Genomic DNA, 50,514 nt, shown 5'->3' on the forward strand with positions numbered 1-50,514 from the left:
CCCGCCGCTCTGCTCTGCGCGGCCTGTGGTGAGGCTTGCAAGCCCGCCCATGAGCCGCTCGATCTCCCCGGCTATGAAGCGGGCCTCGGCCCTCTCGTCGGCGCACTCGACCGCGCGCACCGGCTCGCCGGGCTCCCGGACAGCCCGGAGCTCACGCTCAAGCCTAACCCTGTTGTGCCGGATGAGCGAGGCCGAGGCGCCCACGATGGACGCCGAGGAGCGGTAGTTGGCGTCGAGCGTCAGCACACGGGCGCCGTCGTGGCGGTTCTCGAAGTCGAGGAACCCTTCGAGATTGGCGCCCCTGAAGCCGTAGATCGCCTGGTCCGGGTCCCCGATGGCAAAAAGCGTGTTCTCCGGGCCTGCGAGGAGCTCGAGCAGCGCCGCCTGCAATGGGTCTATGTCCTGGAACTCGTCGACCATGACGTGCCTGAAACGGGCGCGGTAGGCCGCGAGCACTTCGGGGCGCGAGGCGAAGAGATCCACCGCCGCCGGCACGAGGTCGTCGAGGTCCACGGCGTCGAGAGCTCTGCGGGCCTTCTCGTAGGCGCGGAGCAGGGGGTCGTCGTCTCCGCCGGAGAGGGGGGGCAGGGGGGGCGCGCTCCTTCCCCTTCGCCCCTTTGCGGCCGAGATGCGTTCGAGGGCCGCGGCCGGGGTTTCTGCGCCGAGCTCCGAGAGGAGGGCGAGCTGGGCCTGCCTGCCGAGAAGTCTCGAGGCGAGCCCCTCGGCCTTTACCACCTCCAGCGCAAAGGCGTGGAAGGTCGTGACCCGGCACTGCCCGGCCGGCCGTCGCTCTTTGCCGAGTTCATCGAGAACGGCGCCCACGCGCCGTCGCATCTCGAGGGCCGCCCTGTTCGTGAAGGTGAGGGCCAGTATGCCCCCGCCGTCCCCCCGGGCCGCCAGGCGGGCGCAGCGGGCCGCAAGCACGGCCGTCTTTCCGCTCCCCGGTCCGGCGGCGACGAGAAGCCTCGCCGCAGGGCACTCCACGGCCTCGCGCTGTGCCCCGTCAAGCCTCACCGCCGTCGCACCGCCTGCCGCCTTCTTCTCCATTTCTCCATGGAAACCCGATTTAACTATCCTGGGGGAAACTTTCTGTAGAAGGGCCACAGGCCCACGTTTCCCCCAGACCCCCTTCCAAGACTTTCAATACGAGTTGGTTTCCCCCTGTTTTGCTTGGCAAAACAGGGGGAAACCAACTCGCGTTAATTTGCTCTTCGAGCCGCGTTGGCTCTCATGATCGCTGATGAAACGAGGTTCTTCAGCCCAAGTCAAAAGTCTTTGGAGGGGGTATATTACCTGCTGCAGCCGCATTTGGGGGCGGTCCCCGGGAGGTTCGACCCGCAAGGGCGTAAATATCCCGCCCGGCGCGTGTCGAACCTCCCGGGGACCGCCGGACATACGAAGACCATATATTATATGGAGCCCCCGCCAGGGCCGAGGCGCTCCTGTGGCGCGGTCCGCAAAGGCGTAACAACCCCCGCCTTGCGCGGACCGCGCCACAGGAGCGCCGTGAAGGGGATACAGGTGGGGAACCGTGGGCCTGCGGCCCTTCTCCAGAAAGCTTCCCCCAGGGTAAGGAAAGGGGCGGAGACCCGCGTCCCCCGCGACCTCAGACCGGATCGATGTGGATGAAGGCCTTTTCTATGGCCTCTATGCGGTCTACGGCCTCTTCCACCCTCTTGCCTATCTCGTGGGAATCGAGGGTGGAGAGGTCCTTGTCGACCTTGACCGGTATCTCCACGTGGATGAAGTTGCCCACGTAATGGGCCTTCACGTCTCCCACGTCGCGCACGCCGTCGACTGAGCGGGCCTCGTGCTCTATGGCCTCGAGCATCCCCCTGGGCGGGGACTTGCCCATGAGGTAGTCGATGTTCTCCATCCCAATGCTGTAGCCCGTATAGATTATCCAGCCGCTTATGACGAGCCCCGCCAGCGGATCGAGCAGCGGGTACCCGGCCCGCACCCCGATTATGCCCGTGAGCGCGGCGGCCGAGACCCATACGTCGCAGAGCGAGTCGGCGGCGCTGGCCGTTATGGCCGGGCTGCCCGTGCGCCTGCCCACGCTGCGGAAGTACCAGGCCATGGCCCCCTTCACGGCCATGGTGACGGCAAGGGCGGCGAAGGCGAAGGGCCCGGCCCTCACCTCCCCGTCGGAGACGAGTCTCTGGACCGACGCCTTTATGACCTCGAAGCCCAGGATGCCGGCAAGCACGGCTACGACTATGCCCGCTATGGGCTCGGCCCGCGAGTGGCCGAAGGGATGGCCCTCGTCGGCCTCCTTCTCCGATATCCTCACGCATATGAAGACCGCCGCCGACGAAACCATGTCGGTCAGGGAGTTGAAGGCGTCGGAGAGCAGCGCTATGCTGCCCGATAGGAGGCCTGCCGCGAGCTTGAGGGCGAAGAGAAGGGTGTTGCCCGCCATATTGACGACGGTGGCCCTGAAGGCGGAAGGTCTCATCGCAGGGGAAACGTATTGCGGGGGAACCCTCTTTAGCGGCTGCCGACGGTTTCGTATACGCGGTTGAGCGTCTGGCGCGCCACGACGTAGAAGCTCTGGGCCCAGGCCAGCGGCACGTTCCAGTTGGGCTTGCCGTCGGTATAGAGCTCGGGCACCATGCCGTCCTCGGTCATGACCGACTCGAGCTTCTCCATGTAGTGTTCGGCCCTTTCGATGTGCTCGACTATCACGGGGGTCTTGACGCCGGACCAGAGACCTCTCTGGGCGATCTTGGCGTGGACGATGCACAGCCAGGCGAACCCCAGCGGCCACTGGGCCTCGTTGCCCACGGGGTTTTCGCTGTCGGCGCTGTAGTACTTGTCGCCGGGATAGCGGATGACGCCGTTGTGCCGTACGAGGTTCTCCTCCACGTTGCCGACGATGACGACCGCCTGTTCGTCGTCGACGATATTGTAGGGCCATATGAGGCTCAACTGGATGAAGTCGTAGGGCCGTGAGTCCGACTCGCGGGGCAGCAGTTCGTCGAGACTCCTGCGGCCCGTCTCGATGAACTCCTGCGGCACGGGCAGGAGCCTGTGGATGTCGACCTGGGTCTTGTACTTGTAATGGTAGTGGCCGTCGTCGTGCCACATGGTCAGCCCGGCGAGCACGGAGCCGATGCTCGAGGAGTGGACCTCCGGCCCCTCCTCCCAGACGCCGAAGTCGGGGTCCGAGTGCCAGCGCACGGTGGTGAGGTAGAGCACGATGTCGCGCAGGAGCAGCAAGGTGGTGGCCTGGTCCTCGCTTATGACGTTGAAGCCCTTTTTCATGAGGTCGCCGGTCTTGTAGAGGAAGAGGCCGAATATGTCGAGCTGGTGGTGGCCCCATTCGCAGGTTATCTCCTCGAGGGTCTGGGGATGGACGCGGGCGTGTATGACCTCGTCGGCGCAGCTTCCCGTGTAGTGGCGCTTGCGCGCCCCGCTCGTTATCTTGTGGCGGTACTTCTTGAAGATGTTGAGGATGAGCCTGTAGCTCTCTATCATCCTGTCGAAGGCGCCGACGTACTCGTTGGCGTATGTGGCGTACATGATGTCTCGCAGCCAGAAGACGTTGTACTTGTCGCCGCCCTTCTCGCCCGTGTAGGGCGAGGCTATGTAGCCGCCGTTGAGTTCTCTGAGCCTTTCAAGGTGCATGTAGGCGACGTTGAGTTTCTCGCGGGGCGAGAGTTCGAGAAAGGGCCTGCGGCTCCGTCCCTCGATCGTCGCGTCGGGATAGGTCAGGGTGTACGGATCCATGGTGTTTGTCGTCATCTTTCGTCTGCTCTCCAGGAACTCCGCGATCTTGAGTCTTTCTTCAACGGGATTCATTGTGTCCACCGTCGGGCGCCGCGCACGGGGCGCCCGGTTCAGCCGCCAGGACATTGAGCGCTCGCGGTGCCGTCTCTATCCTCACCCTGTCGGCGCAGTCGACGGGTTCGCCGTCGATGTGTATCGGACCGGGCCTGTCTCTCTCTATCTCGAGGCTCGCCGCCCGGATGCGCCGGAAGCCCCTGGCCTCTTCGATGCTCCCGCCGTACAGGAGCGCTATGGAGCGGGCCGTCTCCCTGAGGCCGGCCTGGGGGAGGAGGCAGAGGTCGAGCAGCCCGTCGTCGGGCCTTGCGCCGGGCGCCGCCCTTGTGCCGCCGCCCAGGCGCTCGGTGTTGGCCACGGTGAGGACGAAGGGTGTGGCGCGCAGCCTGTTCTCCTTCCACCTGATCGCCACGCGGGCGGGCCTGTAGGCGAGGAACCACCAGAGCGCAAGCGGCATGCACGAGGCGGCGCCGCGCCGGCCTTCCGCGCCGGCGCGGCGGTCCAGGAATGCCTCGAAGGCGAAGGATACCGACGAGAAGAAGTAGCGGCCCTCTATCGTGCCGGCGTCCACCTTCCGTGTCGCCCCCTTCAGGGCCAGACGCATGGCCGCCGCCGGGTCCCGGGGCAGTCCGAGGGCGTCGGCGAGGCCGTTGCCCCTGCCGGTGGCGACGATGCCGAGCGCGGCTGCCGATCCCGTCAGCGCGGAAGCGACCTCGTTGACCGTTCCGTCGCCGCCGCAGGCGTAGACCGTCCCGAACCCCCTCTCGACCGCGTCCTTTGCGTACCGGTAGGCGTCGCCGGGCTTCTTCGTGGCCTTTATGTCGAAGAGGCCGTGCTCGTCGGCGAAGACCTCCCTTACTACTTCGGTTATCTCGGCGGTTTTATTTCCCCCTCCCGCCATGGGGTTGACGATAAAGCGTATCTTCAAGCGGTGAACCCCTCCAGGATACACAAGTATATGCCAAAGAGCCGGTTTTTACAAGGGCGGCGATATCCGGAGGGCCGCCGGGGAGGCAACTTCCCTCCGCCGCTTGCCTTTCCGCCGCCGCCCCGTACCCTCCGGCCGGCGCGGGGCTCTTTCGGCCCGATGGTTGCAAAAATCTCAGGAAGGGCTAAACTAAGGATAGCTCCCGGTTATTCCACCGAGGGAACCTTTTTGAAAGGGTCCCCCGGCGTAATCAGCCGGCATTTTCTCGGGATGTGAGGTGCCGGATCGTCATCTGGCAGGGAGGGAAGCGGTGAAGACGAGAGCGAAGGCCCTTGCGGCGGCGCTGGCGGCCTGGGCCGCAACCTTTTTGTCGGCCGGAGAGGCCATGGCCTTCAGTATAGAAAGCAGCGCCTTCGACGACGGCGGCCAGATACCGGCGGTCCATACGTGCGAAGGCGCCGACAGGTCGCCTGAACTGGGCTGGGAGGACGCGCCCGCCGGGACCCGGAGTTTCGCACTCATCGTCGAGGACCCGGACGCTCCGGGCGGCACCTTCATCCACTGGGTTCTCTACGACCTGCCGGCTGCGAGCAAGGGGCTGGCTGCGGGGCTTGCAAAGGAGCCGACACTTCCTGGCGGTGCCCGCCAGGGTATGACCGGTTTCGGTCGTATCGGCTACCGGGGGCCCTGTCCCCCGCCGGGCGACGGCTACCACCGGTACTTCTTCAGGCTCATGGCCCTCGACGTGGAGAGCCTGGGGCTTGCCCCCGGGGCGTCGGCTAAAGCGGTGGAAGAGGCCGCAAGGGGTCACGTCATCGGCGAGGCTACGCTCGTGGGCAGGTACAGGCGTTTTTAGGGAAGCTCTGATTAATGACCCTGGGGGAAACGGGGGTTGTGACCCTTTTACAAAAAGGTTCCCTCAGTGCAATAAATCAGAGTTTCCTTAGGGTGTGGAGCCTTTAAGGGACCGGGACCCGCGTACCACCCCTGGTGATCGGAGCTTTCTCAATCGGGCCGGCCGCGTCCCTGAGCTCCTCCACTATCTCCACGCCCCGGCTCGTGCCGATCCTCGTCGCTCCGGCGCGAAGCATGGCGAGGGCCTTTTCGGCGGTGTCTATGCCGGCCGACGCCTTTACGCCGATCCGTCCCGCCGCCCTGTAGCTGAGCAGCCTAACGTCCCGCTCGGTGGCCCCGCCGCCGGCAAAGCCCGTCGAGGTCTTGACGAAATCGGCGCCGCCGTAGATGACGAGGTCGGCGGCCTCCTCCTTCTCGGCGTCGTCGAGGTATGAGGTCTCGATTATGACCTTGAGCACCGCCCCGGCCGTGACCCTTCGCAACGCCTTTATCTCGGCCTCCACGAGGTCCCTGCGGCCCGACTTGAAGAGCGCGAGGTTCATGACGGCGTCGATCTCGGCCGCCCCGGCTGTGAGGGCCTCGCCCGCCTCCGCCACCTTGGCCGCCGTCGTCGTGTAGCCGAGGGGGAAGCCCGCGACCGTGGCCGCCGCCGTGGAGCGGCCCCTGAGCATGTGGGCAAGGAGCCTCACGTGGCAGGGCGCTACGCATATGGAGGCGAAGGGGTGGTTGACGGCAAGCTCCACCCGCCGCACGAGCTCCCGGCCGGTGAGCAGCGGGCTCAGAAGCGCAAGGTCCGTCTTTCTCGCCAGTTCGTCGGCTCTCATAGATCGCTCCCGTCCGATTCAGTGGTGGGTCTTCCGCGATTATACTGCAGAGCGCCGCCCTTGGATAGTGAATTTCTCTTCAGATGGGCGGGCGGTGAAGCCGCCGCCCGGGAGGGAGCGGACGGTCAGAAGAAGCAATCGAGCGTTACCTCGACGACGTCGTCTCTGCCGATGGCGTAGAGGCGGTCGTGGGAGGGGATGCCGGCGGTGGCGTAGACGTTGACGGTGAGCCTTGTGGCCTCGCCGAAGCGGCGGCTCGCCTCGACGAGGTAGAAGCGGGCCGGGCTCGACGCATCCTGGATCACGCCGAAGAGGGCCTCGGTGCCGCCCAGGTCGTTTACGACGAGCCGCGCCCCGGCCATTACGTCGTCGTCGAAGAGCATGGCGAGCGCCGGGTCCCGCTCGTCGTGGATCCATTCGGCGAGCACGCCCAGGTCCATCCTCGTGCCCAGTATGCCGTAAAAGGTGTACTCGAACCCCGAGACCCACGAGACGAAGGGGTCGCCCTGGCCGCGGCGGTATATGGACTCCGCCTTCCAGAGCCACTGGCCCGTTATGAGCTGGAGTTCGAGGCCCGTCTGGTTGACTATCTCGTAATAAGGGACGAGGACCGGCCGCCCCATGGCGTCGCTTCCCCTGAGCAGCGTCGGCTCGCGGCCCGTGCCCCGGAAGTGGGAGAGCGCCACCTCCCATGCCCCGATGCTCGCGGCGTAGCGAAGGGCCACGTCGGGATGGGACCTGCCCTTGCCGCTTTCGAAGCGGGCCCGGCTGGTGTCAACGACAAGCGGTCCCCTGAACCTGCCGCCCCTGCCGGGAAAGGTGCGGTCCCTGAACCAGGGCATGAAGTAGAGGTCCGCCGTGCCGGGGCCGAGCTGCGCCGAGAGGCTCACCATCGGCTGGCCGAGCTTCTCCTCCTCGTCTATCCTCTCCACCAGGTCCGTCTGGTTGACCACGTCGACGAGGTGGTAGCTCTCGACGACCCCCCAGAAGACCTTCCTCGCCCCCAGGCCGAGCTCGAAGCGGTCGAAGACGAAGAGGGCGTAGAGCTCCCTCACGTCCATGTGCGTGCGCGAGGAGTCGGCGGTGTCGACGCGCAGGAAGGGGGTGAAGGCGAATATGCCGCGGCCGCCGTTCCACTCGTGGTAGAACTCGGGCTGGAGGGCCATGGAGGCGCTGTTGGGCTCCTGGCCCGGCTGGCCGGGGCTGCGGGGAAAGAGCCTCGCCTCCTGGGACATGAAGCCCGTGAGCTCGAAGGCCGTCGCCTCGGCGACTAAGACGAACGACGCCGCGGCGAGAAGCGCAACGGGCAGCGCGGCCGCTCTCCGAGAGGTCCCGCGGCCCACGGCCTCAGCGCGCCCTCCTGAGGCTGTTCCTGGTGAAGTCCCCTGGACCCAGTCCCGTGCGGAAGCGGTACCCGCTCCAGAGAAGCCTCGTGCTCTTGCCGGTCTGGTGGTTGACCATGTACATCTCGTCGGCCCGCCAGTACCTGTCGATGTAGAGTCTGTAGCCCTTGAAGGTGAGGGTCTTGAGCAGCGCCTTCTTCCTGTCGTAGTAGTCGATCTTCCTCACCCTGTACTCGTCCTTGTCGAGCCATACGACCTGGCGGGTGTAGCCCGAGTCGGGGTCCACCGGATAGCGCTCTATGACGAAGCAGTCGACCCCTTCGTACGAGTCGTCGCCCACGTAGCGGTAGGTATACTTCTCGACCTCCTGGCTTGCGATGTCCTCGTAGGCGAACTCGCTCCCCATGAAGGAGCCGGACTTGTTGGCCGAGCTTATGCGTTTTACACGCTTCAGGGCCGGCAGGTAGAGCCACTGGTCGTCGGGGCCGCTCTTGTGGCTGAAGGAGAGAAGGGCCGTGCCCTTCACGTCCCGGGGGCTCTGGAAGACTATGAGGCTCTTGTCGCCGTCGCCCTCGACCTCGAGGGTCCGCACCGAGAGTAGCCGGACGCTCTCCTGGCCGTGGCGGTTGCGCAGTATCATGCGCATCTCGGCCGTGAAGTCTCCGAAGCCGCTGTCGCGGCGGTCGGCCTCGACGGCTATGGCGAGGCCCTTCTCCTGCGGCGTCTCGGCCCAAGAGGGGAGGGGGCCGAGAGAGCACAGGGAGACAAGGACGGCTGCAATCGTCATCGACTGGCGTATCATCATTATCTTCCCTCCTCTATTTTCATGAGAAGCGGCGGCAGGAATAGGAAGTCGGCCGCCAGGGCGAGCACCAGGGCCACGGCCGAGAGAAGGCCCATGTCGGCGTTGATCGTAAAGCCCGACCTGGTGAGAACGAGGAATCCCGCCACCAGTATCGCCGAGGTGACCCAGAGGGCCGTGCCCACGGTCCTGAACGAGTACCTCACAGCCTCGGCTGCGTCGAGCCCGAGCTCCCTTCTCGCCCTCAGGTACTTTGAGAGGAAGTGGACCGTGTCGTCGACGACTATGCCGAGACACATGGCCGTCACGACCGAGAGGGCGAGCCCCACCTCGGAGAAGAGCAGCCCCCAGAGGCCGAAGGCCATGAGCGGCGGAGAGAGGTTGGGCACGAGGCTCACGAGCCCGATCCTGAGGCTGCGCAGCGCGACGACGAGTATGGCCGATATGAGCACCAGGGCGGCGGCCGTCCCCGTGAGCATGCTCTTTATGTTGCGCTCGGCTATGTGGGAGAACATTATGGACGGTCCGGCCCCGAGGGTCCGCATCCGGGGGGCGTTGTCCGCGAGCCACTGCTGGGCCCTCTCCTCGAGCCCCAGGAGCTCCTTCGTGCTCAGGTTCTCGAGGGTTACGGTAAAGCGGGTGGAGCTCTTGTCCACGTTTATCTGGTTGTTGAGGTCGAGACCGTAGGGCAGCGACATCTCGTAGAGGAGCAGGTACTGGGCCGCCAGCTCCCGCTCTTCGGGCAGTCTGTAGAAGGCCGGGTCGTCGCCGTGCATATTCCTGTTGAGCCTCTTGAGCGTGTCGGTAATGGTGTTGACGTTCATGACGCGGGGCTGCCTGCGGTACCAGTCGGCGAAGTCCGACACCTTTTGCAGAAAGGCGGGCTCGCTCACCCCGCCGCTCTCGCCCGAGTCGAGCGAGTACTCTATGAGATAGATGCCCGTGAGGTTCTCGGCTATGAAGTCCGTGTCGGTGCGGAAGCTGTAGCGCTCGTCGAAGTACTCGACGAAGCGGTCGTCGAAGGTGATGCGCGCAATGCCGCTCATTAGAAGCACCATGACGGCCAAGGTGCCGTAGAAGAGGGGGCGGCGGTTGCGCACGACGAAGTCGCCGAAGCGCTCCATGACGACGGGTCTGTCCACGGCGGCGCGGGCATGGACCCTCACGGGCAGCAAAGAGACGACGGCCGGCATGAAGAGGACCGAGTAGAGGAAGGCGGCCGTCACGCCCATGGCCGCGATGTTGCCGAGGTCGCGGAAGGGCTGGGCGTCGCTCCAGTTCATGCTCAGGAAGCCGATGGCGGTGGTGAGGCTCGTGAGGAAGACGGGCTTTAGGTTTATGCGCAGCGACTCGACGAGGGCCTCTGACTTTTTCAGTCCCCGCTCCATCTCGTGGGCCATGGTGATGAGTATGTGGATGCAGTCGGCCACGGCCAGGGTGATGATGATGGTGGGGGCGCTCGACGATGGGCCGGTGAGCGGTATGCCGAGCCAGCCGGCAAGCCCCATGGCCGTGACCGGAGAGAGGACTATGACGAGCACCGTGCCGACGGTTGCGGCCCACGAGCGGAGCAGAAGGGCGGTGACGGCCACTATCACCAGGAACATGACGGGCACGAGGGACTTCTGGTCGCCGACGGCGGCCTCGGAGAAGGCGTTGTTCATCATGACGATGCCCGAGAGGTAGATGTCGATGTCCGGGTACTTCTCGCGCATCTTCGCGGCCAGCTCCCGCGAGAAGGCGGCCACGGCCGGCACCTCGTCGCTGTCGCGGCCGGGGAGGTTGATGGTCACGTTGACGCCCGTCACGTGGCCGCGCCGGGAGACGAGGCGGTTGACGAGCAGCGGCTCGCTCAGGGCCACCTTTCTTATCTCTTCGATCCGCCCGTCGTCAAGGGAGGCGGCGTCCTTTACGAGGTCGCGCACCAAGAGGTCGTCGCCGTCGGCGCTGGTGTACTGGAAGTTGGTGATGGAGTCGACGCGAAGCGAGTGGGGCGTCTGCCAGGCGGCCTTTGTGAGCTCCTCGACGGCGGCGAGGGTGCGGCGCGTGAAGACGTCTCCGTCCCTGGGGGCAAGGGCGAAGAGGACGTTGTCGTTCTTGGCGTAGGTGTTCTGCAGGGCCTCGAAGGCCAGGAGCTGGGGGTTCTCCTTGCTGAAGAAGTAGCGGTAATCGGTGGAGAACCACAGATACCTTGCGCCGCTTGCGCTCACCGCCGCAGCGACGAGCGTGGCCGCAATGACGAGCCATCGGTATTCAAGGACCCAGCGGGCCAGTCCCTTTTCCATTGAGCGTAAACCTCAGGGCTTTCCGCTCCCGCCCGGCCGGGCGAGCAGGCTTGGCAGGAGCATCTCGACCATGCGCGCCGTGCCGGCGCGTATCTCCTCTGCGGTGAGGCCGATGGACATGGGAGGGGTGAAGCGGTAGAAGGCGGTGAGAAATGTCTCGGCCGCCTCTTCCGGTTCGCTCACGTCGAAGACGCCGGCGGCGTTGCCTTCCCTTATGACGGCGGCGACGATCTCCCTCTCCATGGTCTCGAACTTCTTTATGAGCTCTTCTTTTCTGGGGAGGACGGCGGTGACGATCTCCATGCCGTGGGGCGTGTCCTTGAAGATGTCGTGGTAGGCGAGGTTGCGCTCGAGGACCATGCGCCGCAGCTTCTCCGGCGCCGGCGCGTCGCCGGCCGAGGCGCGGCGCATGCGCTCCACGACGGCGAGCTTGGACTTCTCGGCGCAGGCGAGCGCTATGTCCTCCTTGCCGCTGAAAAAGGCGTAGATCGTCCCCACCGCCACGCCGGCGCGGCGGGCTATGTCCTGCATCGTCGTCTTCCTGTAACCGTAATGGAAGACGAGACTTCGCGCCGCCTCGAGTATGGCCTCCCTCTTGCCGTCTTCACGCTCAGCCATCGCGAATCTCCGACCAGATAAATGAACGCAATAACAATGAATATATTAATATAATATTCATTGCAGGGTGAAAGTCAAGGGAAACTTCAATCAATCGGGGGGAAACTTTCTGAAGAAGGGGCACAGGCCCATGTTTCCGCGCCGCCCCATCGTATGTCATTCGTGTGTGCGGCTGCACCTGGGGTTCGGGCCGCGCCAGGCGGGATTTTTTACGCCTTTGCGGCCCGAACCTCCCGGCCCAGCCGCCTGACGCAGCCTGTGTTGGCAGTCTTTGGTGGGAACTTTCTGAAGAAAGGCCAGGCCCGTGTTTCCGCGCCGCCCCATCGTATGTCATTCGTGTGTGCGGCTGCACCGGGTGGTTCGGGCCGCGCCAGGCGGGGTTTTTTACGCCTTTGCGGCCCGAACCTCCCGGCCCAGCCGCCTGACGCAGCCTGTGTTGGCAGTCTTTGGTGGGAACTTTCTGAAGAAGGGGCACAGGCCCATGTTTCCGCGCCGTCCCATCGTATGTCATTCGTGTGTGCGGCTGCACCTGGGGTTCGGGCCGCGCCAGGCGGGATTTTTTACGCCTTTGCGGCCCGAACCTCCCGGCACAGCCGTCCGACGCAGCCGGCGCGGGCAGTCCTGGTGGAAACGTAGGTGGTGCGGTTGACGGCAGCAAGTAGAATAGAAAGTAAGGGGGGGCGAGGTATGGTGATGAAGGCCGCTTAGAGTCCCGGCGGGACGCCGTCGCCCGTGAAGATTCATTGGTTTTTCTTTGCTTACTTTCTTTTTTCCAAAAAGAAAGTAAGGGGGGTGCGAGGTATGGTGATGAAGGCCGCTTAGAGTCCCGGCGGGACGCCGTCGCCCATGAAGATTCATTGGTTTTTCTTTGCTTACTTTCTTTTTTCCAAAAAGAAAGTAAGGGGTTATGGTTTGATGGGGATGTGCTTGACCGCCACGACCGAGCCCTCCTGTTTTATGTAGACCACGTCGATGAGTGTGATCTTGTCTTCGACGATGCGGAAGAGCTCTATGCTCGAGGTCCCTGGGATGAGCATGTCCTTGATCACGACGAAGGTCTTGTCGTCGAGGGCGGTGACGGTCCTTTCCCTGTTTTTGTCACCGCCCTGGACGGGGGAAGAGACGAGCAGGAGTCCCAGAAGAAGTGTTGTTGCCGCTGTTTTTTTCATGGCCTGAGCTCCTCTGGCGACTGCGCACCGCCGCAGGCGGGTCCGTCGGGCGTGCGGGCCTGGGGACGGGCGCAGGATGTGGCCGGGCCGACCGGGCCGTCGGCCCGGTCTCAGTCGGCGCCCTTTCTGATGAAAGTGGGGGTGTCGAGATACTCCTCGAGCTGTGCCTGGTCCATGTCGGCCGGAAGGGCGCCGGAGGTGACGCTGCGGGCGACCCTTCTGGCCGGTCGGACACCGCCGGCCAGGGGTTCGACCACCTTGCGGTCGGCAACGACGGCCTTCTTGGGCTTGGGTCCGGGGGTGTCGGCGTCGCCTATGACGAGCGCCTGGGGGAACTTGTCCCTGAGCAGGCCTTCCTGCTGGTTCCGGCCGAAGCCGGTGGCGATGACCGTTACCCGGATCTCTTCGCCGAGGCTCTCGTCGATGACGGCCCCGAAGATTATCTGGGCGTCGTCGTGGGCCTCGTCGTGGATGAGGGTTGAGGCCTCGTGTATGTCGTGGATGGACATCTCGGCGGAGCCGGTGATGTTTATGAGCACGCCCCTTGCACCGTTTATGGATATGTCCTCGAGCAGGGGGCTTGAGATGGCCCGGCGCGCCGCCTCCTGGGCCTTGTTCTCTCCGCTCGCCGTGCCTATGCCCATTATGGCCTGGCCCATCTCGCTCATGATGGTGCGCACGTCGGCGAAGTCGACGTTGACGAGGCCGTGGATGTTGATGACGTCGGAGATGCCGCGCACGGCGTGCAGGAGCACCTGGTCGGCGAGCTTGAAGGCCTCGGTGAAGGAGGTCTTCTTGCCCGCGACCGAGAGGAGTCTCTGGTTCGGGATGGTGATGATCGTGTCTACCACGTCGCCGAGGCGCTTGAGCCCCTCTTCGGCCTGCCGCATCTTCCTCGTCCCCTCGAAGGCGAAGGGCCGTGTGACGACGGCCACGACGAGCGCGCCCGTCTCCCTGGCCGCATCGGCGACTACGGGTGCTCCGCCGGTGCCCGTGCCGCCGCCCATGCCTGCTGTTATGAAGACCATGTCGGCGCCGTCGACGGCCTCCATTATCTGCTCTTTGCTCTCAAGGGCCGCGTTGCGTCCTATGTCGGGGTTGGCGCCGGCGCCGAGCCCCTTTGTCAGGGATGCGCCGAGCTGGAGTTTCACCGGCGCCTCTGACTTGGCCAGCGCCTGACTGTCGGTATTGGCCGCCACGAATTCCACGCCCGTGAGCCCGGCGTCTATCATGGTGTTCACGGCGTTGCCGCCGCAGCCGCCCACGCCCACGACCTTGAGTCTCGCGCCGCGGTTGAAACCTTCGATCATCTCAAATACCATCTTGCACCTCCTTATGTTGCCGCCGTTAAGAGAAGTTTTCCGGTTGCGCCTTCACCTTCACTCCCGCGCCCCGCGCTCCCGTCGGCGCCGGGTGGGGGTGCTCGGCGCTCTTCGTCAAAAAAAGTCCTTCATCCAGCCCTTCATCCTGTGGAGGAGCTTGTAGAATATGTTCTTGCTTCCCCTGTGGAAGCGGGGCTGGGTGGCGTGGTGTATGCCGTATTTTACGAGACCGACGCCTGTGGAGAAGGCGGGGCTTCGCACGACGTCGACGAGCCCCTCGATGCCCGAGGGCACGGCGCGGCGCACGGGCAGGCCGAAGACCTGCTCGGCGAGCTCACTTGCCCCCTCTATGGCCGCGCTGCCGCCGGTGAGCACGATACCGGAGCTTATGAGTCCGTCGTAACCGGAGCGGACTATCTCGTTGTTGACCAGCTCGAAGAGCTCCTCCATCCTGGGCTCGATGATCTCGCCGAGCATGGTTCGCGTCACCTTGCGCGGGCCCCGGCCGCCCACGCTCTGCACCTCTATGGTCTCGTCCTCGTCTATCATGGAGACCATGGCGCAGCCGTGTTTTATCTTTATCTTCTCGGCCTCGGCGCTGGGGGTGCGAAGGCCGACGGCGATGTCGTTGGTCACCTGGTTGCCGCCCAGCGAGATGACGGTCGTGTGCTTTATCATGCCGCCCTGGTAGATGGCGATGTCGGTAGTGCCTCCTCCCACGTCGACGAGCGCCACGCCGAGGTCCTTTTCATCGGAGCTGAGCACGGCCTCGCTGCTTGCTATCTGCTGGAGGACGATGTCGGCCACGTCGAGGCCCGCCTTGTTGGCGCACTTCACTATGTTCTGGGCCGAGGTGACGGCGGCGGTGACGATGTGGATCTTCACCTCGAGCCTTATGCCGTTCATGCCCAGTGGCTCCTGTATGCCCTCCTGGTCGTCGATTATGTACTCCTGCGGTATGACGTGTATGACCTCGCGGTCCGGGGGGATGGCCACGGCCTGGGCGGCCTCGATGACGCGCTCTATGTCGGTGTGGCCTATCTCGCCGTCCTTGACGGCTATGACGCCGTGGCTGTTGAAGGCCCTTATGTGGCCGCCCGCGATGCCGACATAGACGTTGTTTATCTCGCAGCCGGCCATGAGCTCGGCCTCTTCGACGGCCTTGCGTATGGAGGCCACGGTGCTCTCGATATTGACGACCACGCCTTTGCGCAGGCCCTTGGACGGATGGCTCCCGATGCCTATGATCTCGATGCCGTCCTTGGTCTTTTCGCCGACGATGGCGCACACCTTGGTCGTTCCTATGTCGAGACCGACGACTATGTTCTCTTTTTTCGCCATATGTCCACCACCCCCCTGCTCAGGCCTGCCCCTGCGTGCCGGGAGTCACCGGCCTGAGGACGACTCCCCTCCTGGCGTTGAGATAGATGTGCTCCAAGCCTTCGAGGCCGCGGGCCCTTGCGGCGGCGACCCTGTCGAGGAGGCCGAGCTTGCGGCCGTGGCCGCCCCTGCCGAGTTCTATCCGCACGCCGTCATCGAGCGTGAATATGGTGAAGCCGTAGACCGGGTCCACGTGGATCTCCGAGACGGCGTCGGCGTTGAAGCCCTTCCTGCGGCGCAGCAGGTCGAGAAGGTCGATGAGCTCGGTCTCGAGCCCCGGGTCGCTTCCCACGCCGTCGCCGCCACGGCGGGCCAGGGCGCCGAGACCGGTCACAACGGGCAGGTCGAGTCCGTCTCCGGGCTCGGCCCTCTTGAAGACTACGCCGTCGGCGTCCATGACATAGAGGTCGTCGAGCCTGACCACTGCGACGGGCTTTCTCTCCTCGATCTCCACGATTACGCTCGACGGAAGCCGTTTTCTCACCACCGCCCGCGCTATCCAGGGGTGGCTCTCCAGGGCCTCTGCCGCCGCCGCGGCGTCGAGGGCGAGGATGTTCTCCCCCACGCCCAGTCCGCAGTAGCGGAGCACCTCGGCGTCGTCGAGCCGCCCGGCGCCCACTACCGTTATCTCGTCCACGGCGAGATAGGGGCTGTGGAGGAGCTTCACGTAGAGGGCGTGGAGGGCCGCCGCCGAGGCGGCGACGGATGCGGCGAGCCCCAGGACCCTGGCGTAGCGGAGAAGCGGCGCCATACGCTGCGCAAGCGTCTTCTTTCTCCTGAACCTGTTGCCTTTCCTTCTCCTCATGACGCTGCGTAAGGCGGTTTCGGTCCGGCGCGGCCCTCGAGGGCCGCGCCGGCCAGGATTCGCTCCACGAGCTCGTCGTAGCTCATGCCGGCCTCCTCGGCCGCCATGGGCAGAAGGCTCGTCTCGGTCATGCCCGGCACGGTATTAACCTCCAGCACCGTGGGGCCGTCGCCTGCGAGTATCATGTCCACCCTGGCCGCGCCGCGGCAGCCCAGCGCCCTGTAGGTCCTGACGGCGAGGCGTCTTACGGCCCGCTGCGCCGCGGCCCCTATCCTTGCGGGCACGAAGTACTCGCTTTTGCCCTTCACGTACTTGGACTCGTAGTCGAAGAGCTCTCCCGAGGGACGTATCTCCACAACGGGGAGCGCCTCGCCGTCGAGCACCGCCGCCGTCAGCTCCCGGCCCTCCACGAAAGACTCGATCATGACGGGGCCGTAGCGAAGCGCCTCCTTCACGGCCCCTTCCAGGCCGCGGCGGCTTCTGACCACCGCGATGCCCTTCGAGGAGCCCTGGGCCACGGGCTTTACGACGAGCGGGAGCTTGAGCCCCCGCGGTATGGAGAGGGAGCCCCCCCGTTCCACCACCGTGAAGGGCGGCGTTTCTATGGAGTAGCTCGAGAGTATCCGCTTTGCGAGGGCCTTGTCCATGGCCACGGCGCTCGCCCTGACGCCGGAGCCCGTGTAGGGTATGGCCATGACCTCGAGCAGCCCCTGTACCGAGCCGTCTTCTCCGAGGCCGCCGTGGAGGGCCACGAAGGCCCGCTTCGCGCCGGCCCTGCGCAGCTTGGCGGCCGTGTTCCTGTCGGCGTCGACGGCCGCGACCCTGTAGCCGCGCCTCGAGAGGGCCTCCATGACGGCCCTGCCGCTGCGAAGCGATATCTCGCGCTCGGCCGACTCTCCGCCCATCAGGACCGCCGTGACGTCCTCCCTCCCTTGGCGGGCCGCCGCGTCTTCGCTCACCGCTCCGCCCACTTTCAGTCGTCCTCGCCTATGACCCGTATCTCGGGCTCGAGCACGACGCCCGAGTTCCTGTAGACGCGGTCCCGCGCCATGGCCATGAGCGAGAGCACGTCCCTTGCCAGCGCGCCGCCGGTGTTTATGATGTAGTTTGCGTGGACCTCCCATATGCGGGCCCCGCCCGATGCCGTGCCCTTGAGGCCGGCCTCCTCGATGAGCCTGCCGGCATGGTCGCCCGGCGGGTTCTTGAAGATCGAGCCGGCGCAGGGGTGGCGCACGGGGGCCGAGGACCTGCGCCGCTCGGCGAAGGCGGCCATGCGCTCCCTTATCCGCTCGGGGTCCCCCTTCTCGAGGGTCATGTGCACGCGCACTATGACGGCGTCGTCCGGTATCCGCGCGCTGCGGTAGGAGAAGCCGAGCTCTCCCGCGGGGATGAACTCCTTGGCTATCTTCCGGCCCGAAAGCCGCACGAGCTCCACTCCGTCCACTATGTCCTTTATCTCCGAGCCGTAGGCCCCTGCGTTGGTGGCCACGGCCCCTCCTATGGTTCCGGGGATGCCGGCGGAGAACTCAAGGCCCGTAAGCCCGCGCTCGCGGGCCGCGGCGGCGATCTCCTGGAGCTTAACACCCGACCCTGCGACGAGGACCGTTCTCCCCCGCTCCCCGGCCGGCGCATCGCTCCACGCCATGTCCCTGAAGCCGTCCATCATGTTGACCACCACGCCGCGCACCCCGCCGTCACGCACCAGCACATTGGTGCCGGCGCCTATGATGCAGACGGGAAACTTCTTGGCCCGCGCGAACTTGAGCAGCTCGGCCAGGTCCCCCTCGTCGAGCGGAAAGGCCATCACGTCGGCCGGACCGCCTATGCGAAAGGACGTATGGTTGCGCATGGGCTCGTTGAAGAGTATCCTGCCCTTGAAGCGCTGTACGAAGAGTAGGGGGTACTGCTTGCTCACCGTATCACCTGTGGAAGCTCTGATTAATTACCCTGGGGGAAACCGTGGGCCTGTGACCCTTCTACAGAAAGATTCCCTCAGTGCAATACATCAGGGTTTCCCTGTTTCTTTGTTCAGGGGGCCGCTTTCAGGGCTGCGCTCCGGCAGCGCCGCCGCGGCCCCTCAGAAGCCGGAGGAGCTCTTCTCCCACGGTCCAGACGTTTCCGGCCCCGAGCGTTATGACCATGTCGCCGGGCTCGACGGTGTCGGCCAGCAGGGTTGCCGCCTCTTCGAGCCGCTCGACGAAGGCCGCGTCCTTGTGGCCGTGGCGGCGCACGCCCTCATAGAGTCTTCTGCCGCTGACCCCCTCGATGGGCTCCTCGCCGGCCGGATACACCTCGGTGAGTATGAGGCGCTCGGCGTCGTTGAAGGCCGTTATGAAGTCGTCGTAGAGGTCGCGGGTGCGCGTGAAGCGGTGGGGCTGGAAGACCGCCACCACCCGCCTGGACCAGCCGCTCTTGGCCGCCGCGAGCACGGCCCGTATCTCCACGGGGTGGTGGCCGTAGTCGTCGACCACCATGACGCCGCCTTCTTCGCCCTTTATCTGGAAGCGGCGCTCAACGCCGGCGAATTCCTCCATAGCGGTCCTGAAGTCCTCGAAGTCCACCTCGAGCTCGCGCGCCACGGCCGCCGCGGCGAGGGCGTTGTAGACGTTGTAGGTGCCGGGCATCCCGAGTCTCACCCTGCCCAGACACTCGTCGCCGACGCAGAGTTCGAAGGACGTGCTCATGGCCTCGTGCACCACGTTGCGGCCGTGCATGTCGGCCTGGGCCGTGAGGCCGTAGGTTATGACACGGCGCTTGACGTGGGGGATGAGCCCCTGGATCACCGGGTGATCGAGGCATATGACGGCGCACCCGTAGAAGGGGACCTTGTTCATGAAGTCGAGGTACGAGCGCCTGACCTCCTCCATGTCGCGGTAATGGTCCATGTGCTCGGCGTCTATGCTGGTCACCACGGCTATGGTGGGCGTGAGCTTGAGGAAGCTGCCGTCGCTCTCGTCGGCTTCGGCGACGAGGTAGTCTCCGCCGCCGAGCCTTGCGTTGGTGCCTATGGAGTTGAGTCTTCCTCCGGTGACGATGGTGGGGTCGAGTCCGGCGCGTCCCAGTATGGCCCCCACCATGGAGGTCGTCGTCGTCTTGCCGTGGGTTCCCGCTATGGCGACGGCGTACTTCATGCGCATGAGCTCGGCGAGCATCTCGGCCCGCGGGATTATCGGTATCTGGAGGTCTGCGGCCTCGACCATCTCGGCGTTGGACGGACGCACGGCCGAGGAGTAGACCACGCAGTGGGCGCCGTGGACGTTGCCCGCCCTGTGGCCTATGAATATGCGGGCCCCGAGTGAGGCGAGCCGGTCGGTGGTCTTCGAGGCCGCAAGGTCGGAGCCGCTGACGGCGTAGCCCATGTTGATGAGCACCTCGGCTATGCCGCTCATGCCGACGCCGCCGATGCCGATGAAGTGTATGTTCCTTATCCGTCCCCTGTACATGTCCTCAGAGACCGTTGCTCATGAACATCTTCATGTAGTCGTCCACGATGGCCACCGACGCTGCCGGCCTGGCGAGCTCCCTCACCCTGTGGCGCACCTGCCTCAGCTCCACGGGGTCGGCGTAGAAGCGCCTGATGGCCGCGGCGAGGGTGCTGCCCGTGAGCTCGTCGTTTCGGAGCATGACGGCCGCGCCCCTGCTCTCCAGATAGCGGGCGTTGACCTCCTGGTGCTCGTCCGAGGCGAAGGGGTAGGGGACGAGGATGGAGGGCAGCCCCAGGGCCATGATCTCGGCGATGCTCGTGGCGCCGGCCCGGCATACCACGAGATCGGCCGAGGCGTAGGCCTCGCCCATGTCTTCGATGAAGCGGTGGAGCTCGACCTTCAGTCCCTTCCTCCGGTAGGCCGCGGCCGCGGCCTCGTAGCCTTCGCTTCCCGTCTGATGCACGACCCGGAGCCTGCTCCAGATATCGGTGAGGTACTCGGTGGCGTCCAGGAACGCGGCGTTTATGCTCGTGGCGCCCTGGCTGCCTCCGAAGACGAGCAGCGTGAACCTCTCTCCTCTGACATCCACTCTCTTGCCCATGCTTTCGAGCACCTCCCTTCTTACGGGGTTGCCGGTGAGCCGGGTCCTCTCCCGCGGAAAAGAGCGGGCCGCCTCGTCGAAGGCTATGTATATCCTGTCTGCGAACCTGCCGAGCAGCCTGTTGGTGAGCCCGGGCACGGCGTTCTGCTCCAGTATGGCGGTCTTGATGCCGAGCATGGCCGCGGCGAGGACAACGGGCCCCGAGGAGTACGAGCCGCTGCCTATGACGCCGTGGGGCCTCTCCTTTCTGAGAAGGGCCACGGCCCTCGCCGTCGAGCCCGCCGCCCTTGCCAGGGCCTTCACGAACTCCAGGCCCTTCTTCCTCTTGAGCCCCGAGACGTTGAGCAGACGGAGCTCGTAGCCGTGGCGGGGAACGACCGATTCCTCGAGCCCCCCCCTGCCTCCGACAAAGACTATCTCCACGCCCTTCACCCGTCTGCGGAACTCGTCGGCGAGGGCTATTATGGGAAAGAGGTGGCCGCCCGTGCCGCCGCCGGCCATCAGAAGCTTCACGCCCTGTTCCCCCTGACGTGTATGTTGAGCAGCATGCCGGCCGCGGCCAGGTTCGTTATCAGCGAGGTCCCTCCATAACTCACGAAGGGCAGCGGCAACCCCTTGGGCGGCAGCATGGCGAGCACGACCGCCATGTTCACCATCGCCTGCAGGACCACCATGAAGGTCAGCCCCAGCGCCAGATAGGAGCCGAAGAGGTCCCTGGCCCTCATGGCTATGGTCGTCCCGCCGACGAGAAAGATGATGTAAAGGACCATGATCGCGCTCACTCCGATGAGGCCGAACTCCTCGCCCACCACCGAGAGTATGAAGTCCGTATGGGCCTCCGGGAGGTAGAAGAGTTTCTGCATCCCCTCGCCGAGCCCCACGCCGCCGAGTCCGCCGGAGGCGAAGGCCACGAGCGACTGGACCGTCTGGAATCCCGCGCCCGTAGGGTCCTTCCATGGGTCGAGGAATATGAGTATCCTGCGCATCATGTACTCGTAGCGCGTCACTACGATGAAGAGCACCGGCGCCGCTACGGCCACCAGTCCCGCCAGGTGCTTGAGCCTGGCCCCGGCCACGAAGTTCATGAGCACCACCAGCCCCCCCAGCGATACGGCCGTGCCCAGGTCCGGCTCGGCCAGGATCAGGGCGATGACCGCCCCCGGTATGAGCACGTTGGGCAGAAAGCCGAAGGCGAAGCTCCCTATGCGCCCGGCCCTGCGTGAAAGCGAGTAGGCCAGGAAGATTATGACCGCCAGCTTCGCGAACTCCGAGGGCTGAAACCCCACGGGGCCGATCCTTACCCACCTTCTCGCGCCGCCGACCTCGCTGCCCAGGCCCGGCGCGAATATGAGCATGAGCGCCGCCGCCGCCGCAATGAGAAGGGGATAGGCCGCGCGACGGTATATGGTGTAGGGCAGCCGGCTCGCCGCTGCGAAGAGGCCGAAGCCGATGATGGCGAAGAATACATGGCGCTTGAAGAAATGGTACTCGTCGCCGAGGCGCTCCATGGCCATGACGTAGCTGGACGAGTAGACCATCACGATCCCGATCCCCACGAGCAGCACGGCGGATACGGTCACCCACCGGTCGGCGTCGTCGGCCACGGCGGCCGCTATCGTCCCCCTCGTGGTCATTCGCCGCGCTCCCCTTTCAGCTCCTTCCGGCCTCCGCCGCGGAGGCCTCCACCACCTCTTTGAAGTGTTCGCCCCGCTCCTCGAAGCCGCGATACATGTCGAAGCTCGCGCAGGCCGGGCTCAGAAGCACCGTATCGCCCGCGCAGGCGGCCTCTCTCGCCGCGGCCACGGCCTCGGCCATCCCCCCCGCAAGGCGCGTGGGCACGGCGCCTGAGAGCGCCGCTTCGAGCTCGCAGCGGGCCTCGCCGATGAGCACGGTCAGCTTCACCCGTCCCTTCACGGCCTCCCTCAGGGGCGAGAAGTCGCCGCCCTTGTTCCTGCCTCCGGCTATGAGGACGACGGGACCGTCGATACCTTCGAGCGTCTTCACCACCGCTCCCACGTTGGTGGCCTTGGAGTCGTCGTAGTAGCGCACGCCGCCGAACTCGCCCACGAGCTCCATCCTGTGGGGCAGGCCCCTGAAGGCCGCGGCGGCGCGCTCGGCGGAGCGGGCCGCCGCGCCGAGCGCCATGGCGGCGGCGAAGGCGGCCGCGAGGTTCTCCCTGTTGTGGGCGCCGGCGAGTCCGAAGCGGCTCATGTCCATGGACTCCTCGCGGCCGTCGAGGCGGAAGACCACCCTGCCGCCCTCGATGACGACACCGTCCGCGCCGGGCCGGCCTCCGAAGCCTATGAGCCGCGAGGCGGGCCTCATCCGTCCGACGAGCCCCATCACCACGGGATCGGCCCTGTTGACCACGGCGAAGTCGCCGGGCCCCTGGTTCTCGAAGAGCCTCATCTTGGTGCGGGCGTAGTCGTCGAAGTCCTCGTAGCGGTCGAGGTGGTCTTCGGTTATGTTGAGCAGCACGGCAACGCGGGGCCTGAAGCTGCTTACGGTCTCGAGCTGGAAGCTGCTCACCTCGACAACGCATATGTCGGCCTTCTCCCCCGACGCGGCGTACTCGATGAGCGGTGTTCCGATGTTGCCGCCCACGAAGACCTTCATGCCCGCCGCCTCGAGCATGGCGCCGAGCAGCGCCGTGGTGGTGGACTTGCCGTTGGTTCCGGCAACGGCGGCGACGGGCTCGTCGATGCAGCGCCAGGCGAGCTCGAGCTCGCCTATCACCTCGGCGCCCGCGCGGCGCGCCTCGTCGAGCACCCCGGCATCTCGCGCAACACCGGGGCTCGTCACCACGAGCTCGGCTCCGGCGACGGTTCCGCCGCCGTGCCCCCCGGCCTCGACCCTCACGCCCAGGGCCTCGAGCTCGTCGGCCCCGGCAAGAGTTCCGCGCGGCGCCCTGTCGGTGACCGTCACCTCGGCGCCAACGGCGCGCAGGAAGCGGGCCGCGGCCAGTCCGCTGCGTCCCAGTCCCACGACGACCACCCGCCTGCCGCAAAGCTCCTGCGCTCCCCCCGGTCTCTTCAACCCCACGGCCTCCATCGCCTCTACCTGAGCTTCAAGGTGCTTATTGCTATGAGCGAGAGTATGATGGCTATTATCCAGAACCTCACGATTATCTTCGGCTCGGCCCATCCCTTGAGCTCGAAGTGGTGGTGTATGGGCGCCATGGCGAAGACCCTGCGGCCGCTCAACTTGTAGGAGGCCACCTGGAATATGACCGAAAGGGCCTCGACGACGAATATGCCGCCCACCACGACGAGCAGTATCTCCTGCTTTGTAAGGAGGGCGAGGGTGCCGAGCCCCCCTCCCAGCGAGAGCGCCCCGATGTCCCCCATGAAGACCTGGGCCGGGTAGGTGTTGAACCACAGAAAGCCCAGACTCGCGCCCACCATGGCCCCGGCGAAGACCGTAAGCTCCCCGGCGTAGGGCACGTGCGTTATCTGGAGGTAGTTGGCGATCTTCACGTGACCGCTCAGATAGGCGAAGAGCATGTACGTCGCGGCCGCTATGGTCATGGGACCTATGGCGAGCCCGTCGAGCCCGTCGGTGAGGTTCACGGCGTTGGACGTCCCCACGATGACGAGCATGGCGAACGGTACGTACAGCACGCCCATCTCTATGCTCACGCCCTTGAAAAAGGGTATGCTCACGGCCGTGTTCATCCCCCCCATGTACAGGAGCACGGCGGCCGCTCCGGCCACCGCCACCTGGGCCGTGAACTTGGCGAGGGGACGAAGCCCCCCGGGGTCCCTTTCCACGACCTTCTTGTAGTCGTCCACGAAACCTATGCCGCCGAACCCTATGGTGACGAAGAGCACGATCCAGAGGTACTCGTTGCCGAAATTGCCGCAAAGGAGCACCGATACGAGCAGCACGAGCAGGATTATGGCCCCACCCATGGTGGGCGTGCCGGCCTTGCTGAAATGACGGGCCGGCCCGTCCTCGCGGATGACCTCGCCAACCTGCAGGCTCTTGAGCTTCCTTATCAGATAAGGACCTATTATGAAACTCAACACCAGAGAGGTGAGCATGGCGTAAATGGTCCTGAACGTAATGTACTGAAATACGTTGAAGACCGTGTGATACTTGGCCAGCGGATATAAAAAGTGATATAACATCCACCTCTCTCTATACACCCTCGCCCCGGCGCAATTTCTACCCTGGGGGAAACTTTCTGTAGAAAGTTTCCCCCAGACCCCCTTCAAAGACTTTTAATACGACTTGGTTTCTCCCTGTTTTGCTTGGCAAAACAGGGAGAAACCAAGTCGCGTTAAAAGTTTTTGGAGGGAGTCTGAGGGAACCTTTTTACAAAAAGGTTCCCTCAGTGCAGTCAATCAGAGTCTTCGGTGACGAGGGTTTTTATTATTTCTTCCATGGCTGCGGCCCTTGATCCCTTTACGAGCACCGTGTCTCCCTCTTTCAGTATGGCCTTCAGGGAGCGTGCGGCCTCCCTTTTCGACGCAAAGGGGTGGAGCGCGGTCTTGCGTCCCGCCGACGCTGCTCCTTCCATGACCTGGGCGGCGTAGTCGCCGACGGCCACCACCACGTCTATGCCGAGGTCCGCCGCCGCGGCGCCCACCTCTCTGTGGGCCGTCTCGGCCTCGTCGCCGAGGTCGAGCATCTCGCCCATGACGGCGACCTTCCTGCCTTTCGAGGCGGAGAGGGCCCGCAAGGCCTCGACGACGGATTCGGGGTTTGCGTTGTACGTATCGTCCAGTATGGTGAGCCCGCCGCTTCGCACGATGCGCATCCTCGCTCCCTCTGGGACGAAGCCGTCGAGCCCCGTCTCTATCTCGCCGGCCGTCGCTCCCAGCGCGAGGGCGGCGGCCGCGGCGGCAGCGCCGTTTGCGGCGTTGCACACCCAGGGCGAGGGGAAACGCACCCGCGCCGCGGTCCCCCTCACGTCGTAGACGACGCTGAGCGAAAAGCCATCGACCTCGACGTCCCGTACCGTCACGTCGGCCTTCCCCGGACCTGGAGAAGGGCGGAAGGTTATCCTCTCGCCCCTGAGCGCGCCGCGGCCGAGAAGGTCCTTCTCCATGCGCGCTATCCACGGGTCGTCGATGTTCACCACCCTCACGCCTCCGGTTCCGAGCGAGGCGAAGAGGCTTGTCTTGGCCCTGGCCACACCCTCTACCGAGCCGAGCCCGCCCACGTGGCCCCGGCCTATGTTGGTTATCACCGCAACGTCGGGCGCGGCTATCTCGGCGAGCCTCTCCATCTCGCCGGGCAGGCTTATGCCGAGCTCGACGACACAGGCCTCGTGCCGGGGGCTCAGGTCGAGCAGGGTAAGGGGCAGCCCTATGAGGTTGTTCCTGTTGCCCTCGGTCCTGTGGACCCGGCGTCCCGCCGAGAGGATCACGGCCGTCATGTCCTTGGTCGTCGTCTTGCCGGCCGAGCCGGTGACGGTGATCACCGGCAGCCCGTGAAGCGACCTCACGTAACGGGCCGTATCTCCGAGGGCCCGGAGCGTGTCGTCCACCACGAGAAGGGCCGTCCCCGGCGGCAGATCAAGGTGCCGGCTCGCCACCACGCCGATAGCCCCGCGCTTTACCGCCTCGGCGGCGAAGTCGTGGCCGTCGAAGTTCCCGCCCCTGAGGGCGAAGAAGAGCTCTCCCGGGCTGATGCGCCGCGTGTCGGTCGAAAAGCCTCTGACCGCCGTCTGCCGGCGTCCGCTCACCGCGGCGTCCATTGCGGCGGCGAGCTCGTCGATCGAGTAGGTCCGGGGCCGCGGGCGGACGGCTCCGCCGCTTCCCGGTGGCGAAGGCTGGCCGCTTACGGTGGCCACGGCCTCATCTCCCCGTCGCGGCCGCGCCTTCACCGTAGAGTTCGAGGACGGCCTCTTCGATGACGGCCCTGTCGCTGAAGGGGGTCTTGCGCCCGCCCTTTGTCTGCTGGTACTCCTCGTGGCCCTTGCCGGCGACGAGCACCGTATCGCCCTTCGCCGCCGCGGCCACGGCGCGCCTTATGGCCTCGGCCCTGTCGGCTGCGACCATGTAGCCCCTTCGGGCCTCGAGGTCGTCGGCGGCGAGCTTTTCAAGCCCCTTCACACCGGCCTCTATCTCGGCTGTTATCTCCAGCGGGTCCTCGTCGCGGGGGTTGTCGGAGGTGATGATGACGAGGTCCGAGAGCCGCGAGGCCGCCTCGCCCATGGGCGCCCGCTTGCCCCTGTCGCGGTTTCCGCCGCAGCCGAAGACCGTTATGATCCGTCCTTTCGTGAGGGGACGCACCGCCTTGAGCGCCCTTTCCAGGGCATCGGCCGTATGGGCGTAATCGACGAGCACACGGAATGGGAGGCTTTCGCCGCCTACGGCCTCGAGCCTGCCCGGCACCCTCGAAAGTCCTCTTACGCCGGCCTCGACGGCCTCCCTCTCTATGCCGAGCAGCGCGGCCGCCGCCACGGCGGCCAGTATGTTCATCAGGTTGAACTCGCCAAGAAGAGGTGAACTCACTTGCACCTTTCCGGCCGGTGTTGCGACGACGGCCTCTATGCCCGACGCCGTGACGGCGCGCTCCAGGGGGCGGACCCCGCCTTCTTCGCCGAGACCGTATGTCAGGGCCCCGGGCAGCCGCCTTGCAAGCCTTGCGCCCCAGGGGTCGTCGATGTTGACGGCCGCCCGCGCCGGGTCGGCCAGGAGCTCTGTGAAGAGCCTGCTCTTCGCCTCGAAGTAGGCGGCCATCTCCCCGTGGTAGTCGAGGTGGTCGCGGCTCAGGTTGGTGAAGACCGCGACGCCGAAGCTCAGGGAGTCCACGCGGCGCTGGTCGAGGCCGTGGGAAGAGACCTCCATGACGCAGTGCGTAACCCCCGCGTCGACCATCTCGGCGAGCATGCGCTGGAGTTGCGGGGCCTGGGGCGTGGTCATGATCGACCGGCGGCTCGTGCCCCCGCAGCTTGTGCGCACCGTGCCCACGAGGCCGGTCTTCCTGCCCGAGGCCTTGAGTATGGACTCGATGAGATAGGTCGTCGTCGTCTTGCCGTTTGTGCCCGTCACGCCCACCAGCGTGAGCCTGTCTCCGGGGCGGCCGTGGAAGCGGGCCGAGATCCGCGCAAGGGCGGCCCTCACGTCGGGGACTATCACCTGCGCAATGTCCACGTTGCCGATTGGAGCCTCGGCGAGGATGGCCGCCGCCCCCTCTGCCGCCGCCCGGGCGGCGAAGTCGGCGCCGTCGGCCTTTGTCCCCGGCAGTGCCGCAAAGAGCGCCGACTGGAGCCCGCCTTCGCGCGTGTCGCAGCATATGCCGCCGATCTCCGGGTTCGCGGCGTTCACCAGCTCGCACTCCATGCCTTCTATGAGCTTCTCAAGGCGCATCGTTTCTCAACCTCTGAAAGGGCCTCGAAAGGGGCCGGTGAGCCCGGCCGCTCTCACCTGAAGGTAACCGTCACCGGACCCTCGCCGGAGAGCGGTGCGCCCGGCGGCGGGAGCTGTGTTACGGCCCTGCCGCTTCCGCGCAGCTCAAGGCGCACGCCGAGCCGTTCCGATTCCCTGAGGGCCATGCGCATGGTCTTGCCCCTGAAGTCGGGCACCACCCTTTCTCCGTCCTCTCCCTGGAAGCGGACCTCGTAGCGGCGGTCGCGGCGGGTGTCGCCCCCTGCTGCGGTGAGGGCCGCTGTCCGTATCGCCGCCTTCGCCTCCGTCTCGGGAAAGACGCCCAGGTAGGCGAGGCTCTGCGAGGCGATCTCCCGGAAGACCGGCGCGGCCACGCTGCCGCCGAATATCGTCTCCTGCGGCTCGTCTATGGCCACCACCACGGCGAGCCGCGGCGCCCGGGCGGGCACGAAGCCTATGAACGAGGCCACGTAGGCGTCGTCGCGGTAGCCGCCCCTTTCAAGGTCGGGCTTCTGTGCCGTTCCGGTCTTGCCCGCCACTTCGAAGCCCTCTATGGCGGCCAGCGTGCCCGTGCCGCCCGGCCTGGTCACGCCGACGAGTATCTCGGCGACCTTGCGGGCCGTCGCCTCGGAGACGACCCTGCGCCTCACCCTCGGCGCCGTCGAGCGCACCACGCGGCCGTCGCGGTCGCGCAGGGCCTTGACGATGAGCGGCTCCATGAGGTAGCCGCCGTTGGCCAGCGCCGAGACGGCGGCGGCCATCTGCAGGGCCGTCACCGATATGCCCTGGCCGAAGGATACGGTGTCCACCGTGACGGCCGACCACCGCCTGTAATGGCGCAGCATGCCGGCCGCCTCGCCGGGCAGCTCTATGCCCGTCTTCTCGCCGAAGCCGAAGCGGCGCAGGTAGCGGTAGAGCCGTCTGCCGCCGAGCATCTCTCCCACCTTGGCCGCCCCTATGTTGCTCGAAAACCTGATGACCTGCTCGAGCGAGAGCCAGCCGAAGCGCTTGAGGTCGTGAAAGACCCGGTCGGCCACGCGGTAGCGGCCGTTCTCGCAGTAAACGAGGTCGTGGGGCCCCATGACCCCTTCTTCGAGTACGGCGGCGAGCAGAAAGGGTTTCAGTATGGAGCCGGGCTCGAAGATGTCCGTTACGGCGCGGTTTCTCCATCGGTCCGGGCCGTAGCCGCCGAAGTCGTTGGGGTCGAAGCCCGGCGAGGCGGCCATGGCGAGCACCTCTCCGGTGAAGGGGTCCATGACCACCGCCGTCGCCGCCTTCGCCCCGTAGCGCGACAGCGCATCGGCGAGGGCCTTTTCGGTGATGTACTGGACGGTCCTGTCCAGGGTCAGCACCAGGTCCAGTCCCGCGGTCCGCCCGCTCGCGCTCGTCAGAAGCGGTCTTCCGCGGGCGTCGCGCGAGCCGACGAGCCTTACCGGCGCTCCGCCGAGCGTGGAGTCGTGGTAGAGCTCTATGCCCTCGAGCCCCTTGGCGTCGACGCCGGTGAAGCCTATGACGTTTGCGCCGAGCCCACCGGCGGGGTAAAAGCGCCTGCTCTCCTTGCGCACGCCCACGCCGGGGAGCGAGGAGATGACCTCGAGGCTGCGGCGGTCGAGGTCCACCTGGCGCTTGATCCATACGAACGGTCTCTCCGAATCGATAAGCCTTCTCACCCTGCGCCGCTCCATCGAGAGCAGTGAGGCCAGGGCCGCGGCTGTCCGTTCCCTCGACTCCACGAGCCGCGGGTGGACGTACACCGAGTCGACCCATATGCTCACGGCCAGCTCCTCGCCGTTACGGTCGTAGATGTCGCCGCGCTGGGGCTTGAGCTTGCTGGACCAAGTGTGCTGCGCCTGGGCGAGCCTGGCATATCTGCCTCCGTCTATGACCTGTATGCGCAGCGCCCTGAGAAAGACGGCGACGAAGAAGAGGAAGAAGAGGCCGAGCGTGAAGAAGACGCGGTAGCGCAGGTATGGGGGGGCGCTCATCTGACACGGATGATCTGCTCACCGGAGGGGTAGGCGAGACCGAGTTCCCCCGAGGCGATGCGCTCAATCCTTTCCGGCGACTTTAGCCTTGTCATCTCGAGCCGCAGCCGCCTGTTCGTCTCCTCGAGGCGTGTGGCGACCTGCGTGCCCTTCGTGATCTCATACCCTATATGGACGACCATGAGCCTGCACCAGAGGTAGACACAGGTGGCCGCCACGAGCAGAAAGGACGCCACCAGCGTTATGAGGAGGAAGTCCGTGTTCCTTATGCTTCTCCTGGTCTTTACGTCCTGGCGTCCGAGCACGCCGGGGGCGTGGGACCCTGTGGCGGCATGAGCCATATCGACCTCCCTGGGCCCGGTGGGCCTCCCCGCCTCGGGCGGCGGGTCTTCTCAAATCCTCTCAACGACCCGGAGCCTTGCGCTTCGCGCCCTCCGGTTGCTCTCCGTCTCGGCGGGCGAGGGTCTGCGCGCCCGCCGGCCCAGGAGCCTCGCAAGGGGGCTGCGCCCGCATGCGCAGCGCGGAAGGCCGGGCGGGCAGACGCACGGCGCGGCGAGCTCCCTCAACGTCCTCTTGACGATGCGGTCCTCCAGCGAGTGGAAGGCGATGACCGCGAGCCTTGCGCCGGGCCGAAGAAGCTGCGCTGCGTCGCGGATGGCCGCGTCGAGCCCTTCGAGCTCCCTGTTGACCGCTATCCTCAGGGCCTGGAAGGTCCTCGTCGCCGGGTCTATGGACCTGGGGCGAAGGCGCGCCGGCACGGCCTCCCTGACAACGGCGGCGAGCCTTCCGGTCGTCTCTATGGGTGCGCGCTCCCTCGCCCTGACAATGGCCCTCGCTATGGCGCGGGCCGCGCGCTCCTCGCCGAAGGCGCGTATGATCCTCTCAAGCTCCCCCTCGTCGGCGCCGTTGACGAGCTCCAGGGCCGAGAGGCCGCCCTCGCGGTCCATCCTCATGTCGAGCCTCTCGTCGCGGCGGAAGCTCATGCCCCGGCCCGGCTCGTCAAGCTGCATGGACGAGACACCGAGGTCGAGGATCACGCCGTCGACGGCCTCGACGCCGCGCCCGGCCAGCACCGCCTTCATCTCCCTGAAATCCCCCTTTACGAGCTCGACCCTCGATCCGAAGCGCGCAAGCCTTCGGGCCGCGACGGCCAGGGCCGAGGCGTCGCGGTCCATGCCGAGAAGCCGCCCCTGCGGTCCGCTCGCCTCGAGCAGGGCCTCGGCGTGGCCGCCGGCCCCGACCGTGCCGTCCACGTAGAAGCCGCCGGGGCCACGGACCAGGAGCCCCGTCACCTCCCGGACCATGACCGGCCTGTGGGGGACGGCCTGGCCCGGCTCACCCATCACGGCCTCCCCCTAAAAGGAGAGCCTGTCGAGCATGTCGCAGATCTCCTCCTGGGACTTGTTCTTCTCCCTCTCCTCCCAGAGCTCTTTACTCCATATCTCGAACTGCCTGAAGATGCCTATGATCATGACGTCCTTGTCGAGGCGGGCGTAGGAGCGCAGCGACTGGGGCACGAGTATCCTGCCGAGCTTGTCTATGGTGCAGTCGAAGGCGCTCGAATAGAAGTCTCGCAGGAACCTTCTCGTATCGCTCTTGAACTCGGAGAGACCGGCCATCCTCTCCTCGAGGATGGTCCACTCCTTGTAGGGATATGCTATGAGGGCGCCGTCCAGTTGCGTGATGACGAGCTTGCTTTCACCGAGCTCGGCGAGGATCTCCCGGAACTTGGAAGGTATGCTGACTCTCCCCTTCGAGTCTATGGTATGTTCGTACCTGCCTCTGAACATCTATAAGCCCCGGGGATGGATTGGGGAGCAAGGGAGCCGCCGTACCACTATTTTCCACTTTATGCCTTCACCATGCCTTGTGGACTAACTATATTCCTTATTTCCCGGCTTGTCAAGGGAAATATGGGTCTCCCGGCCTATTGACAGACTGTGGATACTCTTCGTTTTTGTCTTACAGTGCGTTAGGTTACGGCAAGTTCCCCCGGGATCGGTCCTTTGCCGTAAAGATAAAAAAAGTAACCCCGCAAGGATTGTTACCGTAAAAAAGCTCACCGCGGGTCGGCGTGACTTATCCACCGTCTTTCAACATCGCCCGGCCTCCGGTCCCTTCGAAAGCAAAACGGCCGCCGCACTTCGTGCGGCGGCCGGAACGAAGAGGCTCTCCGTGCCTTCACTCGCCCCTTATCCTCCTCGGCACCCCCAGGGCCCGCGCCTTTCTCACCAGCCTGTCGAGCTCCTCCCTGTAGGCTTTCAGGGTCTTCCTGTCGGCCGGGAGCTCGGCCTTGTACTTCTCGTAACGCCTTATGTACTCGTCGCTGAATATCTGACCGAAGCGCCGGCCGCTCTCAAAGGCCTCCACGAAGCGCTCCTTCTCCCTTATGCTCGACTCCAGGCCGGCGATCTCCTCCCTCTTCTGCCTGAAGAGGTCCTCCCACCAGCCGAGCGGCTGTCCGCCGTAGAGCCTTTCCTTTTCTTCTTCCTCTTCCGCCGGCGGCCTCCGTTGCGGCGCCGCGGGCCTGGCGGGCTTCTCCGGGGGAGGCGAGCTCTCCATCACCTCGGCCTTGCCGCGATACTCCTGCGGCACCTTGTGGAGGTCGTCCGTAATGTGCACAACCCCCTCTTCATCGACCCACCGGTATATCTCGGCCCGGGCAGAACCCGCGGGCAGCGCCAAGACCAGCAGACAGGCGATCAGAACCTTCATGGGACGCTCTCCCGTTTTTTCACCGGGGGAACCGTGGGCCTATGGCCCTTCTACAGAAAGTTTCCCCCAGGGCGATTAATCGGAATTTCCTCAGAGTTTTCATAATACTCTACAAGCAGCGGTCGGTCAAACAGCTTCTCACCTCCAGCCTTTCGCCGTCGGTTATGACCGTCACCGCGCCGTCACGGTCGGTGCGAAGGACCTCGACGCCCGCGGCGGCGAACCGCCGGAGCGTCTCGGCGTGGGGAAAGCCGAACCTGTTGTCCCTTCCGGCGGAGACGACGGCGTAGCCGGGCGAGACGGCCTCGATGAAGGCGGCCGACGACGAGCCGCCGGAGCCGTGGTGGGCCGCCTTGAGCACGTCGGAGCGCAGGGCGGGGCCAGCCTCGGCGACGAGACGCCGCTCGACGTCCGAGCTTATGTCGCCGGTGAAGAGTATGCTCCTGCGCCCGTAGGTGAGCTTCATGACGAGCGAGCGGTCGTTAACATCGCCACCCGCGGGATCGGGCGAAGGGGGGTTGAAGAAGCGCAGGACCACGCCGTTTATTTCGAGGGGACCGGTCCATGCGCCGCGCGGCTCGACGACGGCCGGCGTCCCGGCCAGGGCCTCGTCGAGACCGCAGCAGAGGGGGCCGCCCCCGTGGAGGAGGCGCTTGACGCCGAAGCTCCGCACGATGAAGGGAAGTCCCGAGCCGTGGTCTGCCTGGGGGTGGCTCAGAACGGCGTAGTCCACGGCGGATATGCGCCGGTGCCACAGGAAGGGGGCCACTATGCGCTCGCCGGCGTCGTAGCCGGGGCCGAAGCCGCCTCCGGCGTCGACGACCATGCGCACCCCGCCGGGGAACTCCACCAGAGCCGACTCGCCCTGGCCCACGCTCATGAAGGTTACCCTGAGTTCCCTGTCCGCCGCGTTCGCGCAGTAGAGGGCCGCCTGGAAGGCGGCGAGCACCGCTACGCAGGCGGCCAGAAGCGGCGGCGCCCACCCCGCGCGCCGCAGCTCGACGAGGCATACGACGGCGCCGTAGAAACAGGCGATCTCGACCGTCGTCGGTGTCGTGACCGTAAGGTAGGCGAGGGGAAGCTCCGAGGCGAAGCCGGCAAGGCGCACCACCGCTGCGACGGCCAGGTCCGCGGCCCCGAGGAGAGCGGCTCCAAGGCTCTCGGAGAAGAGACCCGCCACGGCGCCCGCAAGCCCCGCCGGCAGGGCCGCGAACCCCACGAGCGGCACGGCCGCCATGTTGACGAGGGGACCGATGAGCGGGACCGTGTTGAAGTGGCGGGCCGTGAGCGGCCACGTCCCGGCCGAGGCGGCGAGGGAGACGAGGAAGAGGGCCGTCCCCTCCCCAAGGAGCCTTCGGCTGAGGGGCCTTCGGCTGGGGGATGAAGCGCCGCTGTCCTCGATCAGCGCCTTGAGCCTGGGCAGCAGGTATACGATGGCGATGACGGCGGCGAAGGAGAGGTGGAAGGAGGCGTCCCAGAGCGCACCGGGAGAGACGAGCAGTATGACCAGCGCCGCAAGGGCCACGGCGTTGTAGAGGGCGTGACCGCGGTCGAGGAGGTAGCCGCCGATGAGAGCCGCCGCCATGACGGCCGCCCGCTGGGCGGGCCTGGCGAAACCGCTTGCGGCGCAGTAGAGGAGGACCGGGCCGACGGCCAACAGGGCCGCCGCCTTCCTCACGTTCAGGGCGAGCATGAGCCGTTGCGAACGGGTGAGGAGAAAGAGCGCGACCCGGTGGAAGAAGAAGGCGACGAGTCCCACGTGAAGGCCCGAGATGGCCAGCAGGTGGGCCGCGCCGCTTCGGGCCATGGCCCTCGTCACCTCGTCGGGCACGTCGTGGCGCAGGCCTGTTACGAGGGCCTTGACGACACCGGCGTTCTCGAGGCCCGCCGCGTCGATGAGCGCCGCCATACGGCTCCTTATCGAATAGGCGAGCCTGCGAAGCGAAGCCCCGCCCTCGGAGAGCCTTTCGACGAGCAGGGGACTCGGCGCGTAAGCCTTGACGAAGACGCCCCTGCGGGCGAGCCACCACTCGTAGTCGAAGCCGCCTGGGTTTGCGAGATTCGCCGGCCTTCGCAGCGAGGCGGCGAACCTCACCGTATCACCCGGCCGCAAGCCGACGTCGCCCCTCACGTTGAGGAGCACCGTTCCGCTCACGGCCCGCTCAACACCGTCGCCGTAAAGCCTGCGGGCCTCCACGTACAGGCGCGTCGTCGAGCGCCGTCGCGGCTCGACGGCGAGGACCTCCCCTTCGGTCACCGTATCGAAGGGGCCGCCGTCTCCACCGACAAAGCGCGCTATGTGATCGGCCGGAAGGTTCCTCTCAAGCCCCTGGGCCATGGTCCAGAGGCCGAGCATGAAGAAGACGGGCAGCACGGCCGCGGGAGCGGCCCTGCCGCCCGCGAGGGCGAAGGCCGCGGCGCAGAAGGAGAGGGCGAAGAGGAGGAGCGCCGTCCAGAGCCCGGGGTCCACGGCCCTGGCGGTCCATATGCCCGCGCCGAAGGCGAGCGCCGCCGGCGCGAGAGGGGCGGCCCGGACCAGGGCGCCGCGGCTCTGTCCCAGCTCACGGCCGAGCACCGGGGGGCGCCTCTACGGCCGCCGGAGAGCGCCGGGACGGTGCGGCGCGGGTGCAGCCTCCACGCCGGCCCATTCAACCCTCCCCGCAGCGGCGAAGGGCGGCATGGACCGCCTCGGCCGCCGGACGGGTCATGCCGGGTACGGCGCACAGCTCCTCCAGGCTCGCCGCGGCCACGGCCTCGACCGAGCCGAAGCGCTCGAGCAGGGCCCGGCGCCTCTTCACACCCACGCCCCGAACGCCGTCGAGCGCCGAGCCCACGGTCCTTCGCCTGCGCCGCCTGAGGTAGCCGACGGCGAAACGGTGGACCTCGTCCCTTATCCTCATGAGAAGGAGGTCTTCCGGCGAGCCCCGGCGCAGCGCCACCGGGTCCTTTCGGCCCGGCAGATATACGCGCTCGCCGGGGCCCGACGCCGCTGCGTGACGGCGGCCGGCCTTGCCCTGGGGCCTGTCCTTTGCGAGGGCCGCAAAGCGAAGCCCCGTCACGCCGAGTTCGGCGGCCGCCCGCAGCGCCATGTTGAGCTGACCCTTGCCGCCGTCTATGAGCACCAGGTCCGCCGCCGGCTCGTCGGCGTTTCGAAGCCTCCTTGTCAGGACCTCGTGCATCATGGCGTAGTCGTCGGGCCCACGGCTCCCGATCCGGTAGAGCCGGTAGCGGTCCTTGCACGGCTCGCCGTCGACGAACGTCACCATGGCGCCCACGGCCTCGTCGCCGAGGTTCGATATGTCGAAGGCCTCGATGACCCTCGGGGCCGCGCCGAGGCGAAGCCTTGCGCCCAGGGCCTCGAGCACCGCGAGCCTCGCCGCCGCCTCGTCCCTCTCCTTTCCGAGAATGGAGCGGGCGTTGACCTCGGCCATCTCCACAAGCCGCTTCCTCTCGCCGCGGCGCGGACATATGACCTCGACCTTGCGGCCCCGCCGCTCGGTGAGCCAGCGGGCCGCAGCGTCGCCGCCCTCGACCGGCACGGGCACGATGACCTCGTCCGGTATGAAGCGTTCCCCCCGGTAATAGGCCGTAACGAAGGAGCCGACCACCTCGTCGAGCGGCAGACCCGAAGAGCGCAGCTCGTAGTGGACGCCGCCGATGAGCACGCCCCTTCGCACGAAGAGCCCCTTCACCACGAGCCTGCCGCCGGCCTCGGCCACGGCGAAGACGTCGCGGTCACGGTCGCGGCGCGACACCACGCTCTGTTCCTCGAGCATCGACTCTATGGCCGCCATCCTGTCTCTCAGCGCCGCGGCCCGCTCGAAGTCGAGCCTGCGGGCCGCCTCCTCCATGGAGCGCTTCAGCCCCTTCACAAGCTCGGTGTTCCGCCCTTCGAGAAACATGACGGCCCCCTTTACGAGTTCGCCGTAGTCCTTCTCGCTTATATGACCGGTGGCCGGGGAGCTGCAAAGGCCGAGCTGGTGGTCCAGGCACGGACGCCTGCGGTTTCGGAACTCGGCGGGGCTGCACACGCAGAGCGGGAAGATGCGCCGCAGAAACTTTATCGTCTCGCGCACCTGCCGGGCCGATGCGTAGGGGCCGAAGTAGCGGGCGCCGTCGCGCCTTACCCTCCGCGTCACCAGTATGCGGGGGAACCGCTCGTTGACCGTTATCTTGATGGAGACATACGTCTTGTCGTCCTTGAGGCGTATGTTGTAGCGGGGACGGTGCATCTTCAGGAGCCTGTCCTCGAGGATGAGGGCCTCCTTCTCGTTGGCCGTCACCATCCAGTCGATGTCCCTGGTCCTGTCGACGAGAAACCTCACGGCGTAGCGCGTGTCCCCGGAGCGGTGGAAGTAGGAGCGCACGCGGGAGCGGAGGTTCTTGGCCTTGCCTATATAGAGGATGCGGCCCTCGCCGTCCTTGAGCATGTATACGCCGGGGGCGGCGGGCAGCATGTCGACTTTCTCGGTCACGTCCATGATTTCTTTTTACCACTTATTTCAGGGCGCCGCAAGGCGGTGCGCCGCGCCGGCGGCCGCCCGTGAAAAAGAGGCTTGCAATCCTGGAAATTATGACTATAATAACCATCCTCGATGAAGTCCACGGAGGAGAGGAGGTGACGGAAGAGAACGTTCAGCCTGGAAAGGTTCGCCGAGAGATTCAGTAAGCGCCTTTGATGAGCCGACTGTGAAGTGTGACCCACGGGGAAGCCCCCGGTTTCCCCCGGAAAAACCCCTTAAGCAAGAGGAGGTCGAGATGAAAAGGTTCATCGTACCAGGTTGTGTCCTTGTCTTCGCGCTTGTCTTCTTCGTTTCCGACAGGGCGGCGGCCGATATCAAACTGCCGAGCGACTCGGCTTACAGAACCGTCAAGAAGGACTCCCCCCAGTATCGAGACATCGTTTCGCTCTTCGCCACCGCCATCGAGTCGGCCAAGCAAAAGGACCTCGACTCGGTCCTCTCCCTCTACGCCACGAAATACCTCAACTCCGGCTACAGCAAGGCCGACGTGCGCCGCCAGTGGGAGCAGATATTCCGCCACTTCGATCAGCTCGACATGGATCACAGAATTTACGAGATCGAGGTCTCTGGCGACTACGCGAGGATGAAGTGCGGAGGGCTGCTGCTGGGCGAGCCTGCCGTGCCGTCGGCCGATGAGGGCACGGTCGGTGTCATAGACTCGTGGAAGTTCGCCACCCACCAGCTCGTGCGCGAAAACGGAGAGTGGAAGATCCTGGGCAACCAGGTCCCTTACGACTCGGGAGAGGAACACCACCCGCTCTTCTGAGGCCGATGTTCCGGGGGGAACTTCCTTGACAAGGGCCAGGGGTCAGTGTTTCCCCCTGCCCCATCGTATGTTATTCGGTTCTTCGGCTGTACCGGGGGTTCGGCCCGCGCCAGGCGGGATTTTTACGCCTTTGCGGCCCGAATCCCCCGGTACAGCCCCCCCGAGGCAGCCGGCGCGGGCAGCCTGGGGGAAACTTTCTGCAGAAGGGCCATAGGCCCACGGTTCCCCCCAGACCCCCTTCAAAGACTTTTAACTTGGGCTGAAGAACCTCGTTTCATCAGCGAGCATGAAAGCCAACGCGGCTCGAGGAGCAAATTGAAAGTTTTTGGAGGGAGTCTGAGGGAACCGTGGGTCCATGACCCTTTTACAAAAAGGTTCCCTCAGTGCAGTTAATCGGAATTTCCCTATTCCTTGGCCCTTTCAAGGTACTTGCCCTCCACAGTGTCGATGCGGACCAAGTCGCCCGGTTCGATGAAGGACGGCACGTTGAGCACCAGGCCGGTCTCGAGGGTGGCCGGTTTCTGCGAGCTCGCCGCCGTGGCGCCCTTGAGGTTGGGCGGCGTTTCAACGACCTTTAGCTCCACGACCTTGGGCGGCGCGACGCCTACGGGCCTGCCCTCGAAGAACTCGACCATGAACTTGACGTTGGGCACCAGGTAACTGGCGGCGTCGCCGAGGTCCTCGCCGGTGAGCACCGTCTGCTCGTAGGTCTCGGTGTTCATGAAGTGGTAGCCCCCCTCGTCGGCGTAGAGGTACTCCATCTCGTGCTGCTCCAGCACGGCCCGCTCCACCTTGTCGTCCGAGCGGAAGCGATGGTCGAAGCTCACGCCGGTGTGGAGGTTGCGCAGCTTGGTCTGCACCAGCCCGCGCTTGTTGCCGGGGGTGAGATGCTGCACGGCCCACACCTTGTGGGGCTCGCCCTTGAAGATGATGTTCATGCCTACACGTAACTGGGTCCCTGAAAGCATAACCCTCCAACCGCTCCTTTCTATCGATCTCCCGGCGGAGCCTCCCGGTGAAGGGAGGCGCCTTTGCCGCGCCCCCTCACTGCGGGACGCCCCACCGGCCGTCTCATTGACCCGTTATATATTTCTTGACGTACCGGGCCGTTCCCACGGCCCTGAGTTTCTTGAAGAGGAAGTCGAAGCGCTCCTCCAGCTCCCGGCCTATGGCGGCCCGTCTTTCGGCGTCGAGGCTTAGCAGTTTCGCCTTGAAGGGTCCGAAGGCCTTCTTCCTCGTCTTGTAGATGAACTGCTCTTCCGTCTGTCCCTCCTTGCGCTCGTCGGCGTGTTTGTCCATGAGGTAGCGGTACATCTCGTCGCGCAGCCCGGAGGGCAGGGCCTCGCTCTCGTAGATTATGTTCTGGAAGCCCGTGGCCAGGTGCACCTCGGCCGTGCCCCGCTCGGGAAAGATGTGGAAGGCGTCGTCGGGGAGGGTGGAGGCGCCGTGCTGGACCACGCCTGCAAGGCCGTAGTCCCTGCGGGCCACCTCCGAGAGCCTCTCGATGGTGTCGAAGTCGACCTTGACCTGCGCTATGGAGCCGTCGGGCAGGACCACGCCGCCGTGGGAGGTGCCCGTCTGGATGCTGATCTTGCTTATGCCCTTGAAGCGGCCCGCCGTAGTGCGCAGGAAGCCGTCCATGAAGGCGCGCAGCTCCTCTTCGGTCGAGTTCTTTCCGCCCACCTCGCCTATCTCGCCGCCCACCGAGACGGTTACGCCCTCGGGCTCTATGTCTCTTATATAGCCGGTCAGCGTCGCCGTCGTCTCGTAGTTGGGGCGCTGCTGCTCGTCGACCGAGGGCTTGGAGAGGTCTACGACCGTGGAGGCGTCTATGTCGATGTTGTAGAACATGGCGTCCACGGCCTCCTTTATGAGGGCCTTGAGGGAGTCCACCTCGGCGGCGCTGTCGGCGGCGAACTTCTTGGCGTTTACCTGGAAGTGGTCGCCCTGGATGAAGACCGGCTCGCCGTATCCCTCCTTCACGGCGGCGGCGAGCACCTGGGAGGCGTACTCCGATGGACGCTGGTCCGTATAACCTATCTCGCTCTTGGCGATCTCGAATATCACGGCGCCCGTGTCGTTGCGCTCGGCCGCCCTGATGACGGCCCTGGCGCTGTCGTAGGTGAGCCCCCTCAGGTTTATGGCCGGCACGGTGAAGCCTCCGCACTCGCCGCGGCCCATGGCCTCGTAAAGCCCCTGTATGGACGCCGGGCAGACGCCGCACTTGCAGGCCGCGGCCGTGATTATCCGCTGCGCCGCCGCCTTGACCTCCGGATCCCCGGCGGCCGCCGCGTTGTAGGCCAGGATGTCCATGTCCGTCGAACGCAGCCTCGCCTCGTCGACCACCTCGACCCCTTCACCCTTCTCCCTCACCGATCCGCTCACGGCGTCAAACAACGCTCCAACGCTCCTGCACTCCATATGAACACCTCCCGTTTAATTATCCTGGGGGAAACTTTCTGCAGAAGGGCCATAGGCCCACGCTTCCCCCGGACCCCCTTCAAAGACTTTTAAGGAAGCTCTGATTAATTACCCTGGGGGAAACTTTCTGTAGAAAGTTTCCCCCAGCCCCCCTTCAAAGACTTTTAATTCCCTGCGGATCACCCCGATTTTGCTTGCAAAATCGGGGTGATCCGCAGGGCGTTAAAAGTTTTTGGAGGGAGTCTGAGGGAAGCGTGGGTCTATGACCCTTTTTCAAAAAGGTTCCCTCAGTGCAATAAGTCAGGGTTTCCTCGGGGATATATTATCCGACAAAAACGACCCTGTGCGCAAGGAAATTGCCGGGGGACCTTTTGCGAGGGGGCCGGGGGCCCGCACGGCCCGGCCTTCCTTAGCACGTCAGTCCCCTTTGCGGCGTCCCGGCGACTCCGGCCGCAAAGGCGTAACAAGCCCGCCTGGCGCGGCCGGACTCCCCGGGCCGCCGCCGCAAGGACGCGCCTGCGCGGACACGTCCTCCGGCAGAGGCCCTGGATACCCCGGTGGAGCGCCCGGCGCGAATCTCTCCGGAAGGGCCAGGGGCCGCGGTTCCCTCAAGGCAGCCTGTCGGCGCTTTCCCGAAGATATCGCTCTCCGCCGTAGTAGAGCCTGTAGAGGGTCTTAGGGGAGACGCCCGCGTAGTACATGGCGAGGTAGAGCCAGTTACGAAGCGTCGCCCTGTAGAGCCCTCTCTCTTCCCAGCGCCTCGGCGAGGTGACGGCCCGCTCGGCGAGTAGCGCTATGCGGCCCCGGCGCGCAAGCCTTCTCATGCAGTCCACGTCCTCCATGAGCGGCAGTCCCCCGAAGCCGCCGGCCTCGACAAAGACCGCTCGCCTTGCGAATATGGCCTGGTCGCCGTAGAGGAGGTTGAACCTGGAGCGCAGGCTTACGGCGGCCTCGACGACGCGGAACCAGCGCCTCGGCGAGTCGATGGCCAGGGAAAAGCCCCCGGCCACCACGCGCCGGTCACTGAGGGCGGACTCGACGGCCGCCTTCCAGCCTGGAGCGAGCCTCGTGTCGGCGTGGAGAAAGAGGAGCACCTCGGCCTTTGCGGCCCTGGCCCCGCAGTCCATCTGGGCGCCCCGGCCGCGCGGAGCGCGCAGCACCTCGGCCCCCAGGGCGCGGGCCGCGGCGCGGGTGCCGTCGGTGCTGCCCCCGTCGGCCACGATCACCTGCGACGCCTCGCCGGCCACGGAGCCGACGGCGCCCGCGATGCCGGCCGCCTCGTTCAACGTGGGGATTACGACCGATACGTCCACCGCCGTCAGACAAGGAGCCTGCCCACGAGATCGAGCAGCTCTTCGGGCTTGCAGGGCTTGAGCAGGTAGGGGCTGCCGCAGCTTTCGAGAAAGTCCTTGACGTCGCTGCTGCACACGTCGCCGGTGAGAAGGATCACCTTCCCCTCCAGGTACCTGTGTTTCTTCAGTATGGTGTCGTAGAGGGCCGTGCCCGCCACTCCGGGCATCTTTATATCCGTTATGACGAGCGAGAACTTCCTGGTGTCGAGCGCCTCGAGGGCCTCCCGGCCGTCACGGGCTATGGCCACGTCGAACCCCCGTGCGACGAGGATGTCGTGGAGCGACTCGCGGATGCTCTTCTCGTCGTCTACGATGAGGATGCGTTTCCCGGCGAGTTTTGAGAGCCTCTCCTCGCCGGCCGGGGGCGCCGTTGCGCGCCGGGTCTGCTCCTCCGGGGCGAGCTCGTCCCGTCTTATGACCGGCAGCACGACGGTCACCGTCGTGCCTTCGCCGTCGGCGGTCCTTATGTAGATGTCGCCGCCGTGCTCCTTGAGGATACCGTGGGAGATGGACAGCCCCAGGCCCGTGCCCTTGCCCACGTCCTTTGTCGTGAAGAAGGGGTCGAAGACCTTGTTTATCACCTCGCGGGAGATGCCCGGACCGTCGTCGCGGAAGACGGCGTGGATCTTGCCGGCCACCAGGGCCGTGGATATCTGGAGCGTGCCCTGCGGCCTGTGGGAGGCTATGGCGTCGGCGGCGTTGTTTATTATGTTGATGAAGACCTGCTGGAGCTGGAAGAGGTCGACCATGGTCCTGGGCAGGTCCGGGGCCAGGTCGACGCGGACGTCGATATTGTTGGTCCTGAGCGAGTACTCGCGCAGCTCGAGGGTTTCGCGCAGTATGTCGTTTACGCTGTGGTATTCCCGCTCGGGCTTTCTGGCCCTTGCGAAGGTGAGCAGGTGGCGCACTATCTTGGCGGTGCGCATGGACTCCTGGTATATCTTGCGCACCTTCTCCTTCACGTCCTCGACCTTCTTCTCGCCCGGCGTGTCCATGAGTATCTGGCTGAAGCCCATGATGCCCATGAGCGGGTTGTTGAGCTCGTGGGCTATGCCGGCGACGAGCTTTCCCACGCTGCTGAGCTTTTCCGAGTGGAGGAGCTGTTCCTTGAGGAGCTTTTCCTGTGTGATGTCGCGGGCGAAGTGGACGGCGGCCGAGAGGACGCCCTCGTCGTTGTATACGGGGAAGGCCGTGACCTGGAAGGTCCCTCCGAGCACCTCGCTCTCGATCTCCACGCTGCGAAGCCCCGTCCTCTCGTCGACACCCGTCAAGGGGCACCTCTCCGCGCCGCTCCCCTCGCCGAAGAGCTCGTGGCAGCTTCGGCCCACGAGCTTTTCGGGCTGGGTGGAGAGCTTCGAGGCCAGCGCCTTGTTGACCTTGACGACCTTGTAGTCCATGTCGTGGATGATGATGTAGTCCCGGATGGCGTCGAAGGTGGCGATCCACTCCTTGCGGCTTCTCGTGACGAGCTCGAGCAGGCGCTTTTTCTCCTCGTCGCGTCTTTTCATGGTGTCGAGCATGTCGTTGAAGGCCCTGGAGAGGTAGCCTATCTCGTCCTCCGAGGCCGTGTCGAAGCGCAGCGCCCCGTCGCCCTTGCCCTCGGTTATCTGCTCGATGACGCGCACGGTCCTCTCTATGGGGCCGGTGATGGACCTCCTTATTATGATGGAGAGGACCGCCCCTCCCGCGGCGACGAGCAGTACGCCGAGGACGAACCACCGGAGAACGCTTTTGTCGAGGTAGGAGTAGACGTCGCCGAGCGGGAGCGAGACCATGAGCACTCCGCCGGCCTCGTCGGCCGTGTGGCAAGCCAGGCACCGTTTCTCGACGCGGATCGCCTCCAGATAAGTGAAGAGGCGCTCGTCGCCAAGGTCCTCCACGTACCAGACGCTGCCTCCGCCCTCTCCGCCCTCGAGCGCCGAAAGGGCCTCGGCGAAGGCCGCCGTGTCCGTCCCGGCGGGCGGGGCGGAAGCGGTCCCGACGCTCTCGGGGGCGCGGAAGGCCTCCCCGGCGCCGCCCTTTCTCAACACCTGTATGCGGCGGACACCTTCGCTCTCCCTGAGCCCCTCTATGAGGTGGCGGGCCATGTGGGATCCGCCGTCCTGCATGTCGCGGTATATGGCGCTCATCAACGAGCGGGAGAGGAACTTGACGTCCCGGACCTTGTGCTCGAGAAGCGAGCCCTCGAGGCTGCGGTATTCGCAGAGGGCCCACAGCGACATGCCCATCACCACGATGCCTATGAGGAGGCCGAGTATCTTGTAATGGAGACTGTTTTTCACCATCTGTCGAGGAGGGGAGGTCGGGAGTCTGAGGGAACCGTGGGTCTATGACCCTTTTTCAAAAAGGTTCCCTCAGTGCAATAAATCAGAGTTTCCCTAATAACATTATAGCACGGACAAGGTTCCGGGAAACAACGCAAAAAACGCCGGCGCCCCGGCAGGAGACGGCTGATCGTTCCGGTCGGGGGCTACCCTTGAGGCGCCGGCCTCTCTTTCACGACGGTCCTGATGGAGAGTTCGTCAAGCTGGGCCTTGTCTATGGCGGAAGGCGCCCCGCTCATGAGGCAGGTCGCCTTCTGGGTCTTGGGGAAGGCGATACAGTCGCGGATCGATGCCGAGCCCGTCATCACGGCCACGAGGCGGTCCAGGCCGAAGGCTATGCCGCCGTGGGGAGGGGTGCCGTAGCCCAGGGCGTCGAGGAGAAAGCCGAAGCGCGCTTGCGCCTCGTCGTCCGAGATGCCCAGGAGCCTGAATATCCTCGACTGCACGTCGCTGCGGTGGATACGTATGGAGCCGCCGCCGATCTCGGTGCCATTGAGGACAAGGTCGTAGGCCTTGCTCCGCACCTCGAGCGGGGCGCTCTCGAGCCTGTCAAGGTCCTCGTCGAAGGGGGCGGTGAAGGGATGGTGCACGGCCTTGTAGCGCTTCTCTTCGTCGTCGTATTCGAACATGGGAAAGTCGGTCACCCAGACGAAGTCGAACCTGTCGCCGTCGATGAGGCCGAGTCGCCTGCCGAGCTCGAGCCTGATGCGGCCGAGCACCGTGTTGGCCACCGCGGCGGAGTCGGCCGAGAAGAGCAGCAGGTCTCCGGGCTCGGCGCCGAGCACGACGTCGATCTCCGCCGTCACATTCTCGCCGAGGAACTTGGCTACGGGCGACTGCCAGCCCTTTTCCGTAACCCTGGCCCAGGCCAGCCCCCTGGCGCCGAGTTCGACGGCCATGGCGGTGAGCTCGTCGATCTCCCTGCGCGAGAAAGAGGCGCAGCCCTTGGCGTTGAGTCCCTTGACGACACCGTCTTTCGCCACCGCGTCGGCGAAGACCTTGAAGCCGCAGCGCCCGGCGACCTCCGACAGGTCCCGGAGTTCGAGACCGAAGCGGGTGTCCGGGGCGTCGAGGCCGTAGCGGGAGAGCGCCTCCCCGTAGGTGAGCCTCGTAAAAGGCCTTGCAGGCTCCACGTCGAGCACCTCGCGGAATAGGGCGGCGATGAGCCCCTCCATGAGATCGACCACGTCGTCGCGGTCCACGAAGCTCATCTCTGCGTCTATCTGGGTGAACTCGGGCTGACGGTCGGCCCGCAGGTCCTCGTCCCTGAAGCATCGGGTTATCTGGAAGTAGCGGTCGAAGCCCGAGACCATGAGTATCTGCTTGAAGAGCTGGGGGGACTGGGGCAGGGCGTAGAACCGGCCCGGGTTGAGCCTGGATGGGACGAGAAAGTCCCTTGCGCCCTCGGGCGTGCTCTTTGTGAGCATCGGTGTCTCTATCTCGATGAACCCCTCTGCCGAGAGGTAGTTGCGGGCGCTCATGGCCGCCCTGTGGCGGATGAGGAGGTTGCGCTGCAGCACCGGCCTTCTCAGGTCGAGGTAGCGGTGGCGCAGCCGCAGGGACTCGGCCACGTCGGTGTCGTCCTCTATGACGAACGGCGGAGGTTCGGCCTTGTTGAGGACCTTCAGCTCCCGTACTACGATCTCGACCTCGCCCGTTGCGAGATCGGGGTTCTCCGTACCCTCGGGTCTGCGCGAGACCTCGCCCCTGGCGGCGAGCACGTACTCGTTTCGCACGTCGTGGGCGGCCCTGTGGGCCTGCGGCGAGTGCTCGGGGTTTATGACGAGCTGCACGATCCCCTCGCGGTCGCGCAGGTCTATGAAGACCAGGCCGCCGTGGTCGCGGCGGCGCTGGACCCAGCCAGCGACCACCACCTCCTCGCCCATGCGCCCGGGGCCGACCTCCCCGCAGTAACAGCTCCTCTTCCAGTCGCCAAGTTCTTCCAAGTTTCGGGCCACCTCCGATGGTGATCAGTTACGTATACCACAAGACGTGGGCCTTTTCAAATTCAAAGATGGCCTGGCCGGGGCGCGCGAAACACCGCCTGCGCCGTCCTCATTTTGTCTTGACAAACCGTCATTAGCGACTATAATACAACAATCGTTTTACCCCATGGTGGCAGAAATACAACAAAAGGAGGTCAGTCAATGGCAAAAAGCAGCGTTTTGATGCTCTTTTTGGTCGCCGCTGCAGCGGGTCTCATATTCGCCGGCCCGAGCTACGGTGAGTACGGGGACATTGTCCTCAACTCCAAGACGGAGAGCATGAACAAGGCTGGTGTCAAACCTGTCGTATTTCCACACTGGTTCCACAGGATCAGGTTCAAGTGCAAGGTCTGCCACGAAGACATCTTCATCCTCAAGAAGGGCGCCAACGACATCAACATGGCGGCCATCATGAACGGGGAGTTCTGCGGCAAGTGCCACAACGGCCTCATCGCCTGGGAGCCCCTCTACTGTGAGCGCTGCCACTCCTACGAGGGCAAGTAAGAGACTTTGCACCCATAAGGTACCTGTGAAAGGAGGTTTACGTTAATGAAGGCGACTTTCAAAGATACGTTTTTCAAGGCCGCCCTCCTCGTTGCGCTGCCCGTATGCGCCTTTATCTTCGGAACCGGTCCGGCCAGCAAGGCTTCTGACAAGAACGGCGCCGTCATGGTCGCCCAGGCCGAGGAGGCCGCGCCGGCCGCCGAGACGGCTGCTCCCGAGGGCGAGAAAGTTAGCCCCATACTCGACCCCAACGACCCGCGCAGCGTTCTCTATCTCGACACGGCGGGCAAGCCCGCCGGTATCGGCGACCCCAACAAGCCCGCCAGCGAGGCGATAAAGGCCGGCCGCGGCTGGCACCCGGCGGCCCTCTCGGCGGCGGGACTCCCCAAGGACAAGTACGGTCTCGTCGACTGGGCCAAGCTCGTGCGCGAGAACCTCATCGCCCCCAAACACTCGCTCGACCCCGAGGAGGAGGAGTTCCCTCCGCTGGACATGGACATAGTCATACACGCCAAGGGCGATTTCACCAACGATGTCCTCTACCCGCACTGGATCCATACCTACTGGCTCAAGTGCGAGGTCTGCCACCCCAAGATATTCCTCCCCGAGAAGGGTAAGAACAACATGACCATGGCCGGTATAGCGCAGGGCAAGTGGTGCGGCAGGTGCCACGGCAAGGTGGCCTTCCCGCTCACCGACTGCGCAAGGTGCCACACCGTGCCAAAGGAGGCGGCCAAGGAAGCTACGGCCAACTGACCGCCGTGGATATGCGAAGGTTCATCATCATAGCGACCCTGGTCTTCACGGCGGCGCCGGTTGCGGCCGTGGCGGCGGACAGGAACCTGGGCGACATGGTCTTCGACGACAAGATCGAGTCCATGAAGAAGGCCGGCGTCGGTCCCGTCATCTTCCCGCACACAAAGCACGAGCAGACCAACAAGTGCGACGAGTGTCACCCTAAGGTGTTCAAGGAAAAGCGCGGGGCCAACGACGTGACCATGAAGAAGAACATGTCCCAGCAGTTCTGCGGGGCGCCCACATGCCACAACAGCTCGCAGGCCTTTCCGCTGTACATGTGCGCCAACTGCCACACCAAGGTCACCGCAGAGTAGGCCGAAGAGGGCATGGGCGCAGGCGGCCCCGCCGCCGCCTCCGCTCACGGCCGCGGCTTTCTGCGCTTCCAAAGGGAAAAACCGGACCATACGGTCCGGTTTTTTCTTTTCCGCCGCCTCACCGTGAGCTGAGAAGCCCCGCCGCCTCCCTGTCGAGAAGCCACAGGGGCGGACCCGAGAGCGGCGCAATGAGTCCCGCCGGAAGGCGTCCGGCGCCGTCCCCCTCGAGCATCTCCCTCACGATCCCGGCCTTGGCGGAGCCGGTGACGAGAAAGACGACCCTTCCCGCCCCGTTTACGAGCCTCGGCGTCATGGTCACCCGCCAGGCGCCGAGTCCCTCCACGTAGTTCTCCACGACGAGCCGCCGCCGCTCGCAAAGGGCCTGTGAGCCCGGAAAGAGCGAGAGCGTATGGCCGTCAGCGCCGAGACCGAGCAGGACGAGGTCGAGGGGCGGAACGCCTGGGCCGCCCTCGCCGCCGCCGAGGACCCGCACTATCTCCGCTTCGTAGAGGCGCGCCGCCTCGCCGGGGTCGAGCTCGCCGCGTATGCGGTGGACGTTGCCGGGGGGGACGCCGACCCTGGAGATGAACCCTTCCCATGCGGCCCTGTAGTTGCTCTCCTCGTCTTCGGGCCCGACGCAGCGCTCGTCGCCCCAGAAGAGATGGACCGCCGTCCAGGGGACGGCCTCTCTCCAGGGGGCGCGGCCCAGCAGGCCGTAGAGGCGCCGCGGCGTGGAGCCGCCCGATAGGGCCGCGGCGAAGCGCCTTCCCCGCGCCGCCGCCTCCCGCGCAAGGCCGGCAAAGAGGCTCGCCGCCTCGGCCGCCACGGCGCCCTCGTCCGCAACTATCCGCACCTGCCGCCGCATGGGGGCCTCCACCGCTCTCTTTACATAAGGAAACTCTGATTAATTACCCTGAGGGAACCTTTTTGTAAAAGGGTCACAGACCCCCGGTTCCCTCAGACTCCCTCCAAAAACTTTTAACGCCCTGCGGATCACCCCGATTTTGCTTGCAAAATCGGGGTGATCCGCAGGGAATTAAAAGTCTTTGAAGGGGGTCCGTTGGAAACTTTCTACAGAAAGTCTCCCACGGTGCAATAAATCAGAGCTTCCATAAGGCTTCCGGAGGGAGTCTCCGTCAGTGGATGAGTCCTTTACAGGAACGCTGCTTCGAGGCCGGCCGAGCAGTAGCGCGCCGCTCCGAGGAGCGCGGTCTTCGGGTTCATGACGACGTGGACCGGTATCCTGGAGAGCACGTCGCGGAAGCGGCCCTTGTCGGTGAAGGCCTCGATGAAGGGGCCGTTCCTCAGGGCCTCGATTATCCTCGGCGCTATGCCGCCGCCCACGTAGAGACCGCCCGTTGCCAGTGACTTGAGCGCCAGGTTTCCGGCCTCGGCGCCGTAGACGGAGACGAAGATGCGGAGCGCCTCTACGCAGATGGGGTGGACGCCCCTTATGGCCTCGTCGGCTATGACGGAGGGCGGGTCCTCGCCGGCGAGCCTGCGGGCGAGCTCCTCCGGTTCGTCCAGGCCCTCCACGGTGCGCAGGAAGTCGTAGATGTTCTTGAGCCCCGGCCCGGAGACGACCCTTTCGTAGCTCACGTGGCCGAAGCGCCCTTTGAGGTAGGCGAGCAGCTCCGTCTCGGTCTCGTCGCGCGGCGCGAAGTCGCAGTGACCGCCCTCGGAGGCCGAGGGTATGAGCCTCGAGCCGTGCCGGAAGAGGATCGCCTCGCCGAGACCTGTGCCGGCGGCTATGAGCGCCGCGTTGCCTTCGCGGGCAGGGGCCTTCTGCAGGGGTTCGAGGTCGTCCTCACCCAGTCCCTCGAGGCCCCAGGCCGTGGCGGCGAGGTCGTTGAGCAGCGCGACGGGGCCGAGCCCGAAGCGCCGCGAGAGCGCTTCGCCGTCGATGGCCCAGTCTATGTTTACGAGCCTGCACCGGGAGCGGTCCTCGACGGTGGCGGCGACGCCGAAGGCGCAGGCCGTGAACTCGATGCCGCGGGCCGCGTCGGCGAGGAAGCGGGCGAGCAGGTCCTCGAAACCGGCGTACTCTCCGTTGGAGTAGCGCCGCTCCTCGACCGGCACCGGACCGGCGCCGCCGAGCTCGAAGACACCGAGATTGGTCTTCGTTCCGCCTATGTCTCCGGCAAGAATGTACTTCACTTCTTCGGCGCCGATGACGCACCTCCCGCTTCCGGCCCCGCTGGAATGGAGTGCGGGGCCTCCACGGCAAAAGCCTATCAGAGCCGCCGTCTTTTTGCAAGTCCCTCCCGCCGCCGGCCACAAATTGGGTTGACTGGACCGCGCCGAATTGCTATCTTATCGCAAGTTCCGTTTATGACGGGGCTTTTCAGGGATATCTCGCAGCAAGGTTGCGTAAACAAGGAGGAATTCGCCATGGATTGGGGTATGCAGAACCGTTTGAGCCGCGTCATAAAGCCCGATACGGGCCGTACCGTCATGCTCGCCGTGGACCACGGCTACTTCCTCGGTCCCACGACGGGACTGGAGGAGCCTGCCAGGATCATAAAACCCCTCCTGCCCTACGCCGACACGCTCATGCCCACCCGCGGCGTGCTGCGCGCCTGCGTGGACCCCGACACCGATATCCCGGTGGTGCTGCGCGTCTCGGGCGGCACGTCGATCCTCGGCAATCTCGCCGACGAGGCGACGACTGTCTCCATGCGCGACGCCCTGCGCCTCAACGTCGCCGGCGTGGCCCTCTCCATATTCGTGGGCTCGGAGCTCGAAAAGCAGACGCTCAAGGCCCTGGCCGACCTCGTGGACGAGGGCACCGACTACGGCGTGCCCGTGCTGGCCGTGACGGCCGTGGGCAAGGATATGGCCCGCGACGCAAGGTACCTGGGACTGGCAAGCCGCATAGCCGCCGAACTCGGGGCCCACTTCGTCAAGACCTACTACTGCGAGGACTTCGAAAAGGTCGTGCGAAGCTGTCCAGTGCCCATCGTCATAGCGGGCGGAAAGAAGATACCGGAGCGCGACGCCCTGGAGCTTGCCTACAACGCCGTGCGCAGCGGCGCCGTGGGCGTTGACATGGGCCGCAACATCTTCCAGTCCGACAACCCCGTGCCCATGATCCGGGCCGTGCGCGAAGTGGTGCACAACAACGCCACGCCGGACCAGGCCTACGACCTCTATAACACCCTGGCAAACGAAAAAAAGAGCGCTTGATTACCCTGAGGGAACCTTTTTGTAAAAAGGTTCCCTCAGACTCCCTCCAAAAACTTTTGACGCGAGTTGGTTTCCCCCTGTTTTGCCAGGCAAAACAGGGGGAAACCAACTCGTATCGAAAGTCTTTGAAGGGGGTCTGGGGGAAACTTTCTACAGAA

The 50,514-nt window shown here is 65.4% G+C and carries 42 protein-coding genes; 6 read left to right on the plus strand and 36 right to left on the minus strand.

The annotated features are described in order from the left end of the window. The 4 genes from ENJ37_07030 to ENJ37_07045 all read right to left on the minus strand — a co-directional run. Window positions 1–1,047, minus strand: a 1,047-nt coding sequence (locus tag ENJ37_07030; GenBank protein ID HHL40241.1) for an ATP-dependent helicase, incomplete at its 3' end; no start/stop codon positions are given. 559 nt (window positions 1,048–1,606) lie between these two features. After that, on the minus strand, window positions 1,607–2,458 hold the full coding sequence (locus ENJ37_07035; GenBank protein HHL40242.1) for a cation transporter: 852 nt from the start codon (window positions 2,456–2,458) through the stop codon (window positions 1,607–1,609). 32 nt (window positions 2,459–2,490) lie between these two features. Next, window positions 2,491–3,858 carry a hypothetical protein gene (locus ENJ37_07040; GenBank protein ID HHL40243.1) on the minus strand — a complete coding sequence of 456 codons (1,368 nt, stop codon included), beginning with the start codon at window positions 3,856–3,858 and terminating at the stop codon, window positions 2,491–2,493. Next, complete coding sequence (locus tag ENJ37_07045; GenBank protein ID HHL40244.1) at window positions 3,791–4,714, minus strand: YegS/Rv2252/BmrU family lipid kinase; 924 nt, start codon at window positions 4,712–4,714, stop codon at window positions 3,791–3,793. Before ENJ37_07045 ends, ENJ37_07040 begins: the two co-directional genes overlap by 68 nt. 385 nt (window positions 4,715–5,099) lie before the next feature. Here ENJ37_07045 and ENJ37_07050 point away from each other — a divergent pair, with 385 nt between their 5' ends. After that, window positions 5,100–5,570, plus strand: a complete 471-nt coding sequence (locus ENJ37_07050; GenBank protein ID HHL40245.1) for a YbhB/YbcL family Raf kinase inhibitor-like protein — start codon at window positions 5,100–5,102, stop codon at window positions 5,568–5,570. A gap of 103 nt (window positions 5,571–5,673) precedes the next feature. Here ENJ37_07050 and deoC read toward each other — a convergent pair whose 3' ends face one another. The 25 genes from deoC to uvrC form a co-directional block, all read right to left on the minus strand. After that, window positions 5,674–6,393 carry a deoxyribose-phosphate aldolase gene (gene deoC / locus ENJ37_07055; GenBank protein HHL40246.1) on the minus strand — a complete coding sequence of 240 codons (720 nt, stop codon included), beginning with the start codon at window positions 6,391–6,393 and terminating at the stop codon, window positions 5,674–5,676. A gap of 125 nt (window positions 6,394–6,518) precedes the next feature. Next, window positions 6,519–7,736, minus strand: a complete 1,218-nt coding sequence (locus tag ENJ37_07060; GenBank protein ID HHL40247.1) for a hypothetical protein — start codon at window positions 7,734–7,736, stop codon at window positions 6,519–6,521. A gap of 4 nt (window positions 7,737–7,740) precedes the next feature. Next, the gene (locus ENJ37_07065) at window positions 7,741–8,538 is read right to left on the minus strand and encodes an outer membrane lipoprotein-sorting protein (GenBank protein ID HHL40248.1); all 798 of its coding nucleotides are present in this window, start codon (window positions 8,536–8,538) and stop codon (window positions 7,741–7,743) included. 2 nt (window positions 8,539–8,540) lie between these two features. After that, window positions 8,541–10,823, minus strand: coding sequence for an RND family transporter (locus ENJ37_07070; protein ID HHL40249.1), 2,283 nt, complete (start codon window positions 10,821–10,823; stop codon window positions 8,541–8,543). 12 nt (window positions 10,824–10,835) lie between these two features. Beyond that, window positions 10,836–11,441: a TetR/AcrR family transcriptional regulator gene (locus ENJ37_07075; protein ID HHL40250.1), complete on the minus strand. Its 606-nt coding sequence runs from the start codon at window positions 11,439–11,441 to the stop codon at window positions 10,836–10,838. Window positions 11,442–12,346: 905 nt separating this feature from the next. Beyond that, window positions 12,347–12,610, minus strand: a complete 264-nt coding sequence (locus tag ENJ37_07080) for a hypothetical protein (protein ID HHL40251.1) — start codon at window positions 12,608–12,610, stop codon at window positions 12,347–12,349. Window positions 12,611–12,720: 110 nt separating this feature from the next. Next, the gene (gene ftsZ, locus ENJ37_07085; GenBank protein HHL40252.1) at window positions 12,721–13,920 is read right to left on the minus strand and encodes a cell division protein FtsZ; all 1,200 of its coding nucleotides are present in this window, start codon (window positions 13,918–13,920) and stop codon (window positions 12,721–12,723) included. A 126-nt stretch (window positions 13,921–14,046) separates the two neighbouring features. Further along, window positions 14,047–15,273 (minus strand): cell division protein FtsA, encoded by a 1,227-nt coding sequence (ftsA, locus tag ENJ37_07090; protein ID HHL40253.1) that lies wholly within the window; start codon window positions 15,271–15,273, stop codon window positions 14,047–14,049. 19 nt (window positions 15,274–15,292) lie between these two features. Continuing rightward, entirely contained in the window at window positions 15,293–16,117 is an 825-nt protein-coding gene (locus ENJ37_07095; GenBank protein ID HHL40254.1) for an FtsQ-type POTRA domain-containing protein, read from the minus strand. Then, window positions 16,114–17,022 (minus strand): D-alanine--D-alanine ligase, encoded by a 909-nt coding sequence (locus ENJ37_07100; protein ID HHL40255.1) that lies wholly within the window; start codon window positions 17,020–17,022, stop codon window positions 16,114–16,116. Before ENJ37_07100 ends, ENJ37_07095 begins: the two co-directional genes overlap by 4 nt. A gap of 68 nt (window positions 17,023–17,090) precedes the next feature. After that, a complete protein-coding gene (gene murB, locus ENJ37_07105) occupies window positions 17,091–18,032 on the minus strand; it encodes a UDP-N-acetylmuramate dehydrogenase (GenBank protein HHL40256.1) in 942 nt (313 codons plus the stop codon). A gap of 127 nt (window positions 18,033–18,159) precedes the next feature. Next, window positions 18,160–19,560 (minus strand): UDP-N-acetylmuramate--L-alanine ligase, encoded by a 1,401-nt coding sequence (locus ENJ37_07110; GenBank protein ID HHL40257.1) that lies wholly within the window; start codon window positions 19,558–19,560, stop codon window positions 18,160–18,162. A gap of 4 nt (window positions 19,561–19,564) precedes the next feature. Further along, on the minus strand, window positions 19,565–20,656 hold the full coding sequence (gene murG, locus ENJ37_07115; GenBank protein HHL40258.1) for an undecaprenyldiphospho-muramoylpentapeptide beta-N-acetylglucosaminyltransferase: 1,092 nt from the start codon (window positions 20,654–20,656) through the stop codon (window positions 19,565–19,567). Then, complete coding sequence (gene ftsW / locus ENJ37_07120) at window positions 20,653–21,777, minus strand: putative lipid II flippase FtsW (protein HHL40259.1); 1,125 nt, start codon at window positions 21,775–21,777, stop codon at window positions 20,653–20,655. Before ftsW ends, murG begins: the two co-directional genes overlap by 4 nt. Before the next feature lie 16 nt (window positions 21,778–21,793). Continuing rightward, complete coding sequence (gene murD / locus ENJ37_07125) at window positions 21,794–23,194, minus strand: UDP-N-acetylmuramoyl-L-alanine--D-glutamate ligase (GenBank protein ID HHL40260.1); 1,401 nt, start codon at window positions 23,192–23,194, stop codon at window positions 21,794–21,796. 5 nt (window positions 23,195–23,199) lie between these two features. Continuing rightward, window positions 23,200–24,273, minus strand: a complete 1,074-nt coding sequence (locus tag ENJ37_07130) for a phospho-N-acetylmuramoyl-pentapeptide-transferase (GenBank protein HHL40261.1) — start codon at window positions 24,271–24,273, stop codon at window positions 23,200–23,202. 212 nt (window positions 24,274–24,485) lie between these two features. Then, window positions 24,486–25,943: a UDP-N-acetylmuramoyl-tripeptide--D-alanyl-D-alanine ligase gene (gene murF / locus ENJ37_07135; GenBank protein HHL40262.1), complete on the minus strand. Its 1,458-nt coding sequence runs from the start codon at window positions 25,941–25,943 to the stop codon at window positions 24,486–24,488. A 4-nt stretch (window positions 25,944–25,947) separates the two neighbouring features. Next, window positions 25,948–27,465, minus strand: a complete 1,518-nt coding sequence (locus ENJ37_07140) for a UDP-N-acetylmuramoyl-L-alanyl-D-glutamate--2,6-diaminopimelate ligase (GenBank protein HHL40263.1) — start codon at window positions 27,463–27,465, stop codon at window positions 25,948–25,950. A 53-nt stretch (window positions 27,466–27,518) separates the two neighbouring features. Then, entirely contained in the window at window positions 27,519–29,468 is a 1,950-nt protein-coding gene (locus ENJ37_07145) for a penicillin-binding protein (protein ID HHL40264.1), read from the minus strand. Next, entirely contained in the window at window positions 29,465–29,809 is a 345-nt protein-coding gene (gene ftsL, locus ENJ37_07150; GenBank protein ID HHL40265.1) for a cell division protein FtsL, read from the minus strand. The genes ENJ37_07145 and ftsL overlap by 4 nt, the downstream gene beginning before the upstream one ends. A gap of 51 nt (window positions 29,810–29,860) precedes the next feature. Beyond that, entirely contained in the window at window positions 29,861–30,811 is a 951-nt protein-coding gene (rsmH, locus tag ENJ37_07155) for a 16S rRNA (cytosine(1402)-N(4))-methyltransferase RsmH (GenBank protein HHL40266.1), read from the minus strand. Window positions 30,812–30,823: 12 nt separating this feature from the next. Next, a complete protein-coding gene (mraZ, locus tag ENJ37_07160) occupies window positions 30,824–31,258 on the minus strand; it encodes a division/cell wall cluster transcriptional repressor MraZ (GenBank protein HHL40267.1) in 435 nt (144 codons plus the stop codon). Between the two features lie 391 nt (window positions 31,259–31,649). After that, complete coding sequence (locus ENJ37_07165; protein HHL40268.1) at window positions 31,650–32,183, minus strand: DUF4124 domain-containing protein; 534 nt, start codon at window positions 32,181–32,183, stop codon at window positions 31,650–31,652. Between the two features lie 109 nt (window positions 32,184–32,292). After that, entirely contained in the window at window positions 32,293–34,758 is a 2,466-nt protein-coding gene (locus ENJ37_07170; protein ID HHL40269.1) for a DNA internalization-related competence protein ComEC/Rec2, read from the minus strand. 73 nt (window positions 34,759–34,831) lie between these two features. Next, window positions 34,832–36,664, minus strand: a complete 1,833-nt coding sequence (gene uvrC / locus ENJ37_07175; protein ID HHL40270.1) for an excinuclease ABC subunit UvrC — start codon at window positions 36,662–36,664, stop codon at window positions 34,832–34,834. Between the two features lie 277 nt (window positions 36,665–36,941). On the opposite strand from uvrC, the gene ENJ37_07180 reads away from it, so the two are divergent. Continuing rightward, a complete protein-coding gene (locus tag ENJ37_07180; protein ID HHL40271.1) occupies window positions 36,942–37,472 on the plus strand; it encodes a hypothetical protein in 531 nt (176 codons plus the stop codon). 404 nt (window positions 37,473–37,876) lie between these two features. Here ENJ37_07180 and efp read toward each other — a convergent pair whose 3' ends face one another. From efp to aspS, 5 genes are all read right to left on the minus strand, one after another. Then, window positions 37,877–38,440: an elongation factor P gene (efp, locus tag ENJ37_07185; protein HHL40272.1), complete on the minus strand. Its 564-nt coding sequence runs from the start codon at window positions 38,438–38,440 to the stop codon at window positions 37,877–37,879. Window positions 38,441–38,543: 103 nt separating this feature from the next. After that, the gene (locus ENJ37_07190; protein ID HHL40273.1) at window positions 38,544–39,893 is read right to left on the minus strand and encodes an aldolase; all 1,350 of its coding nucleotides are present in this window, start codon (window positions 39,891–39,893) and stop codon (window positions 38,544–38,546) included. Between the two features lie 608 nt (window positions 39,894–40,501). Beyond that, window positions 40,502–41,206 (minus strand): glycosyltransferase, encoded by a 705-nt coding sequence (locus ENJ37_07195; protein ID HHL40274.1) that lies wholly within the window; start codon window positions 41,204–41,206, stop codon window positions 40,502–40,504. Window positions 41,207–41,211: 5 nt separating this feature from the next. Further along, window positions 41,212–43,530, minus strand: a complete 2,319-nt coding sequence (locus ENJ37_07200; GenBank protein HHL40275.1) for a response regulator — start codon at window positions 43,528–43,530, stop codon at window positions 41,212–41,214. A 185-nt stretch (window positions 43,531–43,715) separates the two neighbouring features. Further along, window positions 43,716–45,515: an aspartate--tRNA ligase gene (gene aspS, locus ENJ37_07205; protein HHL40276.1), complete on the minus strand. Its 1,800-nt coding sequence runs from the start codon at window positions 45,513–45,515 to the stop codon at window positions 43,716–43,718. A 201-nt stretch (window positions 45,516–45,716) separates the two neighbouring features. Between aspS and ENJ37_07210 the strand changes: the two genes are divergently transcribed. Genes ENJ37_07210 through ENJ37_07220 form a run of 3 tightly spaced genes read left to right on the plus strand, consistent with a single transcriptional unit; the run spans window position 45,717 to window position 47,170 of the window. After that, window positions 45,717–46,058 carry a hypothetical protein gene (locus ENJ37_07210; GenBank protein ID HHL40277.1) on the plus strand — a complete coding sequence of 114 codons (342 nt, stop codon included), beginning with the start codon at window positions 45,717–45,719 and terminating at the stop codon, window positions 46,056–46,058. A gap of 45 nt (window positions 46,059–46,103) precedes the next feature. Then, window positions 46,104–46,814 (plus strand): hypothetical protein, encoded by a 711-nt coding sequence (locus ENJ37_07215; protein ID HHL40278.1) that lies wholly within the window; start codon window positions 46,104–46,106, stop codon window positions 46,812–46,814. Window positions 46,815–46,825: 11 nt separating this feature from the next. Further along, window positions 46,826–47,170, plus strand: coding sequence for a hypothetical protein (locus tag ENJ37_07220; GenBank protein HHL40279.1), 345 nt, complete (start codon window positions 46,826–46,828; stop codon window positions 47,168–47,170). A gap of 118 nt (window positions 47,171–47,288) precedes the next feature. On the opposite strand, the gene pgl is transcribed toward ENJ37_07220, so the two are convergent. Both pgl and glk read right to left on the minus strand, forming a co-directional pair. Further along, entirely contained in the window at window positions 47,289–48,035 is a 747-nt protein-coding gene (gene pgl, locus ENJ37_07225; protein HHL40280.1) for a 6-phosphogluconolactonase, read from the minus strand. Window positions 48,036–48,322: 287 nt separating this feature from the next. After that, a complete protein-coding gene (gene glk, locus ENJ37_07230; protein ID HHL40281.1) occupies window positions 48,323–49,318 on the minus strand; it encodes a glucokinase in 996 nt (331 codons plus the stop codon). A gap of 183 nt (window positions 49,319–49,501) precedes the next feature. Between glk and ENJ37_07235 the strand changes: the two genes are divergently transcribed. Then, window positions 49,502–50,356, plus strand: a complete 855-nt coding sequence (locus tag ENJ37_07235; GenBank protein ID HHL40282.1) for a 3-hydroxy-5-phosphonooxypentane-2,4-dione thiolase — start codon at window positions 49,502–49,504, stop codon at window positions 50,354–50,356. Window positions 50,357–50,514 lie beyond the last annotated feature (158 nt).

It is taken from the genome of Deltaproteobacteria bacterium, from assembly GCA_011375175.1.
GTDB lineage: Bacteria > Desulfobacterota > GWC2-55-46 > GWC2-55-46 > DRME01 > DRME01.

Coding starts and splice junctions, on each gene's coding strand:
- murD (HHL40260.1), bottom strand. CDS start 23,194: ATGGAGGCCGTGGGGTTGAAGAGACCGGGGGGAGCGCAGGAGCTTTGC.
- ENJ37_07200 (HHL40275.1), bottom strand. CDS start 43,530: ATGGTGAAAAACAGTCTCCATTACAAGATACTCGGCCTCCTCATAGGC.
- uvrC (HHL40270.1), bottom strand. CDS start 36,664: ATGGACGTGACCGAGAAAGTCGACATGCTGCCCGCCGCCCCCGGCGTA.
- ENJ37_07035 (HHL40242.1), bottom strand. CDS start 2,458: ATGAGACCTTCCGCCTTCAGGGCCACCGTCGTCAATATGGCGGGCAAC.
- ENJ37_07040 (HHL40243.1), bottom strand. CDS start 3,858: ATGTCCTGGCGGCTGAACCGGGCGCCCCGTGCGCGGCGCCCGACGGTG.
- pgl (HHL40280.1), bottom strand. CDS start 48,035: ATGCGGCGGCAGGTGCGGATAGTTGCGGACGAGGGCGCCGTGGCGGCC.
- ENJ37_07180 (HHL40271.1), top strand. CDS start 36,942: ATGAAAAGGTTCATCGTACCAGGTTGTGTCCTTGTCTTCGCGCTTGTC.
- ENJ37_07235 (HHL40282.1), top strand. CDS start 49,502: ATGACGGGGCTTTTCAGGGATATCTCGCAGCAAGGTTGCGTAAACAAG.
- ftsZ (HHL40252.1), bottom strand. CDS start 13,920: ATGATCGAAGGTTTCAACCGCGGCGCGAGACTCAAGGTCGTGGGCGTG.
- ENJ37_07220 (HHL40279.1), top strand. CDS start 46,826: ATGCGAAGGTTCATCATCATAGCGACCCTGGTCTTCACGGCGGCGCCG.
- ENJ37_07050 (HHL40245.1), top strand. CDS start 5,100: ATGGCCTTCAGTATAGAAAGCAGCGCCTTCGACGACGGCGGCCAGATA.
- ENJ37_07145 (HHL40264.1), bottom strand. CDS start 29,468: ATGAGCGCCCCCCCATACCTGCGCTACCGCGTCTTCTTCACGCTCGGC.
- ftsA (HHL40253.1), bottom strand. CDS start 15,273: ATGGCGAAAAAAGAGAACATAGTCGTCGGTCTCGACATAGGAACGACC.
- ENJ37_07070 (HHL40249.1), bottom strand. CDS start 10,823: ATGGAAAAGGGACTGGCCCGCTGGGTCCTTGAATACCGATGGCTCGTC.
- ENJ37_07110 (HHL40257.1), bottom strand. CDS start 19,560: ATGTACAGGGGACGGATAAGGAACATACACTTCATCGGCATCGGCGGC.
- ENJ37_07065 (HHL40248.1), bottom strand. CDS start 8,538: ATGATACGCCAGTCGATGACGATTGCAGCCGTCCTTGTCTCCCTGTGC.
- ftsL (HHL40265.1), bottom strand. CDS start 29,809: ATGGCTCATGCCGCCACAGGGTCCCACGCCCCCGGCGTGCTCGGACGC.
- ENJ37_07190 (HHL40273.1), bottom strand. CDS start 39,893: ATGGAGTGCAGGAGCGTTGGAGCGTTGTTTGACGCCGTGAGCGGATCG.
- ENJ37_07095 (HHL40254.1), bottom strand. CDS start 16,117: ATGAGGAGAAGGAAAGGCAACAGGTTCAGGAGAAAGAAGACGCTTGCG.
- ENJ37_07080 (HHL40251.1), bottom strand. CDS start 12,610: ATGAAAAAAACAGCGGCAACAACACTTCTTCTGGGACTCCTGCTCGTC.
- ENJ37_07075 (HHL40250.1), bottom strand. CDS start 11,441: ATGGCTGAGCGTGAAGACGGCAAGAGGGAGGCCATACTCGAGGCGGCG.
- rsmH (HHL40266.1), bottom strand. CDS start 30,811: ATGGGTGAGCCGGGCCAGGCCGTCCCCCACAGGCCGGTCATGGTCCGG.
- ENJ37_07140 (HHL40263.1), bottom strand. CDS start 27,465: ATGCGCCTTGAGAAGCTCATAGAAGGCATGGAGTGCGAGCTGGTGAAC.
- efp (HHL40272.1), bottom strand. CDS start 38,440: ATGCTTTCAGGGACCCAGTTACGTGTAGGCATGAACATCATCTTCAAG.
- ENJ37_07215 (HHL40278.1), top strand. CDS start 46,104: ATGAAGGCGACTTTCAAAGATACGTTTTTCAAGGCCGCCCTCCTCGTT.
- ENJ37_07100 (HHL40255.1), bottom strand. CDS start 17,022: ATGGGCGGAGAGTCGGCCGAGCGCGAGATATCGCTTCGCAGCGGCAGG.
- mraZ (HHL40267.1), bottom strand. CDS start 31,258: ATGTTCAGAGGCAGGTACGAACATACCATAGACTCGAAGGGGAGAGTC.
- ENJ37_07165 (HHL40268.1), bottom strand. CDS start 32,183: ATGAAGGTTCTGATCGCCTGTCTGCTGGTCTTGGCGCTGCCCGCGGGT.
- ENJ37_07210 (HHL40277.1), top strand. CDS start 45,717: ATGGCAAAAAGCAGCGTTTTGATGCTCTTTTTGGTCGCCGCTGCAGCG.
- deoC (HHL40246.1), bottom strand. CDS start 6,393: ATGAGAGCCGACGAACTGGCGAGAAAGACGGACCTTGCGCTTCTGAGC.
- ftsW (HHL40259.1), bottom strand. CDS start 21,777: ATGACCACGAGGGGGACGATAGCGGCCGCCGTGGCCGACGACGCCGAC.
- ENJ37_07130 (HHL40261.1), bottom strand. CDS start 24,273: ATGTTATATCACTTTTTATATCCGCTGGCCAAGTATCACACGGTCTTC.